This window comes from Chitinispirillales bacterium ANBcel5, from assembly GCA_029688955.1.
Classification (GTDB): domain Bacteria; phylum Fibrobacterota; class Chitinivibrionia; order Chitinivibrionales; family Chitinispirillaceae; genus Cellulosispirillum; species Cellulosispirillum alkaliphilum.
The window spans coordinates 1-57,671 of sequence record JARUKZ010000020.1 but is presented as its reverse complement, the minus strand read 5'-3'; the positions used below and the strand labels follow the sequence as shown (position 1 = coordinate 57,671).

Below are 57,671 nucleotides of genomic sequence, written 5' to 3'. Positions count from 1 at the left end.
TTGGACATCGAATATATAAAACCCTATATTGAAGACAGTGTAAGAGTCGATACAGGTATAAAGTATTGGAAAATTACTGGTCCAAGATCGGAGAAAGATTTTTATAACCCCTATCTGGCTCGGGAACGTGCCGCGCACCATGCAACAGTTTATATGAATAAAAGAATAAAGCAGATAGAGTATCTGGCAGAAACAATGGGTAAAGAACCAATAGTGGTGGCAACATTCGATGCAGAGTTATTTGGTCACTGGTGGTATGAGGGGCCCCAATGGTTAGACTTCCTAATCAGAAAAATTGCATACGATCAATCCTCCATTTCTCTTGTATCCCCGGACACCTATCTCGATATACACCCCGTACACCAATACGGCACGCCATCAATGTCGAGTTGGGGGCACAGAGGGTACTTTGAAGTTTGGTGCAACGGCAAAACAGATTGGATACTTACCCACATTAATGAATGCACCCGAAGGATGAGTATTCTTGGAGAGAAATGTGGTTTTGCCCCTCCTCCTCTGATACATAAAGCTCTTAACCAATGTGTGCGCGAACTTCTACTGGCACAAAGTTCAGATTGGCCATTTATTATCACCAACGCCACATCGGAAAAATACGCTGCAAGACGGGTCAGAGACCATGTGAGCAGATTTCACTACCTGGCCGATGCGATCGAAACCGGGCAGGTCAATGAAACAGAGCTACAGAAACTTGAACATCTGGATTCGGCTTTCCCGGAAGCCGATTACAAACTATTTATGGCTGGTAGCTAGAACCTACCCTACCAGCCTTAAAATCCCCTGACGTGCGGTATTTGCATGAAGAATCATAGATAGTGCTGCTTGTTGTCTTATGTCGTGCGTTACCATCCGACTAAGTTCCTCAACATCATTAATGGCACCTATTGTTGACTCATACGCTTGTCCATTTTCAACCTTAGAATTCACTAAATCGATTTGGGAACCTACAGATCTTAAAAAGCCACTTGTTCTTGCTAAGTAAGATAAGGCATTCCCCATCTGCTCATCCAAAGCAGCCATAGCTTCCTCTTCCCCACCTGCAGGAGATATGTGGAGCATAGAAGTGTCAACCATATGCTCTGAACCGTACTCTATAGTAAGAGTTTTGCTCAAATCATTTGGATCCAGCATCACACTTGTAATAACCTCTGAATCCTGAACCAATCGCCTCCCTTCAAAAGTAGTATTTTCCTTAATCATATCGATATTTACAAGTATGTTGGAAAATTCAAGTTCATACATTTTTTTTTCTGTCGAAGTCGTGGAATCAAGATGATACAGCTCTGTCACCTCTTTTAAACGAGTGAAAGAATCAACTATTTCTGTCGCGGCACTTTCAGCAACATTAAGCACTGCAGTTGCTCTTGTAAGATTTCGGGTAACTTCACTAAACCCTTTGCGGTCCAGCCGTATTTGCTGCATACGCATAAACTCTGCAACCCCATCCTTTGGTTGTTCAAAACTTTTTCCCGAAGAGAGTTTTTGTAATGATGAGGATAATGCGGATTTTGAAGTAGTATAATGAGTGCCAAGACGGGCAACTGTAAGATTAAGGGCATTAAACATGCAACACCTCCCTTGTTTATTACGACATCCTGTCCCCCCAAAGCGGCTTCCCCTTCCGCTTCGAGAGCGATCTTTTAAACGACCATGTATCTTCCCCATTCAATTAATCGGCATATTTTGATTAATCTTTAATTTTATTTTTTCATTTTTATAGAACCCTAAGGTAGATTATTTGCCCATTACAAACCTACTTTTCCATAATACACAAAGAAGTGTACCGTAGCAAAGACATCTGTTACCAATACTACCTTTAGAAATAAACGTCAGTTAGCAGTCCCTAAAAGAAATACAAACAATATACGTAACAGAATTTACTCATTGAAGCAACAGGGGCAAGTGGAGACATTATAGATACTAAAACGGGGAGAAAAAGGGTACTGGTTAAATAGTTAATAACAGTACCAGTGTGACAATTAGAAAAGCATACCTAAATAAAATAGATTTTTACAGCATAATTTAGTTTAGGGAGCTGTAAGTAAATTGCATTCTTTGTAGCTCCGAGGGGGAGATACTCGAAGTAGCCATACTATTGAAGGAGAGATTTGTGCTCAAACAGGACCCAAAGTGCAGCAGGTTAAAAGTAGAAGTCTTATTAAATAAATATAAAAGAAACTACATTGATTACATATCTTTTCCCATACGCATAATCCCACGCTGACTCTTTTTTACAAAGTCAACAATAAACATAACATCTTTATTATCCTTGTATTCCTCTTGTAGTTTTTCAATTGCAGCATTAAGCGATAGTTCCATTCTAAAGAGTATTTTATAAGCCTTTTTTATGTGTTTAATCTGCTCCTGAGAATAGCCCCTTCTCTCCAAACCAACTGAGTTTATCCCTGCAATTCTTGTGGGATCAGCCCCAACCAGTGCATAAGGTACAACGTCAGTAAAGGGGCGTGCAACAGATGCAACCATAGCATAATCCCCAATGCGTGTAAACTGATGAATTGGAACGATTCCCCCAATGGTAACATGATTTCCCACCTCTACATGACCAGCCATTGCAAGCCCGTTTGAGATGGTTACATCATTACCTATTACACAATCATGAGCAATATGACAATACGCCATTATCCAACAATCTGAACCTATTCTGGTTTCCATAGATTCAGTAGTACCACGGTTAACTGTCACAAATTCTCTTATGAGTGTATTATCGCCTATTATGGTAAAAGTCTTTTCCCCCGCGTATTTTTTATCTTGGGGTTCAAGACCAATACTGGCACCTTTAAAGATTTTACATTTATTCCCGATTCTTGTACCATTACCAATCACCACATGAGGCCCTATTGTGCTTTCAGCGCCAATAACCACATCGCTTTCGATAACAGTATAGGGGCCAATTGTTACATTTTCCCCAATTTGCGCCCCGGGTTCTATAATAGCAGTAGGGTGAATACCTGATTTCTTATTTAGTGTAAATTCGCTAAAACTGCCACATCCGTTTCCATCACATCCCATAGTTATACCTTTTTTTCACCCTGTTATTTCAATATACTGTTTTGCATTATTTCCCGAACATCGCAAGACCCTTGGCCTCACAGACTAATTTGTTATCTACGTAACATTTTCCTTCAAATTTACCTGTTCCTCGTCTAAACTGAAGCATATCAACTTCTATGCGCAGCACATCTCCAGGTCGTACCATACCTCTGAAACGGGCATTATCTACCCCCATGAACAGTACCTTAGCATCAGGATCCGGTACAGCTCCTTTTTTATATAATCCCATGATGCCTGCAGCCTGAGCAATAGCCTCGACTTGAAGCACCCCTGGCATAATAGGATTACCAGGAAAGTGTCCCTGAAAAAAGGGTTCATTGAAGGAAACATTTTTAACTGCTACAATACGTTTACCGGTTTCAACCTCAAGTACCTTATCAACCATAAGAAACGGATATCGATGAGGCAAAATTTTTAATATATCATCGTGGTTTAACTGCCCGTTATCATCTAATGTTACTGCTTTAGCTTTCTTTTTCAAATGTGATCTGATTCTTTTAGCCATCTCTATGTTTGCGGCATGTCCTGTGCGTGCTGCAAGGATATGTGCATTAAGAGGCTTACCTAAAAGATAAAGATCGCCAATAAGATCAAGTGCCTTATGTCGACAAGGTTCATTGTAAAATCTTAAAGTGGTATTGTTTAAGAAACCATTTTCACCAGCTTTGATAGGACCTTGATAGTTAAAAAGCTTACGCATATAATCAACATGATCACTTGTTAAGTCAACATCCTGTACCACAAGCGCGCTGTCCAGCGATCCACCCTTTATAAGGTTCTTTTCCCTGAGTTTTTCTATTTCGGAAAGAAAGCAGAAAGTACGGGCCGGTGCAAAGTCTTTTACGTAATCATCCAAAGTAAAAAGAGTAGTGTATTGCGCTCCCAGGGCTGGATAGTTATAATCGATTTCAAGAGTTACTCTAAAGTGATCCAGTGGAAAAACACCCAGGGCCACATCCCCTTTCACATACATTAAAGGTTCATCTATCGAAAGATATTCCCTTTCTTCTTTTTGCTCAACCAACCCAGCTTTCTTAACCAGTTCAACATAGGGCATCGCACTTCCATCCATAAGAGGAATTTCCTGCGCACCAACTTCTACCCGGCAATTATCAACACCAAGACCAGCAAAGCAAGACATGACATGCTCTATTGAATATACCTTTACTCCATCTTTACCGATTGTGGTACCTCTTGCGAGGTCAACAACATAGTCGATATCAGCAGGTATTTCGGGCTTACTTTCCAGATCAGACCTGACAAACCGTATTCCGTAATTCTCGGGTGCAGGGTTGAGTGAAACTTTAGTTGAAACACCAGTGTGAAGGCCTGTACCTGTTAATGATATACTTTTTCCAATTGTATGCTGAAGGGCCATCTTTGCACTTGAGTCCTTTCCTTAATCTTGAAAAGCTATTATGCTTCTGAAGCCAACCGACCTTTTAAAGCATCTATCTCTTTTTGAAGTTTTTTCAATTCCTTACGCATCATAGGCAATTCACTTTGAGCAGCCTCGATTCTCCTCATACCCATAAGATCGCGCGCAGGACATCCGGTAAGTTTAGAACCCGGTTTAGTGTCCTTACTGACACCAGCCTTTGCCCCTACAAAAGTGTCATCGCCAATCTCTATATGCCCGACAAATCCAGCCTGTCCTCCTATAATCACCCTCTTTCCCAATCGGGTACTGCCAGATATTCCAGTCTGAGCAGCAATAGCAGAATGCTCTCCAATAGAAACATTATGAGCAATATGAACCAGGTTGTCCAGTTTAACTCCCCTTTTTATGACAGTTGGCTCGAAGTTACCTCTGTCCACAGTAGTGCAGGCTCCTATGTCAGCATCATCCTCTATGATCACGTTTCCAAACGCTGGTATTCTAATAAATACCCCACTCTCTCTTGCGTTGCCAAACCCATCGCTTCCTATCACGGCACCAGACTGGATAGTCACATTTTTGCCTATAACAGAGTCCCAGCGTATGATAACACCGGAGTCAACCCTTGTGCCTTCACCAATTTGGACGTTCTTTTCTATGACACAGTTAGCTGCGATTTGGCAGCCACCCTCAATAGTAACGTTAGCCCCGATTACAGTGTTAGGGCCAATAAAGCTGTTGGGGGCGATAGAAGCAGATGGATCAATGAGTGCATGAGGTGAAATTTGTTTTCCAAAAACGGGCGTGCGATCTTCAAATAACTGCGCAACACGCGCATAGCCAACATACGGATCCTTGACCTCAAGGTTGATCTTATTCTCAATGGTTTGGTTTTCTGCAGTTATAACTACTTTTGCACTACAGTCCTTAACCTTTTGAAGATAGGCAGGATTAGAAAGAAAGGTTATACCATCACTGCAGGCCTGCTCAGGTGAACAGACCTTCGTTATTTGTACTTCCTTGTGTTCCTGCGCCAGAGGTGCACCCAATGCCTCAGCAATTACCGTAAGTTTCACTTTTTAATTACCTTCATTGAGAATTCTAATCACAGTATCACTCAGATCATAAGCACTTTTTGCATGAATAATTCCACCAGCCCGTGCGTCTAATATATAATCGTAATTCTCATCTTCGGCAATTTTTTGAATAATTACATTAATTTTTTCGATAATGGGCCCTGTAAGCTGTTCATTTTTCATCAAAGCTTCACCCCGTTCGCCAAATTTTTGCTGCAGAAACTCCTGATATGCCATCATCTTCTGGCGTAACTCGTTTTCAAGTTCCTGTTTGCGTTCACTTGAAAGCAGAAGACTCTGCCCTTCAAGCTGCTCCTGAAGCTCCCGAAGCTCTTTTTGACGTCGTGAAGCTTCCTGTTCCCACTTTGCGACTTCCTCATTGAACTGCTTTTGTGCAGATTCTGTTCCATGATACTCCAGAAAAATTCTTTCTGAGTCGATGAAACCAATTTTCATCTGTGCAGTTGCTACTGAAACCGCAGCTAAAACCAATACAATACCTTTGAGTATTAAGCGCCTGTTCATTATTAACTCCTCCTTTAATACTGAGAAAATACTGTTCTCAAAACAGCATACATATAAAAAATAATTAAAATCCCTGATTCATGATAAAATGTAACTGAAAACCGCTAGGTTCTTCTCTAAAAGTATCTCGGCTTGTATCATCCAGTCCCCACGCAAAATCAAAACCCATGATTCCCAGCATAGGAACATTTACCCTTAAACCAAAACCCACTCCCTTATAGAGGTCATTAAGACTCATATCAGATATTCTGGACCAGGTATTACCCACATCAGCAAAAAGCGCCAAATACACCTGTTGATCAACCAGGGGATAGCGAAGCTGCAGACTGGATGTAAGCATTGCTATTCCATCACCATTATCCCTATACCGCCCACCGAATTCAAAATCAGGATAACCGCGAATGGTACCATCACTGTATACTCCTCCTGCAGAAAAGAGATCAAGTCTTGAAATTTTAATGTCTCTACCAAGATTATGAATCAATCCCATTCTGGTTTCCGAACCCAGCACCAGATTCCAGGGAAGCTGAAAATAATGCTCATAATCAAAGGTTCCTTTAAGATAGGAGTAATCTCCCCCTATGCCGGCTATTTCCGGTCTGATTCTGAGGCGTGAACCACTGTTTGGAAAAAGTGGCATATCGAAATCGTAACGCTCGATATTAAAGGTAAGCCTGCTTAAAGTCCCTGATTCCATTATCTGCAATCCCAGCTCAGGAACGGTATCGGTTTTATAGTTCGTCTCCTCCCGGCTTAGCTGATAAATTGCATTAACCCTAAATTTATCATCAGGCCAACTCATTCTTGAACGACCGACACCAGTACGAAACCCTATGCTTGTTGCGGTATCCCGCCTGGTAGCCTCTTCCAGATCGGCATCTCTTTCGATACGATCGAAAATAGATCTATCATAAAACACTGTCCCGGTAAGCCACCAGGGAGTATCAAAAGCCCATGGATCGGTGAATCCAAGATTGACCGTTCTACGCCTCGAACCAGCCTGAAGATCGACTTTAAGTTCCTGGCCAGCACCTCTGAAATTTGGTATCGCAGTAGAAAAAGTACCCGTAAAGTTATCGGTCTGACTGTACGCTGCACCAATAGTAAGTTGTCCGATATTATCTTTTTCAGCTATATGAAATATTAGATCAATAGTACCATCTTCATTGGGCTTTAGATCTGGCATAATATTTTCGAAGTAACCTAAGCGGTGAAGATTTTGATGACTACGTACCATCTGAGACTGCCTGTATCTCTGCCCGGGCACAAGCTCCAACTCACGCCTTATTACTTTCTCCATAGTTTTATCATTACCCTGAATATCTATCCTTCTAACAATCGCAGGGCGCCCCTCATGAATATTCATTACTACATCAATAGTATCACCCCTAAAGGTTGGCTTATCATCGATTCTAACCCATAAGTGTCCCTCTTCCCTGTAGGCATCCTCAATAAGAGCCTTTGTCATTTCAAAACGACTAGCCTCAAAATGACGACCTTTACGCATAGCAACACGCGAGGCTAGTGTTTCATCATCTAAGACCGAATTACCTGTAAAGAAAATATCACCGGTATAATAACGATCCCCTTCATCAATTGTAATCTCTATGAATATTTCTTCCTGGGACTCAGAATACCAGATAGAATCATTCTCGATTGCAGCATCAAGGTATCCCTGTTCATTATAAAACATAACCAATGAATCGAGATGGGAACGATAAAGAGTTTCATCAAAGTAACCACGACGAAACAACCACCAGGTTCTCTCTTTAGTATTAAACTCCCTGGAGAGCCTTGAATCGCTTATGTGAGAATTTCCTTTAAAAGAGATCTCACTAATTCTAACCCGCGGCCCCTCATCGATTGTGTATTTAGCTATCGCGGTTCCCGGTATTTTTGCATCAACAAGCTCTACATCTATTTCAACTAATCGATGTCCCTCCTCGATATACTTATCTCTAATATTACTTACTGTTTTGTGCAAAAGGGCATCTGAAGCCACCTGATTTGGAACTAAACCCAGATCTTCTTCAAGTTCATCTGTTTTTAGCCGCCTGTTTCCATGAAATTCAATACTCAAGCATAGAGGATATTCTTCAACTTTCAACAGAAGTGACGCGTTGGTTTCGCTTTCTTCTGTGATATAAAAATCTACAGAACGAAATGCACCCATTGCAAAAAGTGTACGAATGGCTTCCTGAACATCAGTGGAGGCGAAGGAAGCGCCACTTCTTAGTGGTATGGTATTGCGAACAACAGCTTCACGAGTATGAACAAGACCTTCAATTTTAAGAGTATCCAGTATCTTGCCATGAGTAACACCAATTCCAAAACACATAATGGTTACAGCTATAACCAGTAGTTTTTTTTCCATCATTAAACAAACCCTTCAGTAAACAGGATGATTTTCAAATGTCCTTTATTGCGGAGAACAGGTTCTGTGCTAAAGAAGACAGAACCTGCCAATGATAACACATTTCTCAACACGACAGAGTTATCTGTGGCGGTAACCGGGGTGCTAAACACTGTCACAAGCTGCAAGCACAGCTGTGCCGCCTTTATGATATTGCCTATAAAACTCTTAAATATAATATTACGTATGTCACGCATTCAAATATCTCTGTCCAGGTCAAAATACGGGTCAGGTTATTCCCAGCAAAGCCTCATACCTAGGAAGAACATGGTGATGTTTCACAAGGAATGTACCAAGCATCACTTTTTTTCTACTCAGGTTTTCGCTTAGGTAGTCTGTTTATTGATCAATTCTCTTTTTCTCACTACTAAGATCGCAATATTAGAATTTCTATTAAAAAACAAAGCCCTGTTTCAGGCAAAATTTGCGAAACAGGGCACAGAAGCATCACTAAAGATTGCGTTTTTATTAGGACCCGGGTTTAGAAAAATCGACCTTTTCCTCTTTCATAGTCACGATTATTGTGTCCCCGTCCTGAAACCGCCCCTCAAGAAACTCCTCGGCAAGAGGATCCTCTAACTGGCGTTGTATAGAACGGCGCAATGGACGCGCCCCAAGAACCGGATCATACCCCTCGTTTACCAGGTGAGTTTTAACTTCCTGATCTACATTTATCTGAATATTGCGCTCTGAGAGCCTTTCCTGGAGCTCTCTAAGCTGTATTTCAATAATTTGGGCGATTTCGGATTTACCCAACGGGTTGAAAACAATTGTTTCATCCACCCGATTGAGAAATTCAGGATTAAAAATTCTTTTAAGCTCATCTGTTACTTTCGCCTTCATGGCTTCGTACCCTGTAGCTGCAGTTGTTTTCCCAAACCCCACAGTTCCACTCTTTTTCACATCACGCGTACCAGCATTTGATGTCATAATGATTATGGTGTTCTTGAAATTAACATGACGACCGTAAGCATCGGTAAGAACCCCATCATCAAGAATTTGCAAAAGAATGTTAAACACATCAGGATGAGCCTTTTCAACTTCATCAAGCAGAACAACTGAATATGGCTTTTTCCTTATCTTCTCTGTAAGCTGTCCCCCCTCTTCATACCCCACGTATCCCGGAGGAGCACCAACCAGACGTGAAACAGCAAACTTTTCCATGTATTCAGACATGTCGATGCGAACCATTGCGTCTTCTGTATCAAAAAGCGATTGAGAGAGAGCTTTAGCAAGTTCGGTTTTACCTACACCAGTTGGGCCAAGGAAGATAAATGATGCGATAGGACGGCGAACATTGTGTAAACCGGCCCGTGATCTGCGGATAGCCCTTGCCACTGCTTCCAAAGCTCTGTCCTGCCCTATAACTCTGCGACGCAGCTCATCTTCAAGGTTAATAATTTTCTTAGTTTCCTCTTCTGCGAGACGAGCTAATGGAATACCGGTCATAGTTGCAATAACTTCGGTTACAGTGCTCTCGTCCACAAGTAATCGCTCCTCAGCCTTACTCTTTCGCCACAGTGCCTTTTTCTCCAGAAGTGTCCCTTTAAGCTTCTCCTGCTTATCCCTAAGCTTTGCAGCACGTTCAAACTCCTGCTGCTCAACAGCACTTTCCTTCTCCCGTACCACACCTGAGATTTCCTTCTCCATATCTCTAATTTCGGTAGGGATCTCCATACTGGAGAGTCTTTTGCGGGCACCGGCCTCATCGATAATATCGATTGCTTTATCCGGCAGGAAACGATCGCTTATATAGCGATCCGACAGCTTAACAGCAGAATCGATAGCTTTATCTGTATAGGTAACTTTGTGATGATCCTCATAGTTATGCCGCAAACCGGAGAGAATCTGTACAGTTTCAGCCACACTTGGCGGATCGACCATAATTGTTTGAAAGCGACGAGCCAAAGCACCATCTTTTTCGATATACTTGCGATACTCATCAAGAGTTGTAGCACCTATGCACTGAATTTCACCTCGTGAAAGGGCGGGTTTAAAAATATTCGATGCATCGAGACTGCCTTCTGAGCCACCAGCACCAACGATTGTGTGCAATTCGTCGATAAAGATAATGATGTTTTCATTTTTCTGAAGCTCCACCATAAGAGCTTTAAGTCTTTCTTCAAACTGGCCCCGGTATTTTGTTCCAGCCACCATGGATGCCATATCCAGATTGATAACTCTTTTATTTTCGAGCACCTGAGGGATATTTTTTTCCACCACTTTTTGAGCTAATCCTTCGACGATGGCAGTTTTCCCTATCCCCGGCTCCCCAATAAGAACCGGATTGTTTTTCTTTCTGCGGCTTAAGATCTGAACGACGCGCTCGATCTCTTTTTCCCGACCTATAACAGGGTCGAGCTTATTTTCCTTAGCCATAGCAGTAAGATCGCGCCCGAAGTGATCCAGAAATGGAGTTTTACTCTTTTCTTTAGTGCCACTTACAGATTCACCACCACGCAATACTCTGTTTATCTCTTCCTTCACCCGCTCATAATCGAGCCCCGAAGAAGCTAATGCGTTTGCAGCAGCTGATTCTGTGTCTTTCATCAAAGCAAGCAGTAGATGCTCGGTACCGATATATTTGTGAGACATTGACCTGGCCTCATTTGCAGCTATTTCCAGCACCTTTTTGGCCCGAGGAGTGAATGGAAGCATCTGACCGATAGTCATCATTCCGCCAGTGGAGGTAATGGTCTTTTCTATGCTGTTAGTCAGCTCTTCAAGATCCACACCCATGCTTCGCATAACTGCTACCGCAACCCCATCCCCTTCTTTAATAAGTCCAAGAAGAAGGTGCTCGGTACCCACATAGTCGTTGCCAAGCCTCACAGATTCCTCTCTGGCTATCTGCATCACCTTTTTTACACGATCTGTAAACATCCCATTCATCATCTATTCTTCCTTCCAGATTTTTATACCCAGAGTGCACGTTTTTTCAATTTTGATTATTTCAAGGATTGTGTACTTTTTTTCCGCCTTCTCTTCTTTGCGAGCAAATCTCTGACCAACTCAGCCCGCGCTATACTCAGCTCCTCCTCATTCATGGCAGTGCTGCGATGAATCTGAAGATGGGCCGGCATACTCATACAGATTATGCGATTTAACTGCTCAACAGAAAATGCATCAAAAACACCGCAATGTATTCCAAGCCGTAATGCGCTGGTAAGATTTAAAAGCTCTGATAAGCTTAGTGTTCGGGCATGAGTTAGAATGCCAAATGATCTATATACTTTATCACTCAATTCAAGAGAGGCATCTCTCATCACCCTCTCTCTTGCTTTGCGTTCATTGCTGATAATTTCAGAGATAGTTTTGCAGGTAGTGTCAACAAACTCCTGTTCATGTGAACCCATAGTTGCCTGATTAGAGAGCTGAAAGAAGTTACCCATGACATCAGAATTCTCTCCGAAAAAACCTCGCGTTGATAACCCCATCTGACTTGCACCCTGTAACACTGCATCAATAGACTTTGTGAGCACAAGGCCTGGTAAATGAAGCAAAAACGAAACCCTCAAACCGGTTCCGGAGTTAGTGGGGCAACAGGTCAAAAAGCCCATTTTATTATCATAAGCATACTTAAATTTTTTACCGATAGTATCATCTAGCATATCCAGCACTTCCCACATCTCCTGTGCGCGAAAGCCTGAATCAATACACTGAAAACGAAGATGATCCTCTTCGTTTACCATTATATTCACACGCCGGGAAGAATCACATACGACCCCTCTGTCTCCATCCATCTTAAGCATATCAGGGCTTACCACCCGCTCCTCCACCAGAAACTGCTGCTCCAGCTCCCGAAGCCGGGAAAAATTTATCACCTCAAAGGTTTTAAACTGAGCCCCACTATCAAACACCTCTGTGATCTTTTTGAAAACGGTTTTGCGCTCTTTCAATGATGCCTGAAAGGGAAACTGATGGTTGTCCAAATTACGTGCCAGGCGAATCCTGCTTGAAACAACCACATCCGATTCGGGGCCATTATTATTAAACCACACTGGAACAACTTTTACCAAATCGAGGCAACCACGTTTCTCTTTATTCATTTAACTCCCATCTGCTTGATACTATGTATCGCATCCCTGATAGCCGCAGCCTGTTCAAACTCTTCATTGCGTATAGCTAAATCAAGCTGACTTCGTAAATGTTCAAGATCATGCACCCGCTTACCCTGAGTAGTTGATCCTGCATATTTTTTCCCACGATGAAGAGATGAACCATGCACCTGAACCAATAGTTCATTTATCTCTTTTTCAAAAGATCCATAGCAAGTTGAACAACCAAGCCATCCCTTAGCCCTGAAATCAGAAAGCTTAAGATTACAACCCTGGCACACTTTCTCCTCTTCCATTTTCTTCTCTACCGGAGAGGAGTTGCTTTTTTGCTCAGCCATTACCATATCCTCATCGTTATCTAAGGTTATCGATATACCCTTATCACTTGCACACTCATCACAAAGATGATACACATGTGTTTCACTGTTTACTATCTGCGTAAGATGAATGTTTGCCGGGTTTATTCCGCACTCATCACAAAGTTTCATTAAGCACCATCCTTAAATAAATGGGCGACCATATTACACCTTAACCCTATAAATCTACTAAATGCATCGATGAAGAGGAAACATTTAGAGCATCTGCGCTAATCCATTTGCGCTATTTGCCCAAGGAGTTCAAACTTAAACCCTTAACCACCACCTGATTTTAATCAAGAAAATTCTCCAAAAACCGCAGCTAAAGCGAATTTTTCAAAAATTTTGGAACAAAAAGCACCGTGTCACAAGTTATTACTCGTGACACTAATCGTATCTCATCGATTCAGCAGGAAGCACTGCTGAGGCTTTCCAGGCAGGGTACAAGGTAGCAAGCCAACAGATAATATTAGCAGATAAAAAGATCACCAGTACATCAAAACCCTTCACTAACACCGGCAGAGTATTTATGAAGTACACATCTCCGGGTAACGGAATAAATTGATAACGACTCTGTATAAAACACAACCCAAGACCTAAAATCATTCCTAATGTCGAGCCAATAAACCCTATTACCACCCCGTTGACCATAAAAATTTTCATGATCGATCCAGACGTTGATCCCATTCCCATAAGAATCCCTATCTCACGTCGCTTTTCCAAAATCATCATTATCAGGGTGGAAATAATATTGAACACCGCAACGACCATTATAAGAGAGACAATAATTAAAATCAAGTGCTGCTGAAGCCTCATCCATTCAAAAAGAGAACGATTTTGAGTTTGCCAGTCAACGACCCTAAACGGGTATCCTCCCAGATAATCACGTAAATCCAAAGAGATTTCATTAGCTTTGAAAAGATCGGTGGTCTTAATCTGTACTCCCTCCACACCATCCATGTTTAATAACATCTGGGCTGAAGGGATAGAGATATACACAAAAAGTTTGTCGTAATCATACATTCCGGTTTCAAATATCCCCGAAACGGTGAAACGTCCCATTTTAGGAACGGGATCACTTTCCCCTTCGACTGTGGCAAGGCTCATAAGAACGATTTCTGAACCGACCTGTGCCTTGAGTTCTTCTGCTAGTACAGAACCAATCACTATGCCGGGAAAGGAGCGCTCTCGTTTTGATTTTACTGAATCAAGGTGAAAGGAGCCATATAACAAAGAACGGGAGATTTCTGTAACTTCATGCTCGTACTCAGGATCAACCCCCGTAAACTTTACCCCGTTCTGAAGCTCTCTGTGTTCAACAGCCCCTTTTCCACTTATATAAGGTGATACACCAATAACATCCGGATGTTGCGAAATGCGGGTAAGAAGACCTTCATACCCGGTAATTGGACGTGAATGATACTGCAATACTTTTCCATGAGCTAAAGTGCCCACGATTCGCTCACGGACCTCTTTTTCAAAACCATTAGCAATAGACAGCGCTACCACCAGCACAAAGCTGCCAACACAAACACCTGCAGCAGAGATATAGGTTATCCAGGAGATAAAGCCTAATTTACGCTTTCCCCTTAAATATCTCAGAGCAATAAACCACTCAATTTTACCCACGTTCTCTACCTTTTTTACCATTCATCGGTTGCAGTAATCGCCTTATCGGTGCCTTTAATATTTCCATCATCCAAATACAGTACTCTATCCAACCCCTGGCTGAGACGATTGTTATGAGTTGCGATCAAAAATGTCTGTTCAAACTCTTTGTTCGCTTTTTCAAACAGCTCAAGCAGCAACTCGCCATTGGCGCGATCCAGATTCCCGGTCGGCTCATCTGCAAGTACAAGTGCCGGTTTGTTAAACATAGCTCTTGCAAGCGCTACCCTCTGACGTTCCCCACCACTAAGCTCTGCAGGGTAGTGCCCCTTCCTATGCCCAAGCCCAAAGGCATCCAAAAGCTCATCAGCCCTTTTCATACACTCTTTTTTTCCATTCCCACTAATAAGCCCGGGGATAAATAAATTCTCTGCAGCGGTGAAATCAGGTAATAAATGATGAAACTGAAAAACAAAACCAATTTGACGATTTCTAAATAAGGCCAGCTCTTTTCCTGAGAGTTCGCCAAGGACTTTACCTCCAACACAAACTGTTCCTTCTGTAGCTCTGTCCAGTCCCCCAAGGATCTGAAGCAGAGTTGTTTTGCCGGCGCCAGAGATCCCAACCAGCGACACCATCTCCCCCCGTTTTATAGAGAAGGAGACGTTTTTGAGTACATCAAACTCCCCGGCATCATCACTAAATTTCTTTCTCACATTTGTTACTTTAACCATAACCTCAGGCATTAAGCTGCCCCCTGATTTATATCATTTTTTAACTTCATTTAAACCCACCCCTTCTTACTCATACCGTATTGATTCGGCAGGAAGCATTGTTGATGCTTTCCATGCAGGATAGAGAGTAGCAAGCCAGCAGATAACATTTGCAGAAATATAAATTGCTATCACATCAAAACTACTAATCAATACCGGAAGTTTACTTATAAAGTATATATCACCCGGTAACGGAATTACCTGATAATGGTACTGAATCAAACAAAGCCCCAACCCCATAAGTACTCCCAGGGTAGAGCCAATAAACCCTACTACAACTCCATTTAACATAAACACTTTCATGATCGAGCCCGATGTAGCTCCCATACCCATGAGGATGCCTATTTCTTTGCGTTTTTCCAGAATCATCATTATCAGTGAAGAGATAATGTTAAAAGCCGCAACCACCATTATAAGCGATATCACAATGAATATGACCAAACGTTCAAGTTTCATCCACTCAAAAAGCGACCTGTTCTGAGTCTGCCAGTCCACAACACTATAAGGATAGCCCCCAAGATAGTCGCGCACATTAGCTGAAATCCTGTCGGCTCTGAAAAGGTTGGTGGTTTTTATCTGTATCCCTTCAACCCCCTCCATATTCAAAAGATTCTGAGCCGAAGCGATCGATACATACACAAAGTTTGCATCATATTCATGCATTCCCGTCTGAAAAACTCCACTAACGGTAAAACGTCCCATTTTGGGAACCGGATCTAATTCTCCCTCTTCTGTAGCCAGACTCATTAGCACCACTTCGGAGCCTTCATCCACTCCAAGCCTATTTGCCAGCCCTGTCCCCAGAACCACACCCGGAAAGTCCCTGCCGCGCCTCGATTTTAGGGTATCCAGAAAAAATTGTCCCCTTTTTATCGATTGAGAAATCTCTGTCACCGTGTGCTCAAGCTCAGGATCAACCCCTGTAAACATTATTCCATCCTGGACCTGCTCATGTTCAATTCCACCTTTACCACTAATGAAGGGTGAGGCACCGATTACCTGTGGATGATCAAGAACATAGTCCCTGAGAGTTTGATATTCAGTAATAGGCTGAGAGTTGTGCTTAAGTACTTTGGCGTGAGCAAGAGTACCTACGATTCTATCCCGTACCTCTTTTTCAAAACCATTAGCAATAGAAAGTGCTACCACCAATACAAAACATCCAAGACAAACACCGATTGCCGAAATGTAGGTAATCCAGGATATAAAACCAATTTTTCTCTTGCCCCGCAGGTATCGAAGAGCAACAAACAATTCCATTTTTCCCACGCTTTTTTTCCTTTAATAAGGCCCTAGCATAACTACGTTAAATTTAGACCTCTGGCCTGAGCAATGGAAAGAGTATCACATCTCTCAGGTTTGTAGTATTAGTTAAGAGTGCAATAATCCTGTCGATACCCATTCCCCAACCGCTTATAGGAGGCATTCCATACTCCATACACGTGAGAAAATCATTATCCACATCCATAGTTTCTGTATCACCATGGGCCCTTGCCTCTGCTTGCTGTTTAAACCTTTGAGCCTGATCGAGTGGATCCACCAGCTCAGAATAGGCATTTACTACTTCCCAACCATTAACAACCAGTTGAAATCTGTCCACCACTGAAGGGTTTGCATCACTTTTTCTCGCAAGAGGGGAAAGATCAAGCGGGTGATGGGTAATAAAAACCGGATTAATCAGCTTGGGCCGGGAAACTTTTTTGTATAAGAGGTCGATAAGGGTACCTCTTCCGGCTTTGGATATATCAACATCTGTTTCAAGCGTTATCCCCTGGCGCTCTATTTCCTGGTGAAGATCTTCTTTAGTAGCAAACTGGTCGATATCTATACCACAGTCATTTAGGATAAGATCCCTAAATGAAACTCTTGGCCATGTACCGTCAAAAGATATCTGCCTGTCTTCGTAAGTGATCTCCAGTGTGCCCATAACAGAGTTGAGTAGATGTTTTATAAGTTTTTCTGTGAAGTTCATGTTATCTACATAATTCCAGTAAGCACAGTAATACTCTAAAAGCGTAAAGTCGGGCAGATGTGAGGCATCAACCCCCTCATTGCGAAAAGAACGGGCAAATTCATAGACCCGATCGAATCCACCGGCAATAGCGCGCTTTAGGTAGGTCTCGGGTGCGATACGGAGGTATACATCAATATCAAGTGCGTTGTTGTGCGTAATAAAAGGACGAGCCAAAGCACCGCTTGCTTTGTTCGTCAGAACCGGAGTATCGATTTCAAAAAACTCATTTTCATCCAGAAATGTACGTATAGTGCGAATTATATGCGTACGTTTCTTAAAGCGCTCTCGTGACTCTTCGTTCATTACAAGATCCAGATACCGTCTTCTAAGGCGCAGTTCGGGATCTGTCAGTCCGTGAAATTTTTCTGGAAGAGGGCGTAATGCTTTAGACAGAAATGTAAAACCGTGAACATCGATGGTTTTTTCTCCGGTTTTGGTGGTCATCATCTGCCCTTCAATACCGATAAAATCACCAATATCTACCAGTTCCTTGAATTGGGCAAAAAGTTCTCCAAGCTTTTTTTTCTGAAGCGCAAACTGAAGTTTCCCATTAATATCATATAAATGCCCAAACGCCAGTTTTCCAAAATAACGAAGCGATACCACACGCCCGGCAACACGTACTCCAGCAGTATCATCTGCAAGTGTAAGGGCCTCACTCAAAGAATGTGTTCTTTCGTACCTTTCTGCATACGGCTGCTGGCCGGTATTTGAAATCTGAGAAATTTTTTCTACCCGAACCTTCATCTGTTCATTTAATTCTGTAAGCGTCGTCACATCTCTCTCCATTAGTTCTAAACGACTCAGCCTTTAAGTGCTTCTACTGACTTAAATTACACTACGAGCCGGTTATGACCATATTTTAAAGAAACCGTTTCATTATCAGAGTAAAACTATAGAAAATAGTTTAAGGAAGTGATTTGCGTCAGATGTTATTGGTATAATCTATACTAAAGTAATTTTTTAGGAAAGATAGCTCTTCACTCAGATTAAATGTGCCAGAAGAGGACATAGATTTTTTAACGATTACAGGCCCGTGATTTAACCGTTTTAATTTTAAAACGAAATTATCAGTGAATTAGATAAAAAACTATGTAAACCGGTTGCCGATCGGCTATATTATTGTAAGATTAGATATTCAGTTACAACAATAAGTGGCCCTGCATCCAAGGGCCCCAAAGCGAGAATCGTCATCACAGACTATTTGAAACCATAAAAGATTGCTACATACAGAATATGACCAATATGCATATATATAATTTTTTGATCGTGAGCTGTTTTTAAGCTTATTAATGAAGTTATGAATACACGCGGGAAAAAGATATCCGGATGAACTGCTTTCGGGGGGGAGCTTAAGATGACTACATTCAGAAACAACCATCTGTATCACGTTGCAATATGCACGGCTGGCCGCTTAAAAAAAAGACCTGTAGATGAGTTCGAATCAGTGAACAAAATAATAAAATGGCTAATCCAAACATTTGGTTCGGAAGCAAATTTTTCACTCGAAGAGAGTACTTTGGATAAATTAGCAAAACAGTATGAACACTGGGAGTGTTGTAATGAAAAAAAACCGGATAATAACTTAATTAAAAGAATACAAATTGTAGACCATCATAACTCAGTTAATCCAAATAAACTCCAGCTTAATAACGGATTACTTCATTTAAAAGTAGACCTGACGGCTGGAGGAGCCATAGCCTATCTTGGAGAGTCCGGGACAGGACGCAATTTAGTTAATACAAGCCATAGCGGTAGCTATATTCAACAATCCTATTTTGCAGGTGAACCACTTGATCGCAGAGCTAAAGGACAGGCAACCAACTGCTCCCCCTGGGGGTGGAATCCTGTTCAGGCAGGGGATGCATCTGGCAACCGCTCCAAAGTGCTAAACTTTAAAACGACAGAGGACCAAATCTATATAAAGGTTCAGCCGCTTTTATGGGACATGAAAGGGGAATTAGCCCAGTGTACTATGGAGAGTTGGTTTACTCTATCAGAAAGCGCAGCAAAAATAAGAAACCGTTTTTCGATCAAAAGAACTGATAACCTTTGGAATGAGGTATCTTACCTGCAGGAGATGCCCGCTTTAAGTCTGATAAAAGAATTAGGCCATATCTATTCTTGCCGAAGAACTGAAACTAACAAAGATGGAAAGCTATTTTCTACCACAGACACAGAAAAGGCACTCTTTTGGCAAAACCCAGAACAGTGGGTAGCAGCAGTCGATAATTGTGGTTGGGGACTTGGGGTGTATATAAAAGATGCAGAAGTATTTGCTTCTGGCACCAATTGCAACCCCAGAGCAGGCCGTTCTCCGGAGTCAGAGATCTATATCTCACCACGGCGCAACATGAGACTTGACAAAAGCACGGTGGTTGACTATGAATACGATCTAATCATAGGACAGGTGGAACAGATAAGAAACTATGCAATAAACCAGTGCAGGAAGATAGATCAACCACTGTTTACGAGTTCTAAAATCCTCTGATCCCTTCCATAGTAACTCCATGCAAAGAGATGTAATCAATCATAAACGTGAGAGTATCAAACTCTGGATTATCTCTTTTTTCCGCTTCGATTGTGATTTGTTCTATGTCTTTTGAAGCTTCGTACCAGGAATAATCAGTATGGACCTCAATACTGAGATTATCAGTAAGAATTGAAATTACCTGCCACTCAGAAGTAAGCTCAATAGCAGCTCCGTAGTGAGATACTCTTTCTGTTTGCTGTTCCTCTTCAATAAGCTTTGACTCTATGTTAAACCGCAACACGCCCTCCCCCTTTATTCTTAGAAGCAAACTATCCACTTCTGATAGATCAACATTCGACTCAGCAAGAAAACGTGCACCAATACCCAGATGACTATCACTACTTTCCCCAAACCCAAAGCGTGTTTTCATATACCCTAAACCATCGATAGCATGATCATTTACTACATTATACACCCAAGATTCTATGCCTCCGTAGTAAGTAAACCAACATTCATTGTTCACGGACTGTGAATACAAAAGAGTGTTTTGCGAATTACCGAAGCGGTAGAAATAAACATATGGTACTACATTGAGTTCAAGATCTGTAATATTTTCACCTGGCTGTACTTCAATATCTGTTACATATCTTAAACTATCAATACTTACTACAGAAGAATACATTTGGTAATTACCTGGTGCAATAAAATTCAAATCAAAAGAGTCTTTATCGTTAATAGCAGCTTTATAACTTGTACCTCTGAGCATAACAGTATCTACACCGTAATATTCACTAGTAATTTTTCCGGAAATAGTGCTGTACTCCTTTAACGTTATTGGTATTACATCCTTGTCCACTGAAATCTGAGCATCAGGCCAGAAAAACCCTTCATTTTCTCCGCTAAGTTCCAGATTATAGCCATGCGAAAACCGTCTGGGATGCTTATAGTACCCATTTTCATCAGTACGGATTTCATAAACCACCGGAGTTTCACTGTTTGCACTACGTTTTTGCCAGTTTTTAGCATCGATAACCCTAACTTTTATACCAGAAGCGGGTGTCCCGTTTGAATACGCAACTGCCACCATCCCCTCTCCTTCTATTCCGGTTACCTGCTGGCAGCCACCAGTAAGGATTACATAAGCAATTAAAAACGTGGTCCACATTAGAAAAGATCTTTTTCTCATAACCGTTCCTTACCTTTTCTACTTTTTGAAAACGGAAAAAAATTAATTCCCAGGTGATACACCCGCTCCGGATTTGGATCCTGGGAAGCTAGTTGCAAAATTTTTAATCTAAATGACCTTATTTCATCCTGAATTTTTTTGAAGCTATCCTCCGAAATAGAGAACGTAGCCCAGGAGATATTTCGTTCTTCCCGAGGAACCCTGCCGAGTGCTTTTTTGGCGAGATCGAGAGTTTTTAAAATATAACTTCCGACTGCTTTGGTCGGTGCTTCATAACCGGTACTTAAAAGTCTTTCAGTTTTCTCCCAGTACCCATTTTCGTTTTTTTCTATAAGTCCTAACTTTTCCAGTACCTTAACAGCTTTAAAAACTTCAGAAGCTGATACAGAAGGTTCAAGCAAGCTCCCAAATTCCTTGTATTTTTCATTGAAAGGGACTATTTCGAGCAATTCCCTTATAGCAGTGTAGTACCAGTGCTCAAAAAACTCATACTGCGCTGCCTTTAATTGATGAACCCGAAATTCCTGAAATGACTGTAATTTTTCTAAAAGGCGTTTTTTTCTCCTGCACACCTTTGGCATGACAATAAAGCACCATTGTTTCAAAATAATCTCTCTCTCTCTTACTCATCTTCATCACTCTGGCAAAAGAGGGAAGGTACTTTAATGAAAGATTAATATGTCCTTTTACTATCAAGTTGAGGTGACCAGGAGATTTTATTCCCAATTTACCAGCAAGATACCGGTAGGAGTATATAGAATTCTCCTCTTTCTTCTCACTTAACCAATCACTTAAAAACTCGCGGTAATCGATGTAACTGAAAATTGATGGCATGGGGTTCCAACCATTTTGACATTTTAAGATGATTGTAAAAATACTGCGTTAATTTCACCAAGGTTTTTTCTGAGCTCAAACGACACCAAGCCAACAACACCGAAATCATTTTTTTAAGCTTCAGAAAACAAAAAAGGTCTTCATACAGCTTTTTTTTATTAAAAAAAAGGACTATAAACCCACTGTTTAAAATATACTATATGAACTTACCTAAGTGTAAAATCTTTGCTCTGCCAGATCGATCCGTTCCCTAGTTTCTTGGCAGTTTTACATCAGTACAGTTTTGCTCCCCAGTTTTTTCCTATCAGAGCTGATGCTTACTCACCGCATTTAAGGCATGTTTTTTGCTGATTCTTCCTGTTCACATTCAAAAGGTTACATTTTTTTTCACATTTAATACAACCGCCAGAGGGACAAAAAATGATTCTAAAATCACTTGGAATTTGCATTGGATCAGCATCTATTAAAGCTGCCGAAATTACTAAAAATGAACTCGGTTCAAAAATCACCAAACAAGTTGTTCAAAACCATGACAACTCACCCAGAGAAGCATTCGATACGCTAATGAAGCAGTTTAGAACTGAAAACTATGACTTCTCTATGCTCACTGGGCGAAAGTTTCGTGAAATGATAGATACTCCTTCAATAACCGAACCTGAAGCAGTTGAATATTCGTTAAGACATATGAAAGAAAACAATCTTTTGTCATCGAATCCCGGAGCGGTTGCAAGCCTTGGGGCGGAGAATTTTATCCTTTATACATTAGATCAGGATCATATGATATCCTCTGTCCAAACCGGTAATAAATGTGCTTCGGGCACCGGAGATTTCTTCTTTCAACAAATCAGGCGCATGAATGTCTCAGTCACAGAAGCAGTGAAATTAGCTGCACAGAGTGATGAGTTTCCAGTTTCTGGCCGTTGTTCGGTTTTTTGTAAAAGTGACTGCACCCATGCACTAAATAAAGGAATTCCGGTAGGTAGGGTTAGTGCCGGACTCTGTCGTATGATGGCAGAAAAGGTTTTAGAGCTTCTTGAAAAAGCTCCTGTAAAAGAACTGATCATCACCGGTGGAATCAGTAATAACAGCGTAATTATTTCTATGTTACGAGAAAAACTCAATGAACTCTACGTTCCTGAATTCGCGAATGTATTTGAAGCAGTAGGTGCTGCGCATTATGCACTGGAGCAAAGAGCAAACACCCTTTTTAGAGACCATAAACAAATTAAGGACTGCAGCAATTCCTTTGAACCCTTGCCCCCTATAGAACGCGGCAGAGAGTTAGTTCAGTTCAAAGAATTAACACAATCGGAGGCAAGAGAAGGGGATGAGCTTATTATAGGATTAGATGTTGGATCTACAACAACAAAAGCTGTTGCGCTACGTTTTAAAGACAGTACTGTTGTTGGATCTGTTTATCTTAGAACAAACGGTAATCCTATTGAAGCATCCAGGCAATGCTATGTAGCCCTCCTAAAGCAATTAAAGGTTCCTGTCAAGGTTATCGGCCTTGGAACGACAGGAAGCGGCAGGCAGATTTCAGGGCTTCACGCTCAAACCTCTGCTGTCATAAATGAAATTATAGCTCATGCTACTGCTGCAGCATTTTTTGACAAAAATGTCGATACAATTTTCGAAATTGGGGGCCAGGATGCCAAGTACACTTATCTTACCAATTCGGTGGCTTCTGATTATGCAATGAATGAAGCCTGCTCTGCAGGAACTGGCTCTTTTTTGGAAGAATCTGCAGGTGAAACGCTTGGCATCAATTATAAAGAATTAGAAAAGATTGCCCTCAATAGTAAGAAACCACCAAATTTCAATGATCAGTGCGCAGCATTCATTTCCTCTGATATCAAAACAGCTTCTCATGAAAATATTTCCAGAGAAGATATCGTTGCAGGCCTTGTGTACTCAATCTGTATGAATTATGTAAACAGAGTTAAGGGACAGCGCCCATCAGGTAAAAGAATTTTCATGCAGGGAGGGGTTTGTTATAATAAGGCAGTACCTCTTGCAATGGCTAATCTTTTAGGCAAGCCAATTATCGTTCCTCCGGAACCTGGTTTAATGGGGGCCTTTGGGGTAGCCCAGGAAGTCAAACAGCGCATAAATGATGGTCAATTAGATAGAAGCACCTACGATTTAAATACTCTTGCCAAAAGAAAGATTGAAAATGGAGCTAAATTCACTTGCACAGGCGGGAGTGAAATATGTGATAGAAGTTGTGAAATTAACACTATGATAATAGAAGGGAAGAAATATCCTTTTGGTGGTGCCTGCAATAAATATTACAACTTGATACGGAAAGTTTCACACCAAAGAAAACAGTATGATTTAGTTTCACTTCGGCAGGAAACTGTATATAAAGCCACAAACGTTTCTTCCAACATTAGGATGAATAAATCTATTGGACTCAACCGTTCTTTTTTAACACACATGTTTTACCCTCTGTACCATTCTTTTTTTTCAGCTCTGGGCTTAGATGTAATTTTATCCAACGATATTTCTCCGGAAGGAATGAAGCGAAAAAGATCTTCATTTTGCTTTCCTGGAGAGATTGCACACGGGGCTCTTTTTTCTCTTTTAAAAGAAAAACCGGATTATTTATTTTTGCCAAAAATAACTGAACTTTTTGTTGAAAACGCTTCTAATCGCAAAAAAGAACACCAGTGCACCTGTTTATTACTTCAAAGTGAGCCCTATTATCTAAAAAGTGCATTCAGCGATATGTTGCACAGCACTCAATTCATTTCTCCAGTAATAAACTTTTCAAAGGGATATGAATCTCAGGCCAACGTTTTTGGTGATATTGCACAACAAGTAGGGGGTACTTTTTCGCAGGGGATTGAAGCTTACCACAAAGCAGTTGAAGTGTTCAAAGAGAACAATCTACAGATAAAAGAACTTGGTCTCAAAGCACTTGAGGAGTTGGAAAAAGATCCAAACAAAGTTGCTATTGTACTTTTTGGCAGGCCATACAACGCATTTACCTCAGAAGCAAACATGGGTATCCCTGGAAAGTTTGGTTCTAACGGGATTACTATTATACCGTGGGATTCTCTACCGTTTGAGAATCTTGAATGCCCAATGGATATGAACTGGGCAATTGGACAAAACCTTATTAAAGCCGCCCGGTTTGTTAAAACACACCCTCAGCTGTTTGGTACTTATATTACCAATTTTAGCTGTGGTCCTGATTCTTTTTTAGTTGGATATTTTAGAAACATAATGCAATCAAAACCATCTTTAACTTTAGAACTTGACAGTCACACTGCTGATGCGGGTGTAAATACCAGAATCGATGCTTTTACCGACATAATCGAACGTTACCGATCAATTACTCACCCCAGAGTAGTCAATCCTGATTTTAAACCAGCCCATATATCTTTTCATAACAAAACTCCCTTTTTTGTATCAAGTAGTGGTGAGAAGGTTGAATTGAGTGATCCTCGAGTTCACCTCCTGTTTCCATCAATGGGAGAACTATCGAGTGAACTCATCGCATCAACGTTTAGTGGAGCAGGTATAAAAGCTTCTGCTATTTCTCAATACGATGCAGAAGTCCTTAAACTTGGAAAAGGGTACAGTTCCTGCAAGGAATGCTTACCACTAATTTTAACAACCGGTGGCCTTCTTTCTTATCTCTCAAAACGCACTTGTGATGAGGAATTTCTCGTATATTTTATGCCCACAAGCGGTGGAAACTGCAGACTCACCCAGTATAATGTTTATATTAACAGTTTAATAGAAAAAAAACGTATACCCAATGTCGCCCTGCTCTCTCTAACTAACGAAAACGGCTATGCAGGACTATCTATACTTGATGCACTTAATGTATTAAAATCAATCATCATTTCTGATTGCATGGAAGATATTCGTAATGCGCTTCTTGTACTTCATGAAAATAAAGATGAGGCAATGGAAATATTCAATAAAGAGTGGGAAAGAATTATCTCACATTTTAGATCCGGAAAAAAAAGTGGTTTGTATCGGCTACTTTCAACTGTTTCTAAAAATCTTAAAACCATTAAGCTAAAGTACCCGTTAAAAAAAGCCAAAATGGTATCTTTGCTTGGTGAAATTTTTGTTCGACGTGATAACTTTTCATGCCAGAATCTTATATACAGACTATCTCAGCGAGATATTATCGTAAAACGAGCTCCAGTTTTTGAATGGCTTGAATATTGTGACTACAATGTAAGAGAAGGTATTTTTGAAGCAGATTTCACCCTTAAAGACAAGGTAGAATTTAAGACCAGAACCCTTCTTCAGCATCATTTTGAACGGAAAATTAAATCGATTCTCTCACAATCAGGTCTGTATCAGTATGAAATGACTAATATTGAAGAGGTGATTAAATATGGCGAGAATTTTTTTAACAAGCAGCTGACAGGAGAACCGATTTTAGTTGCTGGAAGTTATTTTAAAGATATTCTCTCTACTACTCTTGGCTCTATTCAGATTGGACCATTTGCCTGCATGCCTACCCGGGTTGTGGAAGCCGTTCTTTCCGCAGAAGCTACCGTAGAAAATAAGATGAGGCTTGATAAAAAAATTACCGGCTCAGGTGCTATAAGGTCGGATATAAAAACCCTTCCCTTCCTTTCCATTGAAAGTGACGGTAATCCATTTCCACAGGTTCTGCAGTCGAGAATTGAGGCATTCTGCCTTCAGGTGGAAAGGCTGCATGGTAAAATAAATCAGATAAGGGCCACCTGAAGAGCTGGTGGAGCCCTTTTTCATTTTAAGCCAACCATCAATCGTTTTTTTTTGAAAATGTTGTTACAACACTGTTAGTTCAGTAAGTTAGACTATTTTGGAAGATACATTTTCAATGGCCGCAAGGATATCTATGTTGAATGGTCACCAAATTGGTGTTATAATGAAAAAAAAGCTTTTCACTCATATTTTTTTAAGCGGTTCTAAGCTAATGGTAAATTATAGAATTGAAGATATTACAGAAGGTATGACAATTGGAGAATCGGTCTTCACCAAATCGGGACAGCTTCTTGTATCTGCAGGATACAATTTAAATAATAAGCAGATTGAATTACTCAAAAAAATGGGTTTCAAAACGCTTATGGTTGACATTGAGGGTACTGAAGAAGTTAATCCTCAGCCTGTTATCAGCACACAAGTTCAATCTGAGTTAACCACCACAGTCGAGCAATCTTCAAAAGATATTCGTTCTGTTTTTGGTAAAGAATTAAATGTTAAATCAAAAGTTATTGAAACCATTGAAAAGGATCGCAATAATATAAATGATATTATTAGAAACAGCGGCCTAGTGACAATGGTAAGTAAAATCATTGATGATATATGTACAGAACCATGGGCACTGGTTAATATTACAAAAATCATAAATGAATCAGATGACCTTTTTAAACATTCTATTTTTACTACTATAATTTCCTTATGTATTGGGTACAAATATACGTTTTCTTTTGACGAACTGAAGCAACTTGGTCTTGGAGCTATCAACTACGACATTGGAATGCTATCTATCCCAACCTCCATATTGAACAAAGAATCCCCTCTTAATGAAGAGGAGCAACAAATTTTAAATCAGCATACAATTTATGGCTATATGATGCTTTCTGGAATCAGCGCTATACCCCCTACAAGCACAGCGGTAGCCTTGTCGCATCACGAACACCAGGATGGAAGTGGTTACCCAAGGGGGCTAAAAGGTGAAAATCGCCCTCCGGCCAAGAGTCTTTCCAAAGGAACGATACACAGATTTGCAGAGATCGTTGCTGTAGCAGATGCTTATGAGATGTATTTAAATGGACGGAGACATTTCAGTGAAGCTCTTGGTAGTAAAGGTGCTATAGCTCAAATAATAAAAGAGTCGGGAAGTAAGTTCAACACTGATATAGTTAAAACATTAATTAAAATAGTACCAATCTACCCAGTTGGAACACGGGTTAAAATAACAGATGCTCCCTTTGACAAGCTTATAGGGTGTACCGGGGTAATCTCTTCTGTTTCACCGGAACACATAACAAAACCCCAGGTTCTTATTTATGAAAATAAAAACAAAACGAAAATGAAACCTGTTACACTTGATATGCAAAAGGTGAAAGGTATCACACTTGAACTTTTGACCTAAACAAATTAGCCATTACCAAAATTTTTTGTGTTAAGTATTTTTTCCCACCACCAGCTGTTATTTTTATACCACTCAATGGTTAAAGCCAAACCATCTTCCAAAGAAATTGATGGTTGCCAGCCAAGTTCGGACTCAATCTTTGATGCGTCTATTGCGTATCTTTTATCATGACCGGGACGATCTTTTACATAGTTAACTAAAGATTTTGGTTTTCCAAGCTCATTTAATATCTTGTGAACTATTTCGATGTTGGATTTTTCATTCCTGCCACCGATATTATAAACCTCTCCAGGAGTGCCCTTTTCCATTATTTGTTGAAGTGCGTTACAGTGGTCTTTTACAAACAACCAATCTCTGACGTTTAATCCGTCTCCATACACCGGCAGCGCCTTGTCATTCATAGCATTGATTATCATTAAAGGTATAAGTTTTTCGGGATATTGATACGGACCATAATTATTAGAGCAGCGTGTAATAATTGATGGAAAATTAAATGTTTTAAAATAAGAACGGACAAGCAAATCACTTCCAGCTTTACTTGCCGAATACGGGCTGTTTGGTGCAAGAGGAGTTTCTTCCGTAAAATATCCATTCCTACCCAGGGAGCCATATACCTCATCAGTAGAAACATGAATAAACAGTTTGTCACCAAAATGGGCTTGCCAGGCATCTTTAGCGGTGTGCAGCAATACCTGTGTGCCGATTACATTTGTGTTCACAAATTCTGCTGGCCCCAGTATACTTCTATCTACGTGTGATTCCGCAGCAAAGTGTACCACGTAATCGAAATCATATTTTTTGAATAATTCAGTGACTGAATCAGGATCACAAATGCTTCCTTTAATGAATGTATACCTTGGATTAGTGGATACCTCAATTAAATTATCCAAGTTACCAGCATAAGTTAATGCATCAAAGTTTACTAGGAACAGGTCATCTCTAGTACTGAGAATCTGATCAATAAAGTTTGATCCAATGAAACCTGCACCACCTGTAACCAAAACAGTTTTCATATCTTTTCACACCCACGTTAAATAAGGATGAAAATAGTTTATTAACTCAATCTCAACAATCTTAGTTAATTTCAGACACAAATACCACTTTTTTCATATTCCACATACTTTTTAAAGCTTTGAGTCCATTCTGGCATGATATCTATGTCAAGGGATTTTAACCTCTTGTTTTCAAGAACACTAAATTGCGGGCGCCTGGCGGGTCTAGGAAACTCAGAAGTTTCACAAGGCCTTAAACGTACCGGCAGAGAAGCAGCTTCGATAATCTGGCATGCGAAATCATACCAGGTGCACATACCCTGACTTGTACAATGAAACACCCCACACTCTTTTTTTGAAAGAAGAAGGATGACCTGCTTAACTACATCAAGGGTCCATGTAGGGGTACCAACCTGGTCTGAAACAACTTTCATCTCATCTCCCCTGAGGCTCATTTCTTTAGCTTTACTTCGAATACTTTTAACAAAATTAGTTCCATTTGACCCATACAGCCATGCTATTCGTACTACTATACTTTTGTCCCAGGTTCTTCTTACAGCTATTTCTCCGGCAAGTTTCGATTTTCCATAGACTGTTAGCGGATCTGGTTGATCCTCTTCCACATAAGGCCGCTCTTTGTTTCCGCTAAAGACATAATCAGTACTAAAATGGACAAGCGTAGCTCCCACGTATTGAGCACACCTGGCAATGTTTTCCGGTCCGGTTTTATTCAGATCGTATGCAGATTTAATTTCAGTTTCGCAGGCATCAACAGCAGTAAAGGCAGCACAGTTTAAGATAACATCAGGCGAACTTTGGTGAATTTTCTTTTTTAAATCATCATATATCCTGATATCTACCTGCGGAAAATCCAGCGCATCAACTGAATAGCCATTCCTTTTTGCATAAATGTAAAAATCTGATCCTAATTGACCACTAGAACCAATAATCAGCAGTTTCAAGAAGCAATTCCCTCGTTAGTTAGACACTAAAAGTTTACGTGAAAGAGATAAATCTGGTTCATGAGAAGGTCGGCTATGCCGCATTACAGTTTCTCCCGGAATAGTATGCTTCATATATCGCCAACTACGTCCGGATGCAAATCTGTTGTAATGGTTCATTACGCCGCCTGGGCTAAAATTAGTTTCAATATTGCTTAGCAGTTGATCAGCCAAAAGAGCGGTCATAATGACATTCTGGTTTCTAAATTTATTGAACATTTGCCTAAGCACCATAGCCTGTCGTCTTCTACTACCCTCAGCTCCTGAAATTTCCGGCGATAGAAAATGTACCAGGTGCTCTCCAGCAAGCATTGCTTGCCCCTGGGGCATATTCAAGGCTGAAGCAGCTAACAGATCAAGATCTATATCAACTCCTCCAATTGTGTTCACTATTCTAATGATATCATTTCTGTCCACAACACAATAATTTGAAACTTCTATATTCAAGACTCTCTCGGCCAAAATACTTACTAAAACAGGTCCGCCATAGAGAAAAGCTTGCCCCAGAGTAGAAAAGCCTTGAACAAACTGTTCAACCAGAAGCTCAGAAGGCAATTCGACTATATGAGTGACGCCTGTCTCGAATTGCAGACTTATAATATAATATGTATGTGGTGGCGCACAGAAAAGAAAATTAAGCGGTTTGTCTCCATCCACCTTTTTCATTCTTTGTTCAGAAAGTCCGGTAAATCGCTCAGTTATCGCACTATCGGCTGGAATACGGGTTATTTCAAAGGGATCGTCAATTCCGGCAATTTTTAATTGCTGCCCAGAAATAAGGTTAACCGATTCTTCGCTGCCACTCCTCTCAACCAGCAAGAGCCCATCTTTATTACCAATAAATACATCCGTTCCTTGAATATCGATGAAAAATTCTGTTTCTTCACCACCGACCACAACAGTAGCATAGGGGGTATTGATTTTATAAGCATCCCTGTTTTGATTATTTTTGATTCTATACCAACAAAGCCCCGTTCTTTGCATTAGTTCAAAACGATAGCTTTGTTGATCTGTCATAGATGCTCGAATAACCTCGATTTCTGAAAAATTATCCATATCAACCGATGAAGAAAAACCAAGAGACAGCTCTATTTGGGATGTTGCTTCGGTGCGGATTCTGTCTCCCTGACTAAAAGATGTACCTTGCTGTTGGGGAAGCTGAGCTCCCCCGGCGCCGATCAAAGTTATTTCACCCGTAAAATTTTCTAACCATAATATGTTCTCTTCATCGTATAAAGATATAGGACTATTTAAAGATCCCACCTGCATCATACTGTTAGTAACTACCTGGTTTAAAAGACCAAAAGTTGATATATCTGATGTAGGTCTTATACCTGCAACCTTTAATATTTCAAATTCGGTGATACCAACAGGAACTTTATACTTTCCAGGCTTTCTTACATTTCCCTGCACAGATACAAAAACATGTTTCTCTTCTTCAAAAACTTCAAATGATGCATTCCGCAATAGCAGAACTATCTGCCACAGTATTCCTATAGACACAACCAAATATAACAAACAAGTTACAGCTCTATATTTTATTATCTTCATTCAAGGCTTTCCTCATGGAAATACTCCAGTTCATCTCTGAAAATAACGGAATCTCCTTTTTTATGAAGAGTATCATTGAGCTGATCCCTTTTGGAAGTTTTACTTCCAAAGAAAGCTATATCATTATATTCGCTCGTTTTTTCGCTTTTTATCTTTTCATCCGATGAATACCCCACATAGTTAATACTGCCTTCATTAGCTGGTTTTTCGATTTTAAGCCACACATTTGCAATTAAAAGTGCCATAAAGGTAAGTAACAAAAGTAAAAATGTTTTCTTTTTAATTAAAGAACGAGAAAACGATGCAGCAGAAGAAATATGCGCAGGAATTCTATAAGTAAAATTTTTTATACCCCTTTTACCTTTTTCTTCCAAATTCACGCCAAGTTTTCGTAAAGATAATTTCTTTGTTGAATCATCTTCATAATTATACTTATAGGAGTAGTAGCCATAGTAACCGTAATAAGGATAGTAGCCATTTGAATAAGAAACACCATTTAGAATGCCACCGAATATTTTACACCCTATTCGTGATAGCTGATACTTTGCTTGCTTAGCAGCTTTTACAGGAGTCCAAAGTATCCTTACTACCATCAAACAAGCATCCATTTTAGGAGCCATTATAAGCGTGTCGCTTACAGGTAACAACGCAGGTGAATCAAATATCACAATATCGGCTTTGGTTCGTAGTTCACTTATAAATTTATCAAATCTGTATGTACCAAGTAATTCGGAAGGATTATCAGGTCTGGATCCACTAGTAATGATAAACAGATTTTCATACTCTGTTCCTTTAATAATTTCATCACAATCTTTTTGTGCAAACAAATACTCTGAAAGTCCGGTATCTGCCGGAACGTTAAAAAGGTGATGTAAATGAGAGCGCCTCAGATCAGCATCTATCAGTATGACTTTCTTTCCATCCATAGCAAACGAAATAGCCAAATTTGCAGCCATGGTGGTTTTGCCTTCACCTTTAACCGCACTGCATACCATAAAAGTCTTAAGCTTATTTTCATGCAAAAGGTGTTTTATGTTTGCTCTGAGAGCTCTAAATGGTTCAAGTATGCTTTTGGGTATCTTATCTGTATCTTTTATAAGCGAAGCCTCTGCTTCTATCAGAGGAACAACTCCAAGCAAGGGTGTTTCAAGTGTTCTTTCCATTTCAGATGGATCTTTAACACTCTGATCTAAATATTCTATCACAAAAGCTACACCTATACCAAGTACCAGACCTAAAAAAATAGTGATAAGAATCATGCTTTTCTGGTAATCAGAGATAGCTTTACCAGGAGTTTCTGCATACTCCAATATCTTAAGATCTGACTCCTGACTGTCTTTTTTAATTTTAGCCTCTTCATATCTGTTTTTAAGCAATTCTAAAGTGGCCAGTGTATTTTTAGCCTCTCGTTCAAGATGAGCATGCGTTTGCTGAATTTGAGGCAATGCTAAAAGTTCAAGATTCAAGGTTTCTATAATCCGTTTCTGCGCAGCCTGTTTTGTCTTAAGCGCAGATTTTTCGATTGTTTCATTTGTATATTTTTGTAATAAGTTTTGCCGGATCGGATTATTTACAAATGTTTTTCTTGAAGCCTTCCGTGAAATACTATCCATAGTAACTGTTTTTAAATTTTCTATTTTCTGCTTTAGCGTCCTCACCCTGAAGTGTTCAGAACTTCGTTCAGCTAACAAGGTGCTAAGTTCAAGCTCAAGCTCAGCAAGTTTATCCTGAAAAGGGTCTTGATAGGTAATTGATTGTATGGTGTTTATTTCCTGCTGGCTGATTTGATTTTGAAGTCCCGTCAACCTTTCCCTGCTTTCAATCAAATCCAGATTTGTCTGTTGTAATGCAAGTTCCATCTCTGACATTTTTGATATAAGCAGATTAGTTTCATTGCTTAACTGAGCCATTCGGTTTTGTTCTTTAAATTCACGCAACCGGTTTTCTCTTACCTTCAACTCATCATCCAGTTTGGCTATCTGTTTCTCAAGCCTGATGATTAGATTTGTTAGTTCCTGAGCATTAACATGGCGTCGGTAATCATTGTATGTTCTGCATAACTCATTAAGTACATCTTTTGCCATTTCAGGATCATGATGTCTGAATTTCAGCTCTATAATATTGGTTTTCTCTCCATTATTATCTCTTATTCCAACAGTGAGATTCTCAATTATAGACTGAGGTTTAATTCTATTGTTAAGATTTGCTGAAACCATTGAAGCGACTGTGTTTGATTTAAACAATTCTAGATGAGTATTTAAAGCCTTTTCACGATCCCTTAAGTAATTCCATGTATGTTCTGCCCCAAAAATGTCTCTGCCCTCAGGGTGAAATAACATATTTGCATAAGCATAATAATGGCTTCCACTGGTAAGATAGCTATATCCTGAATAGATTACAGCAAAAAGCATAATCAGGGCGATAAAGCATTTTCGTCGCAAAATTATCGAAATGTATTTTCCTATCTCAAACTCTTCTTCTTCTTCATCGTCCTTATTTATAGCAAAAGTTGATGAACTCTTTTGAGAATTCACTTCATTTTTTTCAGGATAAATTTTACTGTTCGTGCAATCGTCTCTATTCTGAGTTTGCCCTGAATTCTGGCTTAGAGGGATGCTAGGTATTTGTTCTGTTGATTCAGTAGGAATCGTACTGGTAGCTTCTTCAGGCTCTGTAGTCTCTTCATTCCCAGGCTTAGCGACATCATCACCACTGTTTTCCACTTCATCGTAGGGACTTTTTTCCTCATTTATCTTTTTAATTATTTCACCAAGATTGAACTTCCTTTTTTTCATCGAAGCTGCTCCTGCATATCATCCAAAATATCCTGGACATCTTCTTCAGATATAACATCTCTGTTTTGAGCAAATCCATAGTGAAGTGATAATTTACAAAGTCTATTTATAACCCTTGGCACGCCATCAGTACTGCTAAAGATTAACTTAAAAGCGGAACCATCAAACATACACTTTTTTTCATTACCCGCAATTCTTAACCGATGTTCGGTATACTTTACTGTTTCAGTGTAATCAAGATGCTTGAGATGAAACCGAAGAAAAACCCTTTGATCTACTTGTGGCAATTTTTTAATTATACTTCTTAATTCAGGCTGCCCTATAATAAACACTGTCATTAAATTCTCTGTTCTGGAACCGATATTAGTAAGGTTTTTAATTTCATCCAAAACCTGGCTATGCATCTGCTGTGCTTCATCAAAGATTATTATCAGGTGCCTTTTTTCAGTGTAGGTTAAGGTTTCAAGTTTCTTCTTAAACGCTTGAGTCAGAGCATATTTATCGTTTCTTGTGAAATCGATCTGTTCCATTAAAGACAAACGTGGATCACGATAAGCGATGCTTTCAACAATATCGTAAAGAATATCATTGAAAGAAAAACTTGAGTTATCAAAGGAGACGACTTCAAATTTTTGTCTTGGTAGAGCATTTAAGAAGACATTCTTAGTAATAGTTTTACCTGACCCAATTTCACCTGTAAGCAGTCCCATATTCATATTACTATCATTAGCGACATATAATAGACGATCAAGAGCTTCTCTGTGATCCACACTTTCGTAAAAAAATCTTACATCACAAAGCTCTTCAAACGGTTTTTCTTTTAAATTCCAGTGTTTCAGATATGCCATTATCCCGGTTTATCCACTTTAGTAAGATTCATAATATTTTTTGTGATGGCCTGAATACATCCATTCACTTTACAATTTTCATTTAATACCGCAGGTTTCATTTCTCTTATGGATGCTCTGATATCTGGAGATTGGAGCAAATATCCCACATAATACATATTCAAAGAAAGGTATTTTTTGACCATTTTCGCAAACCTCTCACCAACATCAATATCTTCCCTTGTCTTCACCATATTAACTATTAAAAAAGTCTTTCTGGAATAAACCCACTCTTTCATAACCGATACTTCATCTCGGTATCTTGAAAGCATGGAATTAAGGAGCTCATCTACAGTAATAACGCCTTTTGCAGTTTTAGGGTCAATGCGGTTTTTAATTTCTTTTTGTAAGTCACTCCTACCAGGAAACAATCGGGTTAAGCCACGTAAAACCCCTCCCTTAAGATAGCTATAGGCATTTTCTATAGATGTAGGCAAGCCATCAATAACAACTATACTATATGGAAATGCTGCATAAAAATCTGTAACTTTGTGATCACTTCCAGCACCAAGATCTACAAAGATGTAATCAGCTTCCATTTTTTTGAGGTTTCTGATAATCTTCTGCTTTTGTGCAAAATTTGGATTAGCCAATTCAAGGAAATCACTGGCTCCACTTACAAGCCACGTTCCGGGGACCATGGTCTCCACTGCAACATCACTGAGTTTACTTTTATTTCCGCACATGAAATCCTGTAATCCCAGAGCTGGTCTCTTTACACCAAGACACAAATGTAGATTAGCTCCACCTAAATCTGCATCTATGAACCCAACACTATTTCCTTTTCTGGCAAGTTCGGCTCCTATATTCACACATACCGTACTCTTTCCAACTCCACCCTTTCCACCACCAACAGATATAAATATCGGCTCACTCATCACTACCTGCTCTTCATCCTGGCTACTCACCTAACCTGCTTGAAGTCACTACAATCTGAAGTGTGACACTTACGATACTAACTATGGTGGCTATAACACCCCAGGGCACTTCAAAAGAATCTGGTACATACATTGTATCTCCCGGGTAGAGTTTAAATTCATCACCACCTCTGTTCTCCGTATCTCCCCAAATCCTATCTATTTCGATATTATTTACACTCCCATCTTTTCGTATCACCCTAACTTCCCTAGTCCTTCCCTTTCTCAATCCTCCCGCCATTGCCAAAGCTTTTATTATATCGATTGGTTCATACACTTCATACTCTCCGGAACGGACCACATTTCCTATGATAAAAATTTTATTGGAATGATACGATTCAATCGAAACAGAAACAACGGGGTTATTTACATAGGATGAAAGCTTATTCTGCATTGTACTTACGAGTTGAGAAGGCGATACCCCAACAGCAACGATTTCTCCTACGACCGGATAGTTTATTTTACCATCAGGCCTGATCTTATGCCTGCCACTGAATTCAGGATGTTCTACAACCGTAATCGATATGACATCCCCGGCCTGCAGAAGGTATTCCTTTATTTGGCCATAAACATTTAACTGTAAGACTATGACCAACAGAATTGTTGTATATATCGTTTGCATAAGTTGGGTTCTCAATAGCCGACACCCCCGGTCGCATTATCATCAACTCTTCCCTGATGTATTCAGCCATTTCCATCATCGACACAAAGCTGCCAGTTAAATCCCGGGCACCTCAGGCACACCGGAATGTAGCTGTTCATATCATCAATAACAATAAAGATTTATACCATGATTGCAAAACGGAGTCAACAAAATTTAATTTTTAAAACTACTTTTCTTCTGATTCTTCTGCGTCACTGTGCTCTTGCTCAGAAGTATCGGTATGCTCCAATGAAGTTTTTAGGGGGTCAGTATCTGAATAACGTTCCTCTTGCCGGCTGCCTAAAACATTGGTAAGGATAGAACCCGGGAAATTCAATTCATAGCTCTTTTGAGAATTAGAGAAGGAAATACTAACAGAAGAATTGCTAAAAAGAAGCAATGAGAGTGATATAGCTATGAATCCAAGTGCAATAAAGATCGTTAACAGTGCAATTTTACTCTTACTTCTACTGGCTCCCAAACCCCTTTTCTTTTTCTTTCCAGTCTGGGCATTTAACAATCCATACTCTTTCAATAAGAAAAGCTGCAGACGATTACTGAATTTTTCAGCATTACCACTTTTTTCAGAAGTGTTGGAATACTGAGCATCATAACGCCCCCCCCAATGAGAGCAAAACCAATCATCAGCATCATTCACACATTTCCCGATGAAAGCACGATATAGTTTGGAACATAATGGTAACACTTCTTCACAAGCTTCTTCAAAGGTTTTTCCCTCAGCGCACAGTAGCTGAAAAGAGGACCTGATACGATCAGAGAAGAGAGTAAAAAAAGCGATTGGATCACCTGTGGCAGCAAGCTTGGTAAGCAGTTCTTCTTTTGAATTAATCGTTTTCATAGAAGGGAAAAATACTACAAACTTGTTAGTAATGCCAACTTCTGCAACTTATTTTGTGAGCCTAAGGTATTTTTATGATCAAAATACGCATCAGGAACCAAAAATGAATTATTCACAAGCTGATAAACAATATATGAAACGGGCACTTCAGCTGGCTTCTGAAGTTAAAGGAACTACTTTTCCAAACCCGGCAGTAGGTGCTGTTGTGGTCCAATGCGGAGAGATAGTGGGGGAAGGTGCTACTGAGCCCTGTGGTGGAGCGCATGCAGAAACAATAGCTTTAAAAAAAGCCGGCGTAAAAGCAAAGGGAGCCACATTATATGTGACCCTTGAACCCTGTTGCCACTTTGGCCGAACACCACCATGTACAGATTTTATCATTGCTTCTGGCATAAAAAAGGTCTTTTCCGCTGTCAAAGACCCTAACCCACAGGTAAGCGGCAAAGGTATTTCTCAACTCAAAGACCATGGTATCGAAACATCTACCGGACTGCTGCGCCATGAAGCCGCAAGGATAAACGAAGATTTCTTCTGGTCGATAGTTAAAAAAAGCGCCTGGATCACCTTAAAGCTTGCACTGACTCTTGATGGCAGGATTGCTGACTGGAAGCAGGATTCTAAATGGATTACCTCTGCCGCTTCAAGAGATTTCGTGCAGCAGTTACGTAATTCACACGCAGCGATTGCAGTTGGACGAAAAACTCTGGAAAAAGATAACCCCCGCCTTACAGCAAGATGTAAAAAGGTTACCTATCCTGCACGGATCGTTTTCTCTTCAACCCATGCTATCCCACCGCAGACCTACTTTTACAAAAATGCAGGACAAACACGGAGCATAATCGTTGTAAACAGCACCAAAAAAGGCATAGAATACCATAAAGGACTAGAAATATGGAATACAGGAACAAAAGATTCACTTGAGAGCCTTACTGCTTTTGTCTCTATAGCACACCAGCAGGGGCTTAATAGCATATTTATTGAAGGAGGGCAGCACCTTGCATCATTGTTTCTTCAGGCAAAGCTGGTAAATAAGCTATATCTCTTTTATGGAAATAAAATTGTTGGAAACGGTCTGAATGGGATACAATTTCCTGCTGGATTGGACATTGAAAAGCCAATCACCTTAGGCGATATAGAGTACAGGCAGTTTTCTGACGATTTGATGCTTAGTGGCACCCCTCACTACCCTGCTATTGAGTCCAATTAGAAGAATAAAAAAGCAGGATAAGCCGATATTAATCATTTTTAAACGCTTAAAACGCCTGTAATTCAAAGAAAATAGTCTGCCGACTCTTTCGTATTGGACTGAAGGAACTGGCCTATTGTATTTTCGATAAATTATGCTCAACAAGAAGCTAAGGATATATGTTTACCGGTCTAATTGAATCATTAGGTACTATAACAGGTCTAAACGACCACGGCTCCAGCATTGAACTTACTATCAAGGCAGATAAGGCACCATTTACTAGCCAAATAGGAGCTTCAATCAGCATTGATGGAACGTGCTTAACCGTAACCAAAATAATATCCGGCGGTGAAATAGTTTTTACCGCTGTAAGGGAAACGCTCAATCGGACCACTCTGGCCAAACCCTTTATTGGGCGCAGAGTGAATCTTGAAAGGGCCCTGATGATGGGTGGAAGGCTTGATGGGCATCTTGTTCTTGGACATGTGGATGGTGTGGGAAGAATCCAATCGGATAAAAAGGTTGGAATAAGCTTACTGCGAACTATTAGTGTTCCGCAAGAGCTTGTCGTCTTTATGGCTGAAAAGGGATCTGTTGCAATCGATGGTATCAGCCTCACAATTGCAACCTCATCTGAAAACAAAATTACTATTTCCCTAATCCCGCACACTATAAAGGAAACTACAATGTACAGTAAAAAAACGGGTGATACGGTAAATATTGAATGTGATGTACTCGCCCGTTATCTATTTCAAATGGCAAATTGCAGAGCACCATCTAAAAACCAATCAAATGATACCGATGGTACAACTCTGCTTCAACAGATGGAGAGATTTGGGTTTTGAAAAGTTTAAAAGAGATTGAAGACGTTATCCAGGATTACCGTAACGGTAAACTGGTTATTATAGTTGATGACGAAGATCGGGAAAACGAAGGGGATTTAGCATTTGCCTCGGAGACGTGCACCCCTGAAAAGATAAATTTCATGGCAAAACATGGACGAGGACTAATTTGTGTATCTATGGAAGGTTCACGTCTTGATGAGCTTGATATTCCACCCATGGTAACCAATAATACCTCTGCATTCGAAACAGCCTTTACTGTTTCGGTCGAAGCCAGAGAGGGAACAACTACCGGTATTAGTGCCGCAGACCGATCTGCCACCGTACTTAAGCTTGTGGATCCATCCAGCACAGCGGCCGATTTTGTAAAACCGGGGCACACATTTCCCATCCGTGCCCGTGAAGGCGGGGTGTTGGTTCGCAGCGGCCAGACAGAGGCATCTGTGGACCTGGCACGTCTTGCCGGACTGAAACCCTCGGGGGTAATTTGTGAGATAATGAATGATGATGGCACAATGGCAAGAATGCCGGAGCTTAAAACGTTCAGTGAAAAGCACGGGATAAAGATCATTTCTGTTGCCGATCTGATCCGCTATCGCACATCAAAAGAGATGTTGATCACACGGTCCGTGAAGGCTAACCTTCCTACCCGATTTGGTACATTTGAGATTATCGGTTATGAAGAGAAACTTTCATCATCGATACATGTAGTGCTTAAACGGGGTGAAATAGATCCATCAGAACCCGTGTTGGTTCGGGTCCATTCTGAATGTTTTACCGGTGACCTCCTTGGTTCAACAAGGTGTGACTGTGGAGAGCAGCTTGAACATGCGATGGCCGAAGTCAGCCGCAGTGGGGGTATTATTTTGTATTTGCGCCAGGAGGGGCGAGGTATTGGTTTGATCAACAAGTTAAAAGCCTACTCTCTTCAGGATGAAGGGATGGATACAGTGGAAGCAAATGAGCATCTGGGGTTTGCACCAGATCTAAGGGATTATGGTATCGGTGCTCAAATACTTGTTGATCTTGGTGTTCGCAAAATTAATTTAATGACCAATAATCCCAGAAAAATTGTGGGTTTGGAAGGCTATGGCTTAGAAGTGGTTGAGCGAATACCGGTGGAAATTAAACCCTGCCAACACAATGAGAAATATCTTTCAACTAAAAAGGAAAAACTTGGCCATCTTCTTCAGGGGGGAATGATATGTCAACCGTAATCGAAGGATTACTGAACGCAGGCGGTAAACGATTTGGAATCGTTACAGGAAGATTTAACGAACTTATTACCCGAAAACTTTTAGAAGGTGCTCTGGATTGCCTTATTCGTCACGGTGCAGACCCTTCCTCAGTTACTGTTACCTGGGTGCCAGGGGCATTTGAAATACCTGTTGCTGCTCAAAAAATGGCCCGTTCAGGGAATTATGATGGAATAATCTGCCTTGGTACGGTTATTCGGGGCGGCACACCACATTTTGATTATGTCGCGGCTGAAGTTTCAAAAGGTGTAGCAAAGGTAAGTTTAGATGAGAACCTTCCGGTTATTTTTGGTGTGCTTACAACAGACACTATCGAGCAAGCGGTTGAGAGAGCAGGTACCAAAGCTGGCAACAAGGGTTGGGACGCCGCTTTGAGTGCCATCGAAATGGTTGATCTTTTTTCAAAAATATAATCTATGGAAGTAAGCTGAAAACATGTCAGATAATAATTCACCACAAAGTGGAAATGAAGTAACCAGATTACGACATAAGAGTCGCCAACTGGCGCTGCACACTCTTTATGCATGCGAAGTAGGCGAAACCAAACATTGGGCATCTATGCTCGATAAAATAGCGGATGCAGACCAGCTTTCCGTTGAAGTTAAAAAATATGCCAAAGACTTAGTTGACAAAACCCTTTCAAACCTTGAACAAATTGATGATATACTGGTTTCAAAAGCGCAGAACTGGGAGATTCGTCGAATGGCTGCTGTTGATCGCAATGTACTACGACTTGCCATAACAGAGCTGACCTATTTTCCTAAAGTTCCCTACAAAGTAGTTATTGATGAAGCTGTTGAAATAGCTAAGACTTTCGGTACAAGCGAATCCGGTAAATTTGTAAATGGAATTTTGGATTCAATTATACATAAAAAAACAAATAATTGAATCCATACTCAATAGTTTAAGTACCCTAAGCGTCTTTTCCGGATAGTTTATATCCGGAAAAGCACTCTTGTTTTCGGAGATACCATGCAGAAAACTTCAAAAAAAAAGAAAACACCTGTAGCCAAACATAATCCGCCAGATAATTCGATCCAAAACAAACCCGCTAAATCTTCTGTAAATATACCAAGTAGATATATTGCTGCGACTACACTTTTAATTCTTACCATCATCTACTACTGGCAATTATTGAGTGGTAGTGGCTTTTTATGGAACGATTACATACAACAAAATTTCCCCTACAGACTTTTTGCTTCCACTGCACTCAGAGAGGGTGTTTTCCCTTTTTGGAATCCCTATGTTTTCTCCGGAATGCCTTTTTTCGCAGATATACAAACCGCTGTACTGTATCCTTTAAACCTGATTTTAGTACCGTTTGCCTCTGAAACCTGGCTCGATTCATCTGTTTTCCAAATTCAATTAGTGTTCCATATATTTCTTTCAGGTCTTTTCATGTATCTTCTTGCAAAAGATCTAAAGCTTTTGACATCCAGTTCTCTATTGGCAGCCATTGTCTATATGTTTTCTGCCTACATGACAGCACATATTTTTCACACCAACATAATCCATGCTGCTACCTGGTTTCCACTAATCATACTGTTTTTCAGACGAATGCTAGAGTATAAGAGTATATTGTACCTTGCCCTTTGCTCCTTAACTCTTTCGGTATCCTTTTACGCTGGCCATCCCCAGCTTATGGTGCATATTTACTATTGGCTTGGTTCTTTTTACCTTTTTTCTTTTATATATGACACTGTTAAAAAGAAGACCACTTTTAAACAGGAAGCTATTCGGGGCGGGCTCTTTACTGGTATGGTAGTTTTAAGTATTGGGCTATCATCGCTTCAACTTTTACCCACTTCAGCCCTTTCCGAAGAAACAAGTCGCCAAACTATGACTCTTGAGGAAGCAAGCGAAGGCAGTTTTCGACCATACAGGTTTTTAACACTACTTGCACCAGACTTCTATGGAGACCCTGATTCTTACTGGGGAATTTCTCAAAGAGACACAAGGGGCGGAACTCATAATTACTGGGAAACAGCAGCCTATGTAGGTATTCTTCCTCTGCTACTCTCTATTTTCGGAGCTGCAATTTTCATTAAAAAACCTATTGTGCTCTTTCTTGTTATTATTGGGGTAGTATCCATTCTGCTTGCAATGGGAGATTCGTTTTTCCTTTTTGGCATTGTATTCAGGCTACTGCCTGGCCTTGATCGATTCAGAGTACCTGCCCGATTCGCCTACATTTTCATTACCTCTGTATCGATCCTTTCTGCTTACGGATTGCAATGGCTTTTAACTACCAGCAAAAACCTTAAGCCTTCCACTCAAAAGAATTTGAAACTTGCCCTTATTTCAGGTGTTTCTGTCTCTGTCCTACTTGTGCTTCTTTTGTCTTCGGGAGCTTTTAAACAAACCATCAACAGCTTTATCCTCAATGCAGGAGTATTTGGGTCAGACCAGGCATCCATTTCGGCCTTTGTTGATCAGGAAGCTTACCCGGCAGCTGTAAATGCTTCTGTTAAAGCACTTTTGTTTATTTTGCTTTCTGCTGCTCTTATCTTTCTAAACTTCAAGGGCATTCTTACAACAAAAATGACCGCAACATGTGCTCTAATTATTGTTTTTGCAGACCTGGGATCTTTCGGTATGGGGTATGCCTCAAGAGGCAGCGACGACCCATCCAGGGTTTTTAGCCATACTGACCTTGTCAAACAACTCCAAGAACAGCAGGAGAAAGAATTCTTCCGTATCAATTCCCGTGGAACAAACCCCGGAAGCTATGAAATCGGTGGTCCGTTTATGTTTTTGCATCGTAACCAGGGTAGCGTTCATCGCTTATTTCTTATGGAAGGATATAACCAACTAAGGCTTAACCGGCAAATTGTTGACCGACGTCCCCGATCTTTAGATCTGATGAATGTGAAATATAAAATTCATGTCAATAATTCCAACCAGATGAGTATAGTTACTCATCCAAGCTATCAACCCAGAGCCTGGATGGCTTATTCCTATGAAATTGAAACCGATGAATCAAAAATTCTCTCAAGAATACATTCTGCGGATTTTGATCATCGCAATTCTGTAATACTCGAAGAGAAACCAATCATTTCACCATCTCAGGAGGGGAACTATACTGTAGAAATCACCTCCTACAGTCTTAATGAAATCACCCTTGAGGTTGAAACCGAAAAGGATGGGTTTCTTATACTTAGCGAAATTTACTATCCGGCCTGGAAAGCCTACGTCAATGGTGAAGAGAAGCCGTTATACAGAGCACAATATGCTCTGAGAGCAATACCGGTTTCGGCTGGTAAACATACTGTAGTTTGCCGATTTGAGGATGAGTCATTTAAAGCTGGTTTGGTTGGTACTTTGTTTTCTCTTTTGATAACCGCTGGCATTATTTCATATAGTATCGTAAAGCGTAGGCAACAGACAAAGAAATGAACATACTTGTATTAAATTGGCGTGACATTGTGCACCCCCAGGCAGGAGGTGCAGAGATCCACTTTACCGAAATTTTTAGACGGCTGGTAAATCGTGGACATAGTGTCACTTTGCTTACGACAAAGTTTTACCGAAGCCCAAAACACGAGATCGTGAATGGAATAGAAATATTTCGGCTTGCCAACAATTTCTTTTTCAACTGGCAGGCACCCTTTTTAATTAAAAAACTGATGAAAAAGAAACAGTTTCACTGCATTATCGATGATGTTAACAAACTGCCGTTTTTCAGTTCAAAATGGTTTTCTTCAAAACCGGTAGGTGCATTGTTTCACCATCTTTTCGGGCATACGATCTTTGAAGAAACATCGAAACCGTTCGGGCTTTATATTTATACCATGGAGCGGCTGTTTGGATGGGGGTACCGTAGTGTTCCCTGTTGCGCTGTATCAGAAAGTACAGCCAGGGAACTTATAGATTTAGGGGTTCCCGCTGAAAATATGGACATCATTGAGAACAGTGTTGACTCAGACCATTTCAGCCCAGACCCATCTATTAAAAAAGAGAATGCGACACTTCTTTACGTCGGCCGTCTGAAACGGTACAAAAGAATAGACCTCATTTTTGAAGCTATGCAGATTCTTATAAAAAAGGGTCAAACTGTTTCTTTTGTAATTGCAGGCTCCGGAGATGATCTTCCCTACTTAGTGCGCCGCACCAAAGAGCTTAAAATCCAGGAGCATGTAGTTTTTAAAGGCCGTGTTTCAGAAGAAGAAAAAATTGATCTGCTCAGAAGGGCAACGATTTTTGTAAACCCAAGCCTTAAAGAAGGATGGGGAATAACAAACATTGAAGCATCAGCGTGCGGCACAGCTGTTATTGCCAATAATGCACCGGGGCTTAGAGACTCTGTTGATCATGGAAAAACAGGATTGCTTTTCAAGGAAAATGATCCACACTCTCTTGCCTGCTGTATTGAGGAAGTGTTGAATGATTCTTCAAAACGAATTAGTTTTCAAAGGCAGGGAAGGGATTGGGCTTTGAAGTTTTCCTGGGATGACAGTGCAGAGAGAATGGAGAGATGGATTGAAAAAATCGTTACCCAAAAGGTGTAATTTTTTACCTTTAAATCGTAATTAGGAGCATACTGGCCCTAATTACCCAAAAACCCTTATAAAAGTAGCAATAATGACTTCTTTACCTTTAACTAACAAACCTTTTCCCGAAAAATCGATCACGGTAGGTAACATGGATTTATCGATAGTTGTTCCGGTCTATAATGAAAATGAAAGTCTTCCACACCTCATGGAAGCGATAGATAAAACACTTGAACCCCAAAATTTACGTTTTGAAGTAATATTTGTAGATGATGGTAGCACAGATGGTTCATTCAATGAGCTGAAGAAGTTAAAAGAGCAATTCGGCAAAAAGATAAAAGCGTACCGATTCAGTCGTAACTTTGGAAAATCAGCTGCATTAAGTGCTGGTATTCAGGAAGCCGATGGCCAGGTAATTATCACCATGGATGCGGACCTTCAGGATGACCCTGTGGCAATTCCCGAGATGGTTGCAAAAATTAATGAGGGATGGGATGTCGTAAGCGGATGGAAAAAAATTCGTCATGATCCACTATCAAAAACACTGCCTTCTAAGGTATGGAACCGTATTACAGCGATAACTTCTGGTGTAAAAATCCATGACTTTAATTGTGGTTTTAAGGCATACCGATCACAAGCAGCCAAATCTATACACATTTATGGAGAGCGCCACAGATACCTTCCTGCCCTCGCTTACTGGGAGGGGTTTTCAGTAACAGAGATCGTTGTACCTCACCATCCCCGCAAATTTGGCAAATCAAAATACGGGTTTGGCCGCATGTTCAATGGTATTATGGATATGATAACCCTGCTTTTTCTGAAGCGCTATTTAAAGAGCCCACTTCATTTTTTTGGGTTACTGGGGTTAGTACTGATTCTGATTGGTATGGGAGTTATGGGACATTTTACTATCCAGTGGGCGATAACAGGAATGATGCGTGTGCGCCCGTTGATGATACTCGCTCTGGGCTCAATGATTGTTGGCGTGCAGATCATTTCAATAGGACTGATTGGTGAGATGATTACACACTCTCAGCAAACGCACAGCTATACTATAAGAGATAGAATGGATTGATATATTTTTTTCGGGTAGTGGCTCAGTATGAAGGAAGGTTTGGAGGCGGCACCCAGATTCGAACTGGGGAATAAAGGTTTTGCAGACCTCTGCCTTACCACTTGGCTATGCCGCCTTAAAAAGAATAGGGTTTCCTTTGGGCGAGAAAGGAAACCCGCAAATTTGGAGCGAGAGACGGGATTTGAACCCGCGACAGCCACCTTGGCAAGGTGGAGCTCTACCACTGAGCTACTCTCGCGTCGTTTAGAAAATCTAAAATAAACAATCCACACATGGCATGTCAACAAAAACCTGCAAAAATAGCAAAACTGTTGCAGGCTAAACACATTCTGCACTACTTTCACACCCTTTTTACCTCAAAACAGACCTTTTTCTCGTCTATTGAAACAGTATGGCAGGAAATTTGTATGTACTATAGCTAAGTATCAGTTTTTCATATAAGGAGAAACTTGTTTGAGGCATTATAAGAATACAAATTGCAGCAAAGATAAGCGTTCTGGCTGTTTTAATTATCCAAACATTCACTGTGATTCCCCAAAAAAGGTAACTGATCCCTGCTGGACGCACAAAAACACATCGCTTCAAAATGGCTCCGGCAAAACTGCTAAAGAGTGTATCGAGTGCCCCTATTTTCAAAAACAAAATTCAAGTACCGTAAAAGTCACAACACGTGATGACGGAATTGTTATAATAAGCTGCACCGGTGTACTCAATAATTTAAACGCTACTACACTGGAAACAACCATTAAGAAACTTGAGCCCCTCATTCAAAACCGTATTGTTCTGGATCTTTCGGGAGTGAAAAATATCTATTCTGTGGCTATAGGACAGATTGTGAACCTTCATATGAAGTGCCGTGATTTTGGTGGCAGACTCATTATAAGTGGTGCAAGTGGCTATTTACTTAATATGCTTTCAATCTCAAAACTCGACAGAATACTACTCTTAGCCCAAACAACAGAGGATGCTTTAATTTTTCTGTCAACGGAACTGTAGGTATGCTCTTCATTCTATCGTTTCGTGTTAACCTGTGCCTTTATTTCACTATATACCTGTCTTCTGATGCCATACGGTGAACGTATCATCTCTTTCATCTCCGCAAGTGAAAGATGCCTGAAATTAATAAGCGGCCTTAGAAGAGTCATGGGAATATTGGTGGGATTTTTAAGTAGTGCTTTTACAACTCCTCGATTTGCCTGCCCGGAGTGAAGCTCTCGTCTGGATGCAATCTTTTGAAGAATCGCCATGGATCTGCTTAAAGTAGCAACCTTCTCAACAACACCGGCTGAGCTAATTACCCTGGGATTGTCCAGTAATCTTCCAAGCATCATATCGTTTTGTATATAAAGAGCTACCAGCTCCATAGCGCTTGGCTCGTCATCTCTTTTAAATGATTTGGTAAGCATGTCGGGAGCGGTTAAATAGGCGTGATTGAGGTTATCATACTCCCCCCGGATAACAGTTCCCTCCTTTATAAAACCATTTGCGTCTCCAAGTTTTCGGGCCCCCGCTCTTGCATCTATCTTAAAGGAGTGTACGCTGCAACCCTCAAGAGTGTAGTCTATCCACGAGATTGGATCTGAATTATCCCCCAGTGCTAACCTGGAAATCGAAGAAAGAGCAATAAGAGTTGGTGTTGGAATTACCACACGACTCTGTTTTATAAACGCTCTGCTAAAGACAGAAAGCCTTTGTTCCTGTGATACTTTAGCAAACCACTTATTAAAATTTTCAGTGGTTTTAAATGCATAGGCAAAACTCATAACCGGCTGCCCCAAATTCTCTTTGGTTTCTATTTTTTGAGCCAGATTAGCGATACACAAAGCCATCTCCTCCCCAATAGAGATTAATGGCAATACTTTAGCCATCCTTCTCATGTCGTAAGATCCTACCTGGTCTGCAATTGAATTCAGACGTAGTTTCATCGATTCTGCTTCAAGCCTTAAAATAGCAGCCAGGCGGCAATGGTTAACCCTTCCCAGTGAAAACGGTCTCTTTCCTGCCTGAGTTTGTCCCCTTATAGCATCTCTGAGTGCAAAAACCATATCTGCATCACTCATACTGAGACTACCCTGAAAACGATCGATCAGTTCGCTTACCTTCGCTGAAGTATTATGTCCGGTTTTAACTTTTAGCAACAACCGTGTAACATTACGTAGGTACAATGCCTCACTGAGTAGATCTAAATCGGACCGGGAAGTATCCAGCATGGAAAACACTATATACTCACCTAATTTTGTTTTACCTGCGCTGGTAAGTACAGCAATCAGTGTAGTAGCCGGATCTTCTTTGTCCTCACGATCTCTGAAGAAAGAAGCGAGTTTCTTTGAACCAACGGTGAAGGATTCGTTTAAGGATAAGCTCTTAAGAAAAGATTCGATATCGGAAAACATACTGAGTGCCTATTCTTATGAAAAAATATGGGAATAAAAACAGCTCGACTGCACATAAGATTGTAAGTTTATTAAAAATCTACTTTAATAGTACCTTCAACGGAATGGAAAACATTCTCCAATTTGGATATAAACGGAGCTGCATTCTCATAATCTTCTTTAAATAAAAAGGCATTTATAGCAGACAAGAGAACGCTTACGTAGTGGTTTTGCAGCTCAGAAGATTTTTTATTTTCACTTGTATGCTCATTAAGCAAACCATCATAGTTGTAAGTTTTCAAAAGATTAACTTCCAAACTTTCAAAACACACTCTTTTCTCGACAGCATCTCCCGCGACATCAGCCGTCAATCGTTTCACTAATCCTTCAAGCGTAAGTACATTGTTAAAAGCATAAAGTCCCTGCTTACTTACAGCACTTGAAAAATAGATCGGTCGTGAGCGATAGTTCGCATTAACAAGATTTACCAGAAGCACATCCTGAACAAACAAGAGTTCTTTTTGAGACCTGTCCGGAATCGTTATCATAAAGCCTGCATTTTTAAGTTGATGTAGATAGGGTTGTGTGAACGGGTTTTTTTGATTAGAAATTGAGGCACGAAAGTCATCACATAAACCAAAATCAACTCCCCTGCTACTCAAGTGTTGTACAAACTTCTTATTGTCAAGATTTTGAAGACATATTACTGTAACATCTCTACGGTAATTGGAAACGATTTGCCAGTAAAGAGCAGCATAGGTATCTATTCCCCCACTGGTGAGAAGAATACCATTCTTTTGGCATGAAGAGAGAAGATTATACCCGTAATCAAGGTACGCTTCATAAAAAGCACCCCGTTGTTTACCCTCTTCAAAACACCACTGGGCTTTGTCGTACTTGTTCTCAAAGAGATAACTTAGCGCAAGAGAGCCCCAGATTAACCCCAGCTTATCATAAGGGTTTAGATCCATGATTTTAGAAAACGAGGAATCCAGAGATATGGCTTTTTCCATTGCCTCACTGGCTTTTAAATAAAACTCAGGGTTAACGCCTGCCGAGTCTCGATCTTGCTCAAGAGCCATGCCTGCATAGGTATGGGATAAAAGGTAATAGTATTCAGCATGCCTCAGTTGGGTAAACTTTAACATCTCCAGTGCAATATCCCACTCCTGATGGGTAATGCTTACCCGTATTTCATCAAAGATTGTCCCTAAATCATTATCAGCATGCCTGCTACTGTTGCAGCCTATGTATAAAGCACAAAAAAGTACCACTCCCAAAGGCATTTTCCTCATACCCTGATCCTTTAGCTTAAGCTTGTTTATCTTATTTATTGTGCACTCTTACTAATATACTGAATAATTACTCGCTGATGCACAAGGGTAAGCAATTTATCATATTTTTTTACAACCCATTGATCTTGATTTATTACTATTATTGATGCTATCTTAGTTATAGCAATCATAAACAGGGTATTGAATGATAAAACTGGCACCAAAACTACAGCACTTTAACTAAGCAGGGAAGAGATGATAAAAAGATTTGCTCTGATCCTAACTATATGTACCGCATTTGTTTCCACAGCTTCGGCTCAATCCAACCAATTCGGGGTGGGACTAATTCTGGGTGAACCAATCGCGTTCAATGCCAAACTGTGGGTAAGTTCCGCTTCGGCACTCAGTTTCTCCCTGGGATGGAATAATGCCTGGGGAAGAAGGGGCAGTGATAATTGCTACTACAGAGATGAACGTTGTTACAACAGAACCCGTCATGGGCTTAGCAGAGAGTACTGTGATCTTCAGTGGAGATGTGATGACAGGTACTATTACCGGCATGATGGTAACAGTGTACACCTTTCTTTTGATTATCTTATCCACAATTTTTCAGTCTTTAATACCAGCGAAAAGCTCTCGATTTTTTACGGCCCGGGTCTGATGGCTAACTTTGGTGATTATTACTATCGCAGGGATAACAGGTATGTGGACTATCGCTTTGGCGTTCGTTTTCCCCTTGGATTTTCCTGGATCCATCAATCCGAGCACCTCAATATTTTCTTTGAACTTGCTCCGGTGCTTGTCTTTTCCCCCTATCCCGAGCTCACGTTAAACGGAGGATTGGGAGCAAGATACTTTTTTTAATCAAAAGATTAGGGAGGGAGGGGGGCTGCAGCTCCCTTATGTTTTATGCTTTTCCTTCCTCAATTGTTGATCATTATCTCTGCGCCAACTATTTTAAATCGGTTGAAAAAATCAGAACCTGCTGAGATTCAATCCTTTATTCTTCTATCAAAATCATCTGTTTTCTGTTACGAGTACGGAATAATTTGAGACTGGATACGTAGTAGACGTTATGAGCGAAACACGAGCCTGTGAAATCTGCGGAAGTACTACCTATAAACGATTTGTGGGAAAGGAATCATTTCTTTTTTGCTGCAATACCTGCCGCCATAGCATGCGAGATCTGGATGTTTGCCACGCTGGTGCCCGTCTCCATGCGTGGGGAGGGTCAGATTCCTTTGATGCGATCCGGTCGACACTAACTCTAAGGCGCATCAGAAAATTACTGAAAGGTCAACACCGCCTCTCCGTTCTCGAAATTGGTTTTGGCTCAGGAAAACTCCTGGCAGAGATGCACAAAGCTGGACATTCTATTAGTGGAATAGAAGCTGGTTTGTTAGAAAAGGATACCCCCCCCCTTATTGCACAGAATGGCACGCTCTATCTCGACAGCGTTGAAAATATCGCATTACCAGAGGAATCCTTTGATTTTGTGTACGCTATCCATGTAGCTGAGCACCTTAAAGATCCTGTAGCCGTTATGAAAAAATGTGCTGCGGCACTGAAAAAGGGCGGCACACTCTATCTGCTCACTCCAAATGGCGCATCAAAGGGACTAACCCTTTTTAAAGAGGCATGGTGGAATTTTGAAGATCCCACGCATATCCGGTTTTTCTCTCCCGATTCCATTCGCCACCTGCTTGAAAGTGCCGGATTTAGCAGGGTAAAAGTATCTATACCCCTGTGGGACAGCCTCACTCTGGAAGTAAACAGTGCATTGCGGGCTGTTTTAAAAGACAAAAAGATGAAACATGGTATTCTGGAGGGTCTTTTTACCAAATTTGTGGACATTGCACTTTTACCCCCCTTTCTCCTTTCCCGCTGCATTATCCCATCACTGGCTCCAACGATCGAGATAGTTGCAGAAAAGTGAGCCGATTTCAAGCCGAAAGGACCGAGTAATTGAAGAATCTCTTCAACATAAAATTTCCCCGCTGGGCTAAATTATGTCTCACCATTACGATAATCGCAACGGTAATTTCAAAACTAGGGTGGGAGAATATTGTCCACACGGTATTGCATACCAACCTGCTCTGGTTATTTCTTTCCCTGGCAATTTTCACGGTGAGCATAATATCGGGAGTACTGCAGTGGCATACACTGCTTAAAAACCGCGGTATCCAAACACCCCGGAGCCGCGCCTGTAAGATCTACTTTATGGGGCTTTTTTTCAGCAACTTCCTTTTGGGCGGAATTTTGGGTGATGCGGTTAGAGTTGCAGCCATCCACAGCCACGAAAATGAGGGAAAAAAAGGACTGGCTGCCACGTTTCTCGACCGCTTTGCCGGGCTTTGGGTGCTGTGTGGATTCGCTGTTACCGGAAGCCTGATTGTGCTCTCAAGTGGTGGATTAAATGACTCGATGATAAATCTTGTCAGTTTAACCCTTGCTGTGATGTTTATGATTTTCGCCGGCATAATGACCTTTTTAACGCTAAAGCCCCTTCAGCGTGCTGTTTTCACTGTTACCGACTACTTTGGTCCCCTTAGAAAACTTGGCCTCAGGGCGATACTTTCAGAGATGCTTATAAATGCCCGTGATATAAAACTGCTATCCACCATCGCCAGCCTATCAACCATAACGCAGGTGCTCCGCATATCATCCTACATTCTTGTTGCCCATTCCCTTGGTTTGGTGACCAGCAGCAATATAGGCTACTTCTTTGTGCTTATTCCCATTACAGGCATTATGACTACGATACCACTGCCCTTTGGCTTTCGTGAAACTATTGCAGGGGCACTTTTCTCCCTTGCGGGACTTCAGGCTGAAGCAGCATTTGTGCTGGGGTTTCTTGCCTCCATCGTGGCCATCAGTGCCAGTTTGCCAGGCGGAATATTTTTAATATTCGACAAATCGAGTAGCCGTAGTAAGACAAAAAAGAGAAAAGAAAAGCTCGGCCTCAAACTTCAGGAACCCGGTTCCTGACCTTAATCATCCCTGTTTGTTTAACTGAATAAGGGAGCGTAACACTTCTGCCACACTCCATGCCTGAGCAATGCATCCCTTTGGCTTAAATGGCGGTTCTGCGTCAAATATTTCATTGATCGACCCTATGCATCCATAATTCAGGTTATCTTTTATACCCTCAAGAAACGAATGTGCCTGACTGATCTCTTTGGGGTATGTTTTTAACCATGCATCTATGAAAGGCCCAATCAACCAGGGCCATACAGTTCCCTGGTGATACGCAGCATCCCTGGATTGAATGGTACCAAAGTAGACTGGTTTGTAATCGGGATGCCCCTGTGAAAGTGTACGCAAACCAACAGGAGTAAGCAGTTTCTCTTTTACCACCTGCAGAACCGATCCCCAACGGATTTGATCTAACACAGCATTGGGCAACGAGACTGCAAATATCTGATTTGGCCTCAGTGAAACATCCTCACCCTGCTCTCCGTCGATAACATCAAACAAATACCCTCCATCATCATACCAGAATCTATCGTTAAAAGATTCCCTGACTCTCTTTGCTATCTCTGCGTATCGTTTTTCATTGTTTCCATCATTATTTATACGGGCATACTTCTGAGCCACTTTTAAAGCATTGAACCAAAGAGCATTAACCTCTACCGCTTTTCCCCGTCTTGGTGTAACCACCCAGCCATCAACTTTGGCATCCATCCAGGTAAGCTGAAAATCTTGCTGCCCCTGACTAAGAAGCATATCCTGCTTATCCACAGCGATGCAAAAATCGGTTCCATTTAAATGATGTTCAATGATATCCTCAAACAAGCGGTTAAACCAGGGGATCATGCTTTTATCCGAAGTAATCGATACGTAACGATCGAAAGCGTGGAAAAACCAAAGCGTTGCATCAGCAGTGTGATACGCCCCTACATTGGCCCCTTCAGGGAAAAGATTGGGAATGAGGCCGTTTTTAATATGCTTTGCAAAGGTAGTCAAAACAGATGCCGCTTCAGCTGTTCTTCCAGTACAGAGCGTAAGCCCTTCAAGGCTAATCATTGTGTCTCGTCCCCAGTCGCCAAACCAATGATACCCGGCCACAACGGTCTTGGAGAGTGCACGTTCTTCTCTGCCATAATCGACAATAAACTGATCAGCAGCTAAAACCAGCTCAGCCCTATCCCCGAGCTGCGCCTCTGGCAGTGCAGTGCTGATCAACTTTTTTGCCCTATTCTTTGCAGCACCAAAAAGCTCCCGGGGAGCTGTGGAGTTGATCTGCTCCCACTCCTCTGTTGAAATCAGTACCGAAACCTCTTCCCCGCACCTGAGACGAGCTTGCAACTTTCCGGGGCTAAACAACCACTCGCCGGGTGAGTAACCGTTATTGTATTCTTCACTGTACCACACTTCTTTGTTCTCTTTGCCAGCTTTAAAATCAAAACCTGCACCTGAAAGTTTTAAGGAAGGGTATTCAGTACTCTTGGTTACCTCTACCCCGTTCTTTGCCACTATTATGGTATAATCATCGAAGTTTTCAAGTTCCTTGCTTTCGCCATGCCCCCTGAAATTCATATAAGGAGTAAGGGTTAACTTCAATTCATCGCTTCCCTCAGTAAGACTGTAACGCAGTGCCACTGTATTGTTTCCATAGGACATGCATAGTCGTTTTTCTATGGTTCCAAACTCTGTTTTATATAGCCATACCGGCAATCCGTTATCGAGGCGAAACTCACAAAGACACTCTCTCTGTTCAACTTTCTGTTCTCTAAACTCTGGTTGGTCACCATTCAGGAAAACGGAGCTTCTATCCTGCTCTACCATCTCTTCCAAAAAATTTAGCATCATAAGGCGCCTAAAACTATGGGATGCAATCAACATCCCATGATATCGCCGTGTCATCACCCCCGAAACGGTTCCCGAAGCATACCCGCCCAGACCATTGGTAACAAGCCATTCGGTGTTACTGATATCAGCCCGGGAGTGGCAATCCAAAGTCCTGACAATATCCTTTTCCATACACCCTCAATTTGTAGTTAGAACACACAGCAACATCGTGTATTCAAATACTGTACCGAACAACACTGCTTGTTTTTATCCCCACAATTTGCATCACACGCCCGAAAGCTTCTATTTTAGAGAGTTACTTCAGAAGGATGGCGAACTATAGAATGAAAATAAAAGCTACAGTTATCAGTTTTATTCTTTTAGCATCATTATCCGTTTGTGCCCAGCGCTCAAATACCCCCCGGCTTCCGTCGGTTTCTGTACCGGTGGTCAGACCACAGATAGTCTCCACTCTTCCCCACGATACCCTGGCATTCACACAGGGTTTTCTATGCAGAGGTGATTACCTGTATCAAAGTACAGGGATAGTTGGACGTTCCAGCCTCAGGCAAATAGACCGGCACTCAGGAGAGATACAGCAAAAGATCGATGTGCCCGGTGTTTTCGGGGAGGGGATAGCGATTCTTGGGGATGAGCTGGTGCAATTAACCTGGCAGGAGGGTGTCGCGATCAGATACAGTTTCCCGGACCTTGAAAACCGGGGAACCTTCAGATACAGCGGTGAGGGATGGGGTTTAACAAGTGATTCACAAACCTTTATTTTGACTAATGGTTCCGATACACTGTATTTAAGGGATCAGAACTTTTCTGTTCAAAAAAAGATTCCTGTTACCCTTGATGGCAAACCTTTACGTAACCTTAATGAGCTCGAATACTTAAATGGTAAGGTCTATGCCAATGTGTTTACTCAGGCGTTCATCGCCGAAATAGACCTTTCCAGCGGCGTTGTTACCCGAATCATTGACTGCAGAGATCTGGTACAACGTGAACAGCCCCTCAACCATGAACAGGTTTTAAATGGTGTGGCCTACTGCGGCGAGCAAGAAAGATGGTATCTTACAGGAAAAGAGTGGAACCATATATATCTGGTCGAAATACCATAACGATTTCCTCAAATACAGCAGTAGAAACAAACGAGTACTAAAATGTCTGATAATCCGATCATAGAGTTTAAGAATGTTTGTATAAACGACAACGCAGGCACACCTATACTTGAGAATATCACTTTTTCTGTTCAAAAGAGGCAGAAGATTTTAGTACAGGGTGGATCAGGGTCCGGGAAATCAACACTTTTTCTTACGATTCTTGGTAAACATCGCCCTTCTGAAGGGCAGGTTTTCATTGATGGTAATGAGCTTGATACCGCAGCTATGCAAATGCTACGTACCTATGTTGCCTACCTGCCACAGGAGCCGGCGTTAGGAGCACAAACCGTAAAAGACGCGCTTCTTCTTCCCTTTTCATTTAAGGCCAACAAAAAACTATCACCTACTGATAACATACTTAAAAACACGCTCAGTGATGTAAACCTGTCTCAGGAGATGCTGCTAAGGGACATTAGTGTATTATCAGGGGGTGAAAAACAGCGTATTGCGATTGCCAGGGCGCTTCTGCTTAAGCGGGATCTTTTGTTAATCGATGAGCCGGCCTCTGCTTTGGATGAAGAAAATGAAACCGCCATTTTAACCCTACTCAAGCAAATCAACACTACAATGCTTGTCATTTCCCACAATTCCAAATGGCGCTCAGCTTTTGACCAGACAATTCAGCTGAGCAACAAAACGGCAACGGTAATCCCAAACTCCCGGACTCTAAGAAACGGATAACGGTACTATGGAAACTCAGGATATTACACTTACCGGTCTGATTATAATTTATGCCCTCGCGGCTATTCCACTTGTACTCTTTCATTTTACCGGCATTAAACTTGTAAAAAAGTCGATAATCTCTATCGCGCGCATGTCGGTACAGCTTTTTCTTGTAGGGGTGTATCTTCAGGTAGTTTTTACAATGAATAACTTCCTGTTGAATGCACTGTGGATACTGATAATGATCATAATTGCCGGGTTCAATGTTAATTCCAATGCAGGAGTTAAGAGCAAACCCATGCTCCTGATAACCTTTTGCGGCCTTCTTACCAGCACAATAATAATTGCTTCAGTGTTTATTGCCTTAGGAATACAGCCTCAGCCTCTCTATGATGCACGCTATCTTATCCCTATTGCGGGCATGATTGTGGGAAACAGCTTGAGGGGAAATGTTATTGGCCTCGATCGCTTTGTCACTCAGATAAAACATAATGAAAAAGAGTACCTTAGCAGCTTATTTATGGGAGCGACTCCATTTGAAGCGGTACAGCCATTTTTCATAAATTCAGTAAAGAGTGCTCTGTTGCCAACCATCTCTACTGTTGCAACGATGGGAATAGTTTCCCTTCCGGGTATGATGACCGGACAGATTCTTGGCGGCTCATCACCTCTTATCGCAATCAGATATCAGGTGGGGATAATGCTGGCGATATTTGCTTCATCAACCATTGGTATTTATATGAATCTGTTCCTTTCCTTCAGGTATATGTTTAACCAATCAGGATTTGTAAAAAGTGAGTTTCTTACTTAATAAACGAGGCTGGATTGTATAAGTTTATTTGAAGTACTTACTCTGGACCGTTAGTACAATTACCGGATAGTACCGCTCATCTTCGGCCGCCCCCTATCCAATCCCCTGAATTTTCCCCCTCAGCGTGAGCCAAAGACCCCAAGACTTCCCCACCCTCCCCTTTTACCTGAATTATATTAACTTCATGGATACCCAAAAGAA

46 protein-coding genes and 2 tRNA genes (1 of these 48 running past the window's edge) are annotated in these 57,671 nt (G+C 40.9%); 19 read left to right on the top strand and 29 right to left on the bottom strand.

Annotated elements, in window-relative coordinates; translation table 11 throughout:
• Positions 1–771, top strand: partial view of a DUF1957 domain-containing protein gene (locus QA601_11780; GenBank protein MDG5815761.1) — the final stretch only. The gene continues 816 nt to the left of window position 1, outside the view; only the last 771 of its 1,587 coding nucleotides appear in the window; its start codon lies off the left edge, out of view; its stop codon occupies positions 769–771.
• Positions 772–774: 3 nt separating this feature from the next.
• On the opposite strand, the gene QA601_11775 is transcribed toward QA601_11780, so the two are convergent.
• The 13 genes from QA601_11775 to lysS all read right to left on the bottom strand — a co-directional run bounded on the left by QA601_11775 (position 775) and on the right by lysS (position 18,068).
• Complete coding sequence (locus tag QA601_11775; GenBank protein MDG5815760.1) at positions 775–1,584, bottom strand: hypothetical protein; 810 nt, start codon at positions 1,582–1,584, stop codon at positions 775–777.
• Between the two features lie 621 nt (positions 1,585–2,205).
• Positions 2,206–3,048 carry an acyl-ACP--UDP-N-acetylglucosamine O-acyltransferase gene (gene lpxA / locus QA601_11770; GenBank protein ID MDG5815759.1) on the bottom strand — a complete coding sequence of 281 codons (843 nt, stop codon included), beginning with the start codon at positions 3,046–3,048 and terminating at the stop codon, positions 2,206–2,208.
• Positions 3,049–3,094: 46 nt separating this feature from the next.
• Positions 3,095–4,468, bottom strand: coding sequence for a bifunctional UDP-3-O-[3-hydroxymyristoyl] N-acetylglucosamine deacetylase/3-hydroxyacyl-ACP dehydratase (locus tag QA601_11765; GenBank protein ID MDG5815758.1), 1,374 nt, complete (start codon positions 4,466–4,468; stop codon positions 3,095–3,097).
• Positions 4,469–4,506: 38 nt separating this feature from the next.
• Entirely contained in the window at positions 4,507–5,544 is a 1,038-nt protein-coding gene (gene lpxD / locus QA601_11760; GenBank protein MDG5815757.1) for a UDP-3-O-(3-hydroxymyristoyl)glucosamine N-acyltransferase, read from the bottom strand.
• Between the two features lie 3 nt (positions 5,545–5,547).
• Entirely contained in the window at positions 5,548–6,069 is a 522-nt protein-coding gene (locus QA601_11755) for an OmpH family outer membrane protein (protein ID MDG5815756.1), read from the bottom strand.
• 64 nt (positions 6,070–6,133) lie between these two features.
• Positions 6,134–8,446, bottom strand: coding sequence for an outer membrane protein assembly factor BamA (gene bamA / locus QA601_11750; GenBank protein ID MDG5815755.1), 2,313 nt, complete (start codon positions 8,444–8,446; stop codon positions 6,134–6,136).
• A gap of 504 nt (positions 8,447–8,950) precedes the next feature.
• Positions 8,951–11,377, bottom strand: a complete 2,427-nt coding sequence (locus tag QA601_11745; protein ID MDG5815754.1) for an ATP-dependent Clp protease ATP-binding subunit — start codon at positions 11,375–11,377, stop codon at positions 8,951–8,953.
• A 53-nt stretch (positions 11,378–11,430) separates the two neighbouring features.
• A complete protein-coding gene (locus QA601_11740) occupies positions 11,431–12,531 on the bottom strand; it encodes a hypothetical protein (protein ID MDG5815753.1) in 1,101 nt (366 codons plus the stop codon).
• The gene (locus QA601_11735) at positions 12,528–13,028 is read right to left on the bottom strand and encodes a UvrB/UvrC motif-containing protein (protein ID MDG5815752.1); all 501 of its coding nucleotides are present in this window, start codon (positions 13,026–13,028) and stop codon (positions 12,528–12,530) included. Before QA601_11735 ends, QA601_11740 begins: the two co-directional genes overlap by 4 nt.
• A gap of 255 nt (positions 13,029–13,283) precedes the next feature.
• Complete coding sequence (locus QA601_11730) at positions 13,284–14,525, bottom strand: ABC transporter permease (protein ID MDG5815751.1); 1,242 nt, start codon at positions 14,523–14,525, stop codon at positions 13,284–13,286.
• 14 nt (positions 14,526–14,539) lie between these two features.
• Positions 14,540–15,250 (bottom strand): ABC transporter ATP-binding protein, encoded by a 711-nt coding sequence (locus tag QA601_11725; protein ID MDG5815750.1) that lies wholly within the window; start codon positions 15,248–15,250, stop codon positions 14,540–14,542.
• A 54-nt stretch (positions 15,251–15,304) separates the two neighbouring features.
• On the bottom strand, positions 15,305–16,537 hold the full coding sequence (locus QA601_11720) for an ABC transporter permease (protein ID MDG5815749.1): 1,233 nt from the start codon (positions 16,535–16,537) through the stop codon (positions 15,305–15,307).
• A 52-nt stretch (positions 16,538–16,589) separates the two neighbouring features.
• Positions 16,590–18,068: a lysine--tRNA ligase gene (gene lysS / locus QA601_11715; protein MDG5815748.1), complete on the bottom strand. Its 1,479-nt coding sequence runs from the start codon at positions 18,066–18,068 to the stop codon at positions 16,590–16,592.
• Between the two features lie 580 nt (positions 18,069–18,648).
• Between lysS and QA601_11710 the strand changes: the two genes are divergently transcribed.
• Positions 18,649–19,782, top strand: coding sequence for a hypothetical protein (locus QA601_11710; GenBank protein ID MDG5815747.1), 1,134 nt, complete (start codon positions 18,649–18,651; stop codon positions 19,780–19,782).
• Here the strand turns inward: QA601_11710 and QA601_11705 are convergent.
• The 3 genes from QA601_11705 to QA601_11695 are packed head-to-tail and all read right to left on the bottom strand — an operon-like array spanning position 19,769 to position 21,784.
• Positions 19,769–20,950 carry a hypothetical protein gene (locus QA601_11705; protein ID MDG5815746.1) on the bottom strand — a complete coding sequence of 394 codons (1,182 nt, stop codon included), beginning with the start codon at positions 20,948–20,950 and terminating at the stop codon, positions 19,769–19,771. The genes QA601_11710 and QA601_11705 overlap by 14 nt on opposite strands.
• Complete coding sequence (locus QA601_11700) at positions 20,947–21,531, bottom strand: DUF4423 domain-containing protein (GenBank protein ID MDG5815745.1); 585 nt, start codon at positions 21,529–21,531, stop codon at positions 20,947–20,949. Before QA601_11700 ends, QA601_11705 begins: the two co-directional genes overlap by 4 nt.
• Positions 21,437–21,784, bottom strand: a complete 348-nt coding sequence (locus tag QA601_11695) for a TIGR02147 family protein (GenBank protein ID MDG5815744.1) — start codon at positions 21,782–21,784, stop codon at positions 21,437–21,439. Before QA601_11695 ends, QA601_11700 begins: the two co-directional genes overlap by 95 nt.
• Positions 21,785–22,204: 420 nt before the next feature.
• Here QA601_11695 and QA601_11690 point away from each other — a divergent pair, with 420 nt between their 5' ends.
• Both QA601_11690 and QA601_11685 read left to right on the top strand, forming a co-directional pair.
• Positions 22,205–26,506 (top strand): acyl-CoA dehydratase activase, encoded by a 4,302-nt coding sequence (locus tag QA601_11690; GenBank protein MDG5815743.1) that lies wholly within the window; start codon positions 22,205–22,207, stop codon positions 26,504–26,506.
• A gap of 133 nt (positions 26,507–26,639) precedes the next feature.
• Positions 26,640–27,899, top strand: coding sequence for an HD domain-containing phosphohydrolase (locus QA601_11685; GenBank protein MDG5815742.1), 1,260 nt, complete (start codon positions 26,640–26,642; stop codon positions 27,897–27,899).
• 5 nt (positions 27,900–27,904) lie between these two features.
• On the opposite strand, the gene rfbB is transcribed toward QA601_11685, so the two are convergent.
• The 8 genes from rfbB to QA601_11645 form a co-directional block, all read right to left on the bottom strand.
• Positions 27,905–28,912 (bottom strand): dTDP-glucose 4,6-dehydratase, encoded by a 1,008-nt coding sequence (gene rfbB, locus QA601_11680; GenBank protein MDG5815741.1) that lies wholly within the window; start codon positions 28,910–28,912, stop codon positions 27,905–27,907.
• 71 nt (positions 28,913–28,983) lie between these two features.
• Complete coding sequence (gene rfbD / locus QA601_11675; GenBank protein ID MDG5815740.1) at positions 28,984–29,853, bottom strand: dTDP-4-dehydrorhamnose reductase; 870 nt, start codon at positions 29,851–29,853, stop codon at positions 28,984–28,986.
• A gap of 15 nt (positions 29,854–29,868) precedes the next feature.
• Positions 29,869–31,443, bottom strand: a complete 1,575-nt coding sequence (locus QA601_11670) for an LCP family protein (protein ID MDG5815739.1) — start codon at positions 31,441–31,443, stop codon at positions 29,869–29,871.
• The gene (locus QA601_11665) at positions 31,440–34,238 is read right to left on the bottom strand and encodes a polysaccharide biosynthesis tyrosine autokinase (protein MDG5815738.1); all 2,799 of its coding nucleotides are present in this window, start codon (positions 34,236–34,238) and stop codon (positions 31,440–31,442) included. The genes QA601_11670 and QA601_11665 overlap by 4 nt, the downstream gene beginning before the upstream one ends.
• Positions 34,235–35,086: an AAA family ATPase gene (locus QA601_11660; protein ID MDG5815737.1), complete on the bottom strand. Its 852-nt coding sequence runs from the start codon at positions 35,084–35,086 to the stop codon at positions 34,235–34,237. The genes QA601_11665 and QA601_11660 overlap by 4 nt, the downstream gene beginning before the upstream one ends.
• The gene (locus tag QA601_11655; protein MDG5815736.1) at positions 35,086–36,033 is read right to left on the bottom strand and encodes a P-loop NTPase; all 948 of its coding nucleotides are present in this window, start codon (positions 36,031–36,033) and stop codon (positions 35,086–35,088) included. The genes QA601_11660 and QA601_11655 overlap by 1 nt, the downstream gene beginning before the upstream one ends.
• Positions 36,026–36,664 (bottom strand): polysaccharide export protein, encoded by a 639-nt coding sequence (locus QA601_11650; GenBank protein ID MDG5815735.1) that lies wholly within the window; start codon positions 36,662–36,664, stop codon positions 36,026–36,028. Before QA601_11650 ends, QA601_11655 begins: the two co-directional genes overlap by 8 nt.
• Before the next feature lie 208 nt (positions 36,665–36,872).
• On the bottom strand, positions 36,873–37,544 hold the full coding sequence (locus QA601_11645) for a hypothetical protein (protein MDG5815734.1): 672 nt from the start codon (positions 37,542–37,544) through the stop codon (positions 36,873–36,875).
• A 103-nt stretch (positions 37,545–37,647) separates the two neighbouring features.
• Here QA601_11645 and ribD point away from each other — a divergent pair, with 103 nt between their 5' ends.
• From ribD to QA601_11605, 8 genes are all read left to right on the top strand, one after another.
• Positions 37,648–38,751, top strand: coding sequence for a bifunctional diaminohydroxyphosphoribosylaminopyrimidine deaminase/5-amino-6-(5-phosphoribosylamino)uracil reductase RibD (gene ribD / locus QA601_11640; protein MDG5815733.1), 1,104 nt, complete (start codon positions 37,648–37,650; stop codon positions 38,749–38,751).
• 158 nt (positions 38,752–38,909) lie between these two features.
• Positions 38,910–39,575: a riboflavin synthase gene (locus QA601_11635; GenBank protein ID MDG5815732.1), complete on the top strand. Its 666-nt coding sequence runs from the start codon at positions 38,910–38,912 to the stop codon at positions 39,573–39,575.
• The gene (locus tag QA601_11630) at positions 39,572–40,789 is read left to right on the top strand and encodes a bifunctional 3,4-dihydroxy-2-butanone-4-phosphate synthase/GTP cyclohydrolase II (GenBank protein ID MDG5815731.1); all 1,218 of its coding nucleotides are present in this window, start codon (positions 39,572–39,574) and stop codon (positions 40,787–40,789) included. Before QA601_11635 ends, QA601_11630 begins: the two co-directional genes overlap by 4 nt.
• The gene (ribE, locus tag QA601_11625; protein MDG5815730.1) at positions 40,777–41,241 is read left to right on the top strand and encodes a 6,7-dimethyl-8-ribityllumazine synthase; all 465 of its coding nucleotides are present in this window, start codon (positions 40,777–40,779) and stop codon (positions 41,239–41,241) included. Before QA601_11630 ends, ribE begins: the two co-directional genes overlap by 13 nt.
• Positions 41,242–41,263: 22 nt before the next feature.
• Positions 41,264–41,716 carry a transcription antitermination factor NusB gene (gene nusB / locus QA601_11620; GenBank protein ID MDG5815729.1) on the top strand — a complete coding sequence of 151 codons (453 nt, stop codon included), beginning with the start codon at positions 41,264–41,266 and terminating at the stop codon, positions 41,714–41,716.
• Positions 41,717–41,800: 84 nt separating this feature from the next.
• Positions 41,801–44,224: a YfhO family protein gene (locus tag QA601_11615; protein MDG5815728.1), complete on the top strand. Its 2,424-nt coding sequence runs from the start codon at positions 41,801–41,803 to the stop codon at positions 44,222–44,224.
• The gene (locus tag QA601_11610) at positions 44,221–45,336 is read left to right on the top strand and encodes a glycosyltransferase family 4 protein (GenBank protein ID MDG5815727.1); all 1,116 of its coding nucleotides are present in this window, start codon (positions 44,221–44,223) and stop codon (positions 45,334–45,336) included. Before QA601_11615 ends, QA601_11610 begins: the two co-directional genes overlap by 4 nt.
• A gap of 73 nt (positions 45,337–45,409) precedes the next feature.
• Positions 45,410–46,393, top strand: coding sequence for a glycosyltransferase family 2 protein (locus QA601_11605; protein MDG5815726.1), 984 nt, complete (start codon positions 45,410–45,412; stop codon positions 46,391–46,393).
• A gap of 40 nt (positions 46,394–46,433) precedes the next feature.
• Here the strand turns inward: QA601_11605 and QA601_11600 are convergent.
• Positions 46,434–46,508 (bottom strand) — tRNA-Cys (locus QA601_11600).
• A gap of 48 nt (positions 46,509–46,556) precedes the next feature.
• A tRNA-Gly gene (locus QA601_11595) sits at positions 46,557–46,631 on the bottom strand.
• 215 nt (positions 46,632–46,846) lie between these two features.
• Between QA601_11595 and QA601_11590 the strand changes: the two genes are divergently transcribed.
• The gene (locus QA601_11590; protein ID MDG5815725.1) at positions 46,847–47,389 is read left to right on the top strand and encodes an STAS domain-containing protein; all 543 of its coding nucleotides are present in this window, start codon (positions 46,847–46,849) and stop codon (positions 47,387–47,389) included.
• Between the two features lie 14 nt (positions 47,390–47,403).
• Here the strand turns inward: QA601_11590 and QA601_11585 are convergent, their stop codons facing one another.
• Together QA601_11585 and QA601_11580 are read right to left on the bottom strand one after the other, a co-directional pair.
• On the bottom strand, positions 47,404–48,786 hold the full coding sequence (locus tag QA601_11585; GenBank protein MDG5815724.1) for a hypothetical protein: 1,383 nt from the start codon (positions 48,784–48,786) through the stop codon (positions 47,404–47,406).
• A 71-nt stretch (positions 48,787–48,857) separates the two neighbouring features.
• Entirely contained in the window at positions 48,858–50,060 is a 1,203-nt protein-coding gene (locus tag QA601_11580) for a hypothetical protein (protein MDG5815723.1), read from the bottom strand.
• Positions 50,061–50,294: 234 nt separating this feature from the next.
• On the opposite strand from QA601_11580, the gene QA601_11575 reads away from it, so the two are divergent.
• The 3 genes from QA601_11575 to QA601_11565 all read left to right on the top strand — a co-directional run bounded on the left by QA601_11575 (position 50,295) and on the right by QA601_11565 (position 53,027).
• Positions 50,295–50,903: a hypothetical protein gene (locus tag QA601_11575; protein MDG5815722.1), complete on the top strand. Its 609-nt coding sequence runs from the start codon at positions 50,295–50,297 to the stop codon at positions 50,901–50,903.
• A gap of 211 nt (positions 50,904–51,114) precedes the next feature.
• Entirely contained in the window at positions 51,115–51,975 is an 861-nt protein-coding gene (locus QA601_11570) for a class I SAM-dependent methyltransferase (GenBank protein MDG5815721.1), read from the top strand.
• Between the two features lie 29 nt (positions 51,976–52,004).
• A complete protein-coding gene (locus QA601_11565; GenBank protein MDG5815720.1) occupies positions 52,005–53,027 on the top strand; it encodes a lysylphosphatidylglycerol synthase transmembrane domain-containing protein in 1,023 nt (340 codons plus the stop codon).
• 6 nt (positions 53,028–53,033) lie between these two features.
• Here the strand turns inward: QA601_11565 and QA601_11560 are convergent, their stop codons facing one another.
• Positions 53,034–55,022, bottom strand: coding sequence for an amylo-alpha-1,6-glucosidase (locus tag QA601_11560; GenBank protein ID MDG5815719.1), 1,989 nt, complete (start codon positions 55,020–55,022; stop codon positions 53,034–53,036).
• 152 nt (positions 55,023–55,174) lie between these two features.
• Here QA601_11560 and QA601_11555 point away from each other — a divergent pair, with 152 nt between their 5' ends.
• The 3 genes from QA601_11555 to QA601_11545 are packed head-to-tail and all read left to right on the top strand — an operon-like array spanning position 55,175 to position 57,470.
• Complete coding sequence (locus QA601_11555; GenBank protein ID MDG5815718.1) at positions 55,175–55,954, top strand: glutaminyl-peptide cyclotransferase; 780 nt, start codon at positions 55,175–55,177, stop codon at positions 55,952–55,954.
• 42 nt (positions 55,955–55,996) lie between these two features.
• The gene (locus tag QA601_11550) at positions 55,997–56,677 is read left to right on the top strand and encodes an ABC transporter ATP-binding protein (GenBank protein ID MDG5815717.1); all 681 of its coding nucleotides are present in this window, start codon (positions 55,997–55,999) and stop codon (positions 56,675–56,677) included.
• 7 nt (positions 56,678–56,684) lie between these two features.
• Complete coding sequence (locus QA601_11545) at positions 56,685–57,470, top strand: ABC transporter permease (protein MDG5815716.1); 786 nt, start codon at positions 56,685–56,687, stop codon at positions 57,468–57,470.
• The last annotated feature ends 201 nt before the right edge of the window (positions 57,471–57,671 follow it).

Bases quoted from the DNA above. Each gene is read 5' to 3' on its own strand.
- QA601_11775 (MDG5815760.1), bottom strand. From the start codon at position 1,584: ATGTTTAATGCCCTTAATCTTACAGTTGCCCGTCTTGGCACTCATTAT.
- lpxA (MDG5815759.1), bottom strand. From the start codon at position 3,048: ATGGGATGTGATGGAAACGGATGTGGCAGTTTTAGCGAATTTACACTA.
- QA601_11765 (MDG5815758.1), bottom strand. From the start codon at position 4,468: ATGGCCCTTCAGCATACAATTGGAAAAAGTATATCATTAACAGGTACA.
- QA601_11755 (MDG5815756.1), bottom strand. From the start codon at position 6,069: ATGAACAGGCGCTTAATACTCAAAGGTATTGTATTGGTTTTAGCTGCG.
- bamA (MDG5815755.1), bottom strand. From the start codon at position 8,446: ATGATGGAAAAAAAACTACTGGTTATAGCTGTAACCATTATGTGTTTT.
- QA601_11745 (MDG5815754.1), bottom strand. From the start codon at position 11,377: ATGATGAATGGGATGTTTACAGATCGTGTAAAAAAGGTGATGCAGATA.
- QA601_11740 (MDG5815753.1), bottom strand. From the start codon at position 12,531: ATGAATAAAGAGAAACGTGGTTGCCTCGATTTGGTAAAAGTTGTTCCA.
- QA601_11735 (MDG5815752.1), bottom strand. From the start codon at position 13,028: ATGAAACTTTGTGATGAGTGCGGAATAAACCCGGCAAACATTCATCTT.
- QA601_11725 (MDG5815750.1), bottom strand. From the start codon at position 15,250: ATGCCTGAGGTTATGGTTAAAGTAACAAATGTGAGAAAGAAATTTAGT.
- QA601_11720 (MDG5815749.1), bottom strand. From the start codon at position 16,537: ATGGAATTGTTTGTTGCTCTTCGATACCTGCGGGGCAAGAGAAAAATT.
- QA601_11710 (MDG5815747.1), top strand. From the start codon at position 18,649: ATGACTACATTCAGAAACAACCATCTGTATCACGTTGCAATATGCACG.
- QA601_11705 (MDG5815746.1), bottom strand. From the start codon at position 20,950: ATGAGAAAAAGATCTTTTCTAATGTGGACCACGTTTTTAATTGCTTAT.
- QA601_11700 (MDG5815745.1), bottom strand. From the start codon at position 21,531: ATGCCAAAGGTGTGCAGGAGAAAAAAACGCCTTTTAGAAAAATTACAG.
- QA601_11695 (MDG5815744.1), bottom strand. From the start codon at position 21,784: ATGCCATCAATTTTCAGTTACATCGATTACCGCGAGTTTTTAAGTGAT.
- QA601_11690 (MDG5815743.1), top strand. From the start codon at position 22,205: ATGATTCTAAAATCACTTGGAATTTGCATTGGATCAGCATCTATTAAA.
- QA601_11685 (MDG5815742.1), top strand. From the start codon at position 26,640: ATGTTGAATGGTCACCAAATTGGTGTTATAATGAAAAAAAAGCTTTTC.
- rfbB (MDG5815741.1), bottom strand. From the start codon at position 28,912: ATGAAAACTGTTTTGGTTACAGGTGGTGCAGGTTTCATTGGATCAAAC.
- QA601_11670 (MDG5815739.1), bottom strand. From the start codon at position 31,443: ATGAAGATAATAAAATATAGAGCTGTAACTTGTTTGTTATATTTGGTT.
- QA601_11665 (MDG5815738.1), bottom strand. From the start codon at position 34,238: ATGAAAAAAAGGAAGTTCAATCTTGGTGAAATAATTAAAAAGATAAAT.
- QA601_11660 (MDG5815737.1), bottom strand. From the start codon at position 35,086: ATGGCATATCTGAAACACTGGAATTTAAAAGAAAAACCGTTTGAAGAG.
- QA601_11650 (MDG5815735.1), bottom strand. From the start codon at position 36,664: ATGCAAACGATATATACAACAATTCTGTTGGTCATAGTCTTACAGTTA.
- QA601_11645 (MDG5815734.1), bottom strand. From the start codon at position 37,544: ATGAAAACGATTAATTCAAAAGAAGAACTGCTTACCAAGCTTGCTGCC.
- ribD (MDG5815733.1), top strand. From the start codon at position 37,648: ATGAATTATTCACAAGCTGATAAACAATATATGAAACGGGCACTTCAG.
- QA601_11635 (MDG5815732.1), top strand. From the start codon at position 38,910: ATGTTTACCGGTCTAATTGAATCATTAGGTACTATAACAGGTCTAAAC.
- ribE (MDG5815730.1), top strand. From the start codon at position 40,777: ATGTCAACCGTAATCGAAGGATTACTGAACGCAGGCGGTAAACGATTT.
- nusB (MDG5815729.1), top strand. From the start codon at position 41,264: ATGTCAGATAATAATTCACCACAAAGTGGAAATGAAGTAACCAGATTA.
- QA601_11615 (MDG5815728.1), top strand. From the start codon at position 41,801: ATGCAGAAAACTTCAAAAAAAAAGAAAACACCTGTAGCCAAACATAAT.
- QA601_11610 (MDG5815727.1), top strand. From the start codon at position 44,221: ATGAACATACTTGTATTAAATTGGCGTGACATTGTGCACCCCCAGGCA.
- QA601_11605 (MDG5815726.1), top strand. From the start codon at position 45,410: ATGACTTCTTTACCTTTAACTAACAAACCTTTTCCCGAAAAATCGATC.
- QA601_11585 (MDG5815724.1), bottom strand. From the start codon at position 48,786: ATGTTTTCCGATATCGAATCTTTTCTTAAGAGCTTATCCTTAAACGAA.
- QA601_11580 (MDG5815723.1), bottom strand. From the start codon at position 50,060: ATGAGGAAAATGCCTTTGGGAGTGGTACTTTTTTGTGCTTTATACATA.
- QA601_11575 (MDG5815722.1), top strand. From the start codon at position 50,295: ATGATAAAAAGATTTGCTCTGATCCTAACTATATGTACCGCATTTGTT.
- QA601_11570 (MDG5815721.1), top strand. From the start codon at position 51,115: ATGAGCGAAACACGAGCCTGTGAAATCTGCGGAAGTACTACCTATAAA.
- QA601_11560 (MDG5815719.1), bottom strand. From the start codon at position 55,022: ATGGAAAAGGATATTGTCAGGACTTTGGATTGCCACTCCCGGGCTGAT.
- QA601_11555 (MDG5815718.1), top strand. From the start codon at position 55,175: ATGAAAATAAAAGCTACAGTTATCAGTTTTATTCTTTTAGCATCATTA.
- QA601_11550 (MDG5815717.1), top strand. From the start codon at position 55,997: ATGTCTGATAATCCGATCATAGAGTTTAAGAATGTTTGTATAAACGAC.
- QA601_11545 (MDG5815716.1), top strand. From the start codon at position 56,685: ATGGAAACTCAGGATATTACACTTACCGGTCTGATTATAATTTATGCC.